Annotated in this window: 47 protein-coding genes and 1 riboswitch (2 of these 48 cut by a window edge); of the genes, 18 read left to right on the top strand and 29 right to left on the bottom strand. The window is 74.7% G+C overall.

Features of this window, described 5'->3' with window-relative positions:
- Positions 1-336, bottom strand: partial view of an MBL fold metallo-hydrolase gene (locus AC1C2V_RS07860; RefSeq protein ID WP_495389142.1) — the beginning only. The gene continues 402 nt to the left of window position 1, outside the view; only the first 336 of its 738 coding nucleotides appear in the window; the start codon lies at positions 334-336; its stop codon lies beyond the left edge, outside the window.
- A 53-nt stretch (positions 337-389) separates the two neighbouring features.
- Positions 390-848, bottom strand: coding sequence for a PPOX class F420-dependent oxidoreductase (locus AC1C2V_RS07855; protein ID WP_495389017.1), 459 nt, complete (start codon positions 846-848; stop codon positions 390-392).
- A gap of 48 nt (positions 849-896) precedes the next feature.
- Between AC1C2V_RS07855 and AC1C2V_RS07850 the strand changes: the two genes are divergently transcribed.
- Positions 897-1,703, top strand: coding sequence for a nucleotidyltransferase domain-containing protein (locus AC1C2V_RS07850; protein ID WP_495389016.1), 807 nt, complete (start codon positions 897-899; stop codon positions 1,701-1,703).
- A 13-nt stretch (positions 1,704-1,716) separates the two neighbouring features.
- Here AC1C2V_RS07850 and AC1C2V_RS07845 read toward each other — a convergent pair whose 3' ends face one another.
- The 5 genes from AC1C2V_RS07845 to recC are packed head-to-tail and all read right to left on the bottom strand — an operon-like array spanning position 1,717 to position 12,611.
- Positions 1,717-2,787, bottom strand: coding sequence for an LLM class flavin-dependent oxidoreductase (locus tag AC1C2V_RS07845; RefSeq protein ID WP_495389141.1), 1,071 nt, complete (start codon positions 2,785-2,787; stop codon positions 1,717-1,719).
- Positions 2,788-2,816: 29 nt separating this feature from the next.
- Positions 2,817-3,425, bottom strand: coding sequence for an HAD family hydrolase (locus AC1C2V_RS07840; protein WP_495389015.1), 609 nt, complete (start codon positions 3,423-3,425; stop codon positions 2,817-2,819).
- Positions 3,422-5,596: an exodeoxyribonuclease V subunit alpha gene (gene recD / locus AC1C2V_RS07835; protein WP_495389014.1), complete on the bottom strand. Its 2,175-nt coding sequence runs from the start codon at positions 5,594-5,596 to the stop codon at positions 3,422-3,424. Before recD ends, AC1C2V_RS07840 begins: the two co-directional genes overlap by 4 nt.
- Positions 5,593-9,180 (bottom strand): UvrD-helicase domain-containing protein, encoded by a 3,588-nt coding sequence (locus AC1C2V_RS07830; protein WP_495389013.1) that lies wholly within the window; start codon positions 9,178-9,180, stop codon positions 5,593-5,595. Before AC1C2V_RS07830 ends, recD begins: the two co-directional genes overlap by 4 nt.
- Positions 9,177-12,611: an exodeoxyribonuclease V subunit gamma gene (recC, locus tag AC1C2V_RS07825; RefSeq protein ID WP_495389012.1), complete on the bottom strand. Its 3,435-nt coding sequence runs from the start codon at positions 12,609-12,611 to the stop codon at positions 9,177-9,179. Before recC ends, AC1C2V_RS07830 begins: the two co-directional genes overlap by 4 nt.
- Before the next feature lie 192 nt (positions 12,612-12,803).
- On the opposite strand from recC, the gene AC1C2V_RS07820 reads away from it, so the two are divergent.
- The 4 genes from AC1C2V_RS07820 to AC1C2V_RS07805 all read left to right on the top strand — a co-directional run bounded on the left by AC1C2V_RS07820 (position 12,804) and on the right by AC1C2V_RS07805 (position 16,702).
- Positions 12,804-13,517, top strand: coding sequence for an ABC transporter ATP-binding protein (locus AC1C2V_RS07820; RefSeq protein ID WP_495389011.1), 714 nt, complete (start codon positions 12,804-12,806; stop codon positions 13,515-13,517).
- On the top strand, positions 13,517-14,446 hold the full coding sequence (locus AC1C2V_RS07815; protein WP_495389010.1) for a hypothetical protein: 930 nt from the start codon (positions 13,517-13,519) through the stop codon (positions 14,444-14,446). The genes AC1C2V_RS07820 and AC1C2V_RS07815 overlap by 1 nt, the downstream gene beginning before the upstream one ends.
- 148 nt (positions 14,447-14,594) lie before the next feature.
- Entirely contained in the window at positions 14,595-16,046 is a 1,452-nt protein-coding gene (locus AC1C2V_RS07810; RefSeq protein ID WP_495389009.1) for a histidine kinase, read from the top strand.
- Positions 16,043-16,702 carry a response regulator gene (locus AC1C2V_RS07805; protein WP_495389008.1) on the top strand — a complete coding sequence of 220 codons (660 nt, stop codon included), beginning with the start codon at positions 16,043-16,045 and terminating at the stop codon, positions 16,700-16,702. Before AC1C2V_RS07810 ends, AC1C2V_RS07805 begins: the two co-directional genes overlap by 4 nt.
- A 54-nt stretch (positions 16,703-16,756) precedes the next feature.
- Here the strand turns inward: AC1C2V_RS07805 and AC1C2V_RS07800 are convergent, their stop codons facing one another.
- A complete protein-coding gene (locus tag AC1C2V_RS07800) occupies positions 16,757-17,335 on the bottom strand; it encodes a TetR/AcrR family transcriptional regulator (RefSeq protein WP_495389007.1) in 579 nt (192 codons plus the stop codon).
- A gap of 102 nt (positions 17,336-17,437) precedes the next feature.
- On the opposite strand from AC1C2V_RS07800, the gene AC1C2V_RS07795 reads away from it, so the two are divergent.
- Positions 17,438-17,824: a DUF1304 domain-containing protein gene (locus AC1C2V_RS07795; protein ID WP_495389006.1), complete on the top strand. Its 387-nt coding sequence runs from the start codon at positions 17,438-17,440 to the stop codon at positions 17,822-17,824.
- A 50-nt stretch (positions 17,825-17,874) separates the two neighbouring features.
- The gene (locus tag AC1C2V_RS07790; RefSeq protein WP_495389005.1) at positions 17,875-18,891 is read left to right on the top strand and encodes an NADP-dependent oxidoreductase; all 1,017 of its coding nucleotides are present in this window, start codon (positions 17,875-17,877) and stop codon (positions 18,889-18,891) included.
- A 47-nt stretch (positions 18,892-18,938) separates the two neighbouring features.
- Here AC1C2V_RS07790 and AC1C2V_RS07785 read toward each other — a convergent pair whose 3' ends face one another.
- Genes AC1C2V_RS07785 through AC1C2V_RS07775 form a run of 3 tightly spaced genes read right to left on the bottom strand, consistent with a single transcriptional unit; the run spans position 18,939 to position 22,488 of the window.
- Entirely contained in the window at positions 18,939-19,664 is a 726-nt protein-coding gene (locus AC1C2V_RS07785) for a class I SAM-dependent methyltransferase (RefSeq protein ID WP_495389004.1), read from the bottom strand.
- A 59-nt stretch (positions 19,665-19,723) separates the two neighbouring features.
- Entirely contained in the window at positions 19,724-21,259 is a 1,536-nt protein-coding gene (locus tag AC1C2V_RS07780; RefSeq protein ID WP_495389003.1) for a sulfatase family protein, read from the bottom strand.
- A complete protein-coding gene (locus tag AC1C2V_RS07775) occupies positions 21,256-22,488 on the bottom strand; it encodes an ROK family transcriptional regulator (protein WP_495389002.1) in 1,233 nt (410 codons plus the stop codon). The genes AC1C2V_RS07780 and AC1C2V_RS07775 overlap by 4 nt, the downstream gene beginning before the upstream one ends.
- Positions 22,489-22,705: 217 nt before the next feature.
- Here AC1C2V_RS07775 and AC1C2V_RS07770 point away from each other — a divergent pair, with 217 nt between their 5' ends.
- Together AC1C2V_RS07770 and AC1C2V_RS07765 are read left to right on the top strand one after the other, a co-directional pair.
- Positions 22,706-24,073, top strand: coding sequence for an MFS transporter (locus tag AC1C2V_RS07770; RefSeq protein ID WP_495389001.1), 1,368 nt, complete (start codon positions 22,706-22,708; stop codon positions 24,071-24,073).
- Positions 24,070-25,371, top strand: a complete 1,302-nt coding sequence (locus AC1C2V_RS07765; RefSeq protein WP_495389000.1) for an FAD-binding protein — start codon at positions 24,070-24,072, stop codon at positions 25,369-25,371. Before AC1C2V_RS07770 ends, AC1C2V_RS07765 begins: the two co-directional genes overlap by 4 nt.
- A 217-nt stretch (positions 25,372-25,588) precedes the next feature.
- On the opposite strand, the gene AC1C2V_RS07760 is transcribed toward AC1C2V_RS07765, so the two are convergent.
- From AC1C2V_RS07760 to AC1C2V_RS07735, 6 genes are all read right to left on the bottom strand, one after another.
- Positions 25,589-26,866 (bottom strand): O-succinylhomoserine sulfhydrylase, encoded by a 1,278-nt coding sequence (locus AC1C2V_RS07760; protein ID WP_495388999.1) that lies wholly within the window; start codon positions 26,864-26,866, stop codon positions 25,589-25,591.
- A complete protein-coding gene (locus AC1C2V_RS07755) occupies positions 26,863-27,360 on the bottom strand; it encodes a rhodanese-like domain-containing protein (RefSeq protein ID WP_495388998.1) in 498 nt (165 codons plus the stop codon). The genes AC1C2V_RS07760 and AC1C2V_RS07755 overlap by 4 nt, the downstream gene beginning before the upstream one ends.
- Before the next feature lie 282 nt (positions 27,361-27,642).
- The gene (locus tag AC1C2V_RS07750; protein WP_495388997.1) at positions 27,643-28,260 is read right to left on the bottom strand and encodes an OmpA family protein; all 618 of its coding nucleotides are present in this window, start codon (positions 28,258-28,260) and stop codon (positions 27,643-27,645) included.
- Position 28,261: 1 nt separating this feature from the next.
- Complete coding sequence (locus AC1C2V_RS07745) at positions 28,262-28,879, bottom strand: CIA30 family protein (protein ID WP_495388996.1); 618 nt, start codon at positions 28,877-28,879, stop codon at positions 28,262-28,264.
- A gap of 168 nt (positions 28,880-29,047) precedes the next feature.
- The gene (locus AC1C2V_RS07740) at positions 29,048-30,274 is read right to left on the bottom strand and encodes a serine/threonine-protein kinase (RefSeq protein ID WP_495388995.1); all 1,227 of its coding nucleotides are present in this window, start codon (positions 30,272-30,274) and stop codon (positions 29,048-29,050) included.
- Entirely contained in the window at positions 30,274-30,936 is a 663-nt protein-coding gene (locus tag AC1C2V_RS07735; RefSeq protein ID WP_495388994.1) for an RNA polymerase sigma factor, read from the bottom strand. Before AC1C2V_RS07735 ends, AC1C2V_RS07740 begins: the two co-directional genes overlap by 1 nt.
- Before the next feature lie 108 nt (positions 30,937-31,044).
- Positions 31,045-31,161, top strand: a riboswitch (SAM riboswitch).
- Positions 31,162-31,195: 34 nt separating this feature from the next.
- Here AC1C2V_RS07735 and AC1C2V_RS07730 point away from each other — a divergent pair.
- Positions 31,196-32,683, top strand: coding sequence for an aminotransferase class V-fold PLP-dependent enzyme (locus AC1C2V_RS07730; protein ID WP_495388993.1), 1,488 nt, complete (start codon positions 31,196-31,198; stop codon positions 32,681-32,683).
- A gap of 72 nt (positions 32,684-32,755) precedes the next feature.
- On the opposite strand, the gene AC1C2V_RS07725 is transcribed toward AC1C2V_RS07730, so the two are convergent.
- Entirely contained in the window at positions 32,756-32,929 is a 174-nt protein-coding gene (locus tag AC1C2V_RS07725; protein WP_495388992.1) for a CsbD family protein, read from the bottom strand.
- Positions 32,930-33,077: 148 nt separating this feature from the next.
- Entirely contained in the window at positions 33,078-34,547 is a 1,470-nt protein-coding gene (locus tag AC1C2V_RS07720) for an amidase (protein ID WP_495388991.1), read from the bottom strand.
- 113 nt (positions 34,548-34,660) lie between these two features.
- Between AC1C2V_RS07720 and AC1C2V_RS07715 the strand changes: the two genes are divergently transcribed.
- Complete coding sequence (locus tag AC1C2V_RS07715; protein WP_495388990.1) at positions 34,661-34,825, top strand: hypothetical protein; 165 nt, start codon at positions 34,661-34,663, stop codon at positions 34,823-34,825.
- A 53-nt stretch (positions 34,826-34,878) separates the two neighbouring features.
- Here the strand turns inward: AC1C2V_RS07715 and AC1C2V_RS07710 are convergent, their stop codons facing one another.
- Complete coding sequence (locus tag AC1C2V_RS07710; RefSeq protein ID WP_495388989.1) at positions 34,879-35,457, bottom strand: dienelactone hydrolase family protein; 579 nt, start codon at positions 35,455-35,457, stop codon at positions 34,879-34,881.
- A gap of 197 nt (positions 35,458-35,654) precedes the next feature.
- Here AC1C2V_RS07710 and AC1C2V_RS07705 point away from each other — a divergent pair, with 197 nt between their 5' ends.
- Both AC1C2V_RS07705 and AC1C2V_RS07700 read left to right on the top strand, forming a co-directional pair.
- Positions 35,655-37,151, top strand: a complete 1,497-nt coding sequence (locus tag AC1C2V_RS07705) for a peptide MFS transporter (protein ID WP_495388988.1) — start codon at positions 35,655-35,657, stop codon at positions 37,149-37,151.
- Positions 37,152-37,192: 41 nt separating this feature from the next.
- A complete protein-coding gene (locus AC1C2V_RS07700; RefSeq protein ID WP_495388987.1) occupies positions 37,193-39,304 on the top strand; it encodes a CocE/NonD family hydrolase in 2,112 nt (703 codons plus the stop codon).
- 13 nt (positions 39,305-39,317) lie between these two features.
- Here AC1C2V_RS07700 and AC1C2V_RS07695 read toward each other — a convergent pair whose 3' ends face one another.
- From AC1C2V_RS07695 to AC1C2V_RS07680, 4 genes are all read right to left on the bottom strand, one after another.
- Positions 39,318-40,238 (bottom strand): LLM class flavin-dependent oxidoreductase, encoded by a 921-nt coding sequence (locus AC1C2V_RS07695; protein WP_495388986.1) that lies wholly within the window; start codon positions 40,236-40,238, stop codon positions 39,318-39,320.
- Positions 40,239-40,367: 129 nt separating this feature from the next.
- Entirely contained in the window at positions 40,368-41,465 is a 1,098-nt protein-coding gene (locus tag AC1C2V_RS07690; RefSeq protein ID WP_495388985.1) for a MaoC family dehydratase, read from the bottom strand.
- Positions 41,462-42,826, bottom strand: a complete 1,365-nt coding sequence (locus AC1C2V_RS07685; RefSeq protein WP_495388984.1) for a 3-oxoacyl-ACP reductase — start codon at positions 42,824-42,826, stop codon at positions 41,462-41,464. Before AC1C2V_RS07685 ends, AC1C2V_RS07690 begins: the two co-directional genes overlap by 4 nt.
- A 14-nt stretch (positions 42,827-42,840) precedes the next feature.
- Positions 42,841-44,223: an acetyl-CoA C-acetyltransferase gene (locus AC1C2V_RS07680; RefSeq protein ID WP_495388983.1), complete on the bottom strand. Its 1,383-nt coding sequence runs from the start codon at positions 44,221-44,223 to the stop codon at positions 42,841-42,843.
- A gap of 76 nt (positions 44,224-44,299) precedes the next feature.
- On the opposite strand from AC1C2V_RS07680, the gene AC1C2V_RS07675 reads away from it, so the two are divergent.
- Both AC1C2V_RS07675 and AC1C2V_RS07670 read left to right on the top strand, forming a co-directional pair.
- The gene (locus tag AC1C2V_RS07675) at positions 44,300-45,088 is read left to right on the top strand and encodes a TetR/AcrR family transcriptional regulator (RefSeq protein WP_495388982.1); all 789 of its coding nucleotides are present in this window, start codon (positions 44,300-44,302) and stop codon (positions 45,086-45,088) included.
- Complete coding sequence (locus AC1C2V_RS07670; protein WP_495388981.1) at positions 45,085-47,178, top strand: acyl-CoA dehydrogenase family protein; 2,094 nt, start codon at positions 45,085-45,087, stop codon at positions 47,176-47,178. The genes AC1C2V_RS07675 and AC1C2V_RS07670 overlap by 4 nt, the downstream gene beginning before the upstream one ends.
- 74 nt (positions 47,179-47,252) lie before the next feature.
- Here AC1C2V_RS07670 and AC1C2V_RS07665 read toward each other — a convergent pair whose 3' ends face one another.
- Both AC1C2V_RS07665 and AC1C2V_RS07660 read right to left on the bottom strand, forming a co-directional pair.
- Positions 47,253-47,591, bottom strand: a complete 339-nt coding sequence (locus AC1C2V_RS07665; protein WP_495388980.1) for a hypothetical protein — start codon at positions 47,589-47,591, stop codon at positions 47,253-47,255.
- Positions 47,592-47,689: 98 nt separating this feature from the next.
- Positions 47,690-48,208 (bottom strand): hypothetical protein, encoded by a 519-nt coding sequence (locus tag AC1C2V_RS07660; RefSeq protein ID WP_495388979.1) that lies wholly within the window; start codon positions 48,206-48,208, stop codon positions 47,690-47,692.
- A gap of 26 nt (positions 48,209-48,234) precedes the next feature.
- Between AC1C2V_RS07660 and AC1C2V_RS07655 the strand changes: the two genes are divergently transcribed.
- On the top strand, positions 48,235-49,134 hold the full coding sequence (locus tag AC1C2V_RS07655) for a hypothetical protein (protein ID WP_495388978.1): 900 nt from the start codon (positions 48,235-48,237) through the stop codon (positions 49,132-49,134).
- Between the two features lie 23 nt (positions 49,135-49,157).
- On the opposite strand, the gene AC1C2V_RS07650 is transcribed toward AC1C2V_RS07655, so the two are convergent.
- Positions 49,158-49,676 (bottom strand): putative immunity protein, encoded by a 519-nt coding sequence (locus AC1C2V_RS07650; RefSeq protein ID WP_495388977.1) that lies wholly within the window; start codon positions 49,674-49,676, stop codon positions 49,158-49,160.
- A gap of 277 nt (positions 49,677-49,953) precedes the next feature.
- Between AC1C2V_RS07650 and purL the strand changes: the two genes are divergently transcribed.
- Positions 49,954-52,305: a phosphoribosylformylglycinamidine synthase subunit PurL gene (purL, locus tag AC1C2V_RS07645; RefSeq protein WP_495388976.1), complete on the top strand. Its 2,352-nt coding sequence runs from the start codon at positions 49,954-49,956 to the stop codon at positions 52,303-52,305.
- 108 nt (positions 52,306-52,413) lie between these two features.
- On the opposite strand, the gene AC1C2V_RS07640 is transcribed toward purL, so the two are convergent.
- Complete coding sequence (locus AC1C2V_RS07640) at positions 52,414-52,899, bottom strand: Dps family protein (protein ID WP_495388975.1); 486 nt, start codon at positions 52,897-52,899, stop codon at positions 52,414-52,416.
- A 291-nt stretch (positions 52,900-53,190) separates the two neighbouring features.
- On the opposite strand from AC1C2V_RS07640, the gene gdhA reads away from it, so the two are divergent.
- Positions 53,191-54,528, top strand: a complete 1,338-nt coding sequence (gdhA, locus tag AC1C2V_RS07635; protein ID WP_495388974.1) for an NADP-specific glutamate dehydrogenase — start codon at positions 53,191-53,193, stop codon at positions 54,526-54,528.
- Between the two features lie 851 nt (positions 54,529-55,379).
- Here the strand turns inward: gdhA and AC1C2V_RS07630 are convergent.
- Positions 55,380-56,306 carry the 3' portion of an FUSC family protein gene (locus AC1C2V_RS07630; protein WP_495388973.1) on the bottom strand. Its footprint extends 894 nt past the window's final position, so 927 of the gene's 1,821 nt are visible here — the last part of the coding sequence; the start codon falls outside the window, past its right edge; it ends in the stop codon at positions 55,380-55,382.

Raw genomic sequence — 56,306 nt, 5'->3', positions numbered from 1 at the left:
CACGACGAACGACACCGAGTCGGCCGTGTGCCCCGGGGTGGCGAGCACCTCGACCCGCACGCCGCCGGCGTCGATCCGTTCGCCGTCGCGCAGCGGCGCGCCGCCGTGGCAGTGCGCCGGGTCCGCGGCGCGCACGGGGGCGCCGGTGAGCTCGCGCAGCCGCGCCGACCCGGCGGTGTGGTCGGCGTGGCGGTGGGTGATCAGCACCAGCTCGACGGGGCTCTCCGCGGCGAGCGTGGCGAGGTGACGCTCGTCGTCCGGCCCCGGGTCCACGACCACGCAGGACGGCGAGCCCGGCGCGCGCAGCACGTACGAACGGGTGCCGTCGAGCGTCATCGGGCCGGGGTTGTCCGCGCGGACGACGGTGACGTGGGGAGCGGGGCTCGTCGTCACGACCGGGCGTCGTCCTGCCCGCCGTGAACGTGGTGTCGCGCGGGAAACCACGTGTCGCCCACGGGTTCGCCGGCCAGGTTCCAGCTCCACGACTCCGTCGGGTGGACCCGGACGAACCAGCCCGGGCCGGTGATCCCCACGCGCTCGACCGGATCGTCGGCGACGCCGTAGACGCGGATGCCCCGCGCCACGAAGGGGTCGAACGACGGCAGGTCGTCGAAGACGAGTGCCACGCGGCGACGACCGGCCGCGACGTTGCGGACCTTGCGCGTCCGCAGCATGGTCTCGCCGCCGCCGACCCAGAAGTCGGCGCCGTCGAACTCGCAGGCCACCGGGACCACGTCCGGCTGCGCGTCCGGCCCCAGGGTCGCCATCCGTGCCAGCGAAGCCGACCGGAAGTAGGCCGCCTCGTCGTCGTCGAAGCCGGCGTCCACGTCGTCGCCCGTCCGTGACATGCGGGTCATTCTGCCACCGGTGCCTGCGCCGGACCCTAGGCTGGGTCGGTGCGAGCGATCCCACCTGACTTGGACCCCGTGGTCGTCCAGGAGATCGACGCGCGACTCGCGAGCGTCGAAGCGGAGGACGACGTCCGCGTCGCGTGGGCGATCGAGTCCGGCAGCAGAGCCTGGGGCTTCCCTTCGCCGGACAGCGACTACGACTGCCGGTTCGTCTACGTGCGTGCCCCGGGGCAGTACCTGTCGCTCTGGCCCGGGCGGGACGTGATCGAGACGCCGCTCGACGCGGTCTTCGACGTCAACGGGTGGGATCTCGCCAAGGCGGTGCGCCTGCTCGTCAAGGGCAACGTCACCGCCGTCGAGTGGCTGCGCTCGCCGATCGTCTATCGCGGCGAGGTGGGCTTCCGCGACCGGCTGCTGGCGCTGGCCGACGAGGTGGTGGACCGCGGGGCGGTCGGACGCCACTACCTCCACGTCGCGCGACAGCAGCGGGTCGCCGGCCCGTCCCTCAAGAAGTTCCTCTACGCCCTGCGCCCGGCGGTCGCGCTGCGCTGGTTGGCGGACCACCCGGGCGCCGTCACGCCGCCGATGGACCTGCCCACGCTGGTCGCTGACAGCTCGGTGCCAGACGACGTCCGTGCCGCCGTCGGCGACGTCGTCGCCGCGAAGGCCGTGACCCGGGAGCTCGGCGCCGGGACGCCGCCCGCCGTGCTCGAGCGGTTCGTCATCGAGGAGCTCGACCGCGCCGCGGCATTCGACGAGCTGCCGTCCACGCGCAGCGCGGACGAGTCGCGGGCCCGCGCCGATGAGGTCTTCCGGGCCGAGGTCGCGGGGATCGCGGTCGGGTCCGCGTAGGCGGCCCCCGCAGTCAGGAGGCGAGAGCGGCGGCGAGCAGCTCGAGGGTCTGGACGCGGCCGGGCGTGGCGTCGAGCGGCTCGGCGGCGTAGGAGCCGGCGACGGGCACCGTCATGACCTCGTCCACGCCGTGCCGGGTGGCGAGGTCGCGCAGCTGCGCCGCGGCCTGGTGCGGCTCGCCGATGATCCAGCGCGAGCGCATGTCCTCGATGATCTGCTGCGCCATGCCGTCCAGCGGGGCGGCGAGCGCCTCCTCGACCGTCTCAGCCCGGCCCATCGGCTTGCCCGTGCGCAGTCGCGCCATCGAGCGCAGCTGGGGGAGCGCGCGCTCGTGGGCCTCGTCGGCGGTGGGGGCGACGACGACGTTCGCGGTGAGGAAGGTCTGCGGCTCCGGGTGGGCGGCGCTGGGCTGGTAGCCGTCGCGGTACAGGGCGAGCACCTGGTCGACGCCCGCGCCGGAGAAGTGGTTCGCGAAGACGTACGGCAGCCCGAGCTCGGCGGCGAGCCGGGCCGAGTAGTCGCTCGACCCGAGCAGCCAGACGGTCGGGGAGCCGTCCGCCGCGGGGGTCGCGTGCACCTCGTAGAGGTTGCCGTCGCCGAGGCGCAGCGACGCGCCGTCGGGGCTCATGAGCGCCAGGATGTCGCGCACGTGCTGCGGGAACCGCTCGACGTCCGACGTCGGGCCGGACTGGCGCAGCAGCGCGGTGACCACCGGGTCGGAGCCGGGCGCGCGGCCGATGCCGAGGTCGACCCGCCCGGGGGCGAGCGCCTCGAGCGCGGCGAACTGCTCGGCGACGACGAGCGGCGCGTGGTTCGGCAGCATGACGCCGCCGGAGCCCACGCGGATCCGCTGCGTGACGGCGGCGGCCGCCGCGATCATCACCGGCGGGGTCGACGCCGCCACGGCGGCCATGTTGTGGTGCTCGGCGAACCAGTACCGCTCGAAGCCCAGCTCGTCCGCGCGGCGCGCCAGCGCCAGCGACGCGGCGAGCGCCTGGGGGCTGCTCTGCCCGGTGCGGACCGGCACGAGGTCGAGGACGGACAGGCGCGGGGATGTGGGCTGCGGTGCGAGGTCGGAGTTCATCGCTCTGGTCAACCCCGGATCCCTGGGCGCTATTCCGTCGGCGGCGGGCCGGCGAGGACGTCCGCCAGGCGCGACTCCGGGGTCCACAGGAACGCGCGCCAGCCGGCCCGCCGGGCCGTCTCGACGTTGCCCTGTCGGTCGTCGATCAGGCAGTGCTCCTCCGGGCGCCGCCCGGTCCGCGACTCGACGACCCGGTAGAAGTCGAGGTCGCCCTTGCGGTACCCGACGTCGGCCGAGTAGTGGATCGCGGTGAACCGGTCGCGCAGCCGCAGCGACTCCCACAGGTAGCGGGCCCGATGGTGCTCCTGCACGGTCGCGAGGTGCGCGTCGATCCCTCGCGCCCGGGCCTCCGCGAGGTCGGCGAGCAGCACGCCGTCGAGCGTGGCGTCCTGCGCGAACCAGTAGTCGACCAGGGCCCGCGACGAGGCGCCGCCGAGCTGCGGGAGGACGGCGTCGAGCCGGTCGAACAGGTCCGCGCGGCCGGCGGCCACGTCGTCGAAGTGCACCCGGAAGAACTGCCGGTCGAGCTCGTCCGGGTCGATCCCCAGGTCGGCGCGCAGGTCGGCCTGCCAGGGGCGGTCGTCGTCCCGGCGCACGACGACGCCGTCGACGTCCACCATCAGGGTCGGCGCGGTCATCGGTGCGTGGCCTCCCCGCTCGCGGCGGGCAGCGGCTCGCGCAGCCCGCTCGCGCGGCGCACAGGGTGCGCGACGGCGGCCCGGACGGCGGCGGCGCTCGCCACGACGCGCACGTGCTCCTGGGCGCGGGTCACCGCCGTGTACAGGAGCTCGCGGGTGAGCAGGGGCGAGCTCTCCGGGGGCAGGATCAGCGACACCCGCCGGAACTGGCTGCCCTGGGCCCGGTGCACGGTCATGGCATGCACCGTCTCGACCGGGGGCAGCCGGTGGGTGCGTACCCGCAGCGGGGCGCGCGGGTCGCCGAACACTGCCACGACCGCGCCGGCGCCGTCCTCAGCCGCATCGGGGTCCCCCTCGGCGACGAGGACGCCGGTGTCGCCGTTGTACAGGCCCACCTCCGCGTCGTTGCTGGTGACGAGCAGGGGCCGGCCCACGACCCACGGGGTGCCCAGGGTGGTCCCGTCGGCGGTGGCCTCCTCGACCCACGACTCGACCTGCGCCGCCCAGCGGGCCACACCGACCGGGCCGCGCCGGTGCGCCACCATCACCCGGTGGCGGGAGAGCGCCTCCAGCGCGCCGGCAGCGTCGCCCGCGCGGGCCGCGGCGACGAGGCTGCGGCCCGCGTCGATCGCGTCGTCGCGCAGGTCGCGTACCGCGCCCTCGTCGAGCCGTTCGGTGTCGGCCTCCACGAGCTCGACGCCGCCCGTGCCCGCGCGCAGGACGTCGAGCACGGCGTCGGCGTCCCCGTCCCGGATCGCGGCCGCGAGCGGCAGGATCGCGGAGTCCTCGCCCTGGCGGTGCACGGTCACGAGCCGCACCACCCCGTTGCCGAGCCCGGCGGGCTCGTCGCCCGTCAGGCCGGCGGCGTCGGTGGTGCCGCGGCCGCCGACCCGGGCGGGGGCGGGCGCGACCGGCGGGCGGGCGACCAGGTCGCCGAGCACCGCGCCGGCCTCGACTGAGGCGAGCTGGTCGGGGTCGCCCACCAGCACGAGGCGCGCGTCCGGGCGCAGCGCCTCCAGCAGCCGCGCCATGAGGGACAACGGCACCATCGAGGTCTCGTCCACGACGACGACGTCGTGCGGCAGGTGGTGGCCCGCGTGGTGCCGGAACCGCGTGGCGCTGCGGTAGCCGAGGAGCCGGTGCACCGTGGTGGCCTGGGGCCGGCCGGTGCGCGCGCGGTCGTCCGGGTCGAGGCCGTCGACGACGTCGCGTACCGCCTCCTGCAGGCGGGCGGCCGCCTTGCCGGTGGGCGCGGCGAGAGCCACGCGCAGGCCCGGCGCGCCGGTGGCCCGGTCCGCGTCGTGTCCGCCGACGTCCTGCAGGACGGCGAGGAGCCGGGCCACGGTCGTGGTCTTGCCCGTGCCGGGCCCGCCGGTGAGGACGGTCAGCCGCCGGACGGCGGCGTGCTCGGCGGCGAGGCGCTGGCGCGCGTCGTCGGCGGTGGGGAAGAGGCGGAGGAGCGCGGCGTCGAGCCGGGCACCGTCCGGCTCGAACGGCGCGGCGGCGAGCCGCGCGTCGACCAGGTGCCGCACCGTGAGCTCGTCCCGCCAGTAGCGGTCGAGGTAGAGCCGGCCCCCGACCCAGCGGGCGGGGCGGTCGGCCGGCTCTCCGGTGCCGGGGGCCACGAGCGGGCTGGCCTCGATCACCCGCACCCAGGCCGCGTGCTCGGGCCACGGCGGGGGAGCGGCCGGGGCGGCGCCGTCCGCGAGGAGGTCGCCGCGGTCCGCGTCCTCGGGGAGCGAGAGCGCCGCGAGCTCATCGGCGTCGTCGAGGCGCACGCACACCGACCCGCCCCGCAGCGCCCGGACGGCGAGCGCGACCGCGAGCAGCACCGTCGGGTCGTCCTCGCCGGTGAGCCGGCCGAGCCGGGTCGCGACGTGCACGTCCGTCGCGGCGACCAGGCCGGCGGCGTTGAACTCCCGCAGCAGGCCCGGGGCGTCGACGGCCGCGCGGACGTCGCCGTCGACGACGTCGATGGTTGAGCCCGTCGAAACCCGGTTCGTGGTCTCGACAGGCTCGACCGGCGGACGGAGTGGCTCGACCGGCGGACGGAGTGGCTCGACCGGCGGACGGGGTGGCTCGACCGGCGGACGGGGTGGCTCGACCGGCGGACGGGGTGGCTCGACCGGCGGACGGGGTGGCTCGACCGACGGGTTCGGTGCGGCCGTCATACGTCGCCTCCGTCCAGCAGGTTTGACAGGCCAGGCACCAGTCCGCTCGGCGGGGCCCAGGCCACGACGCCGTACGGCGTGCCGTCGGGCCCGGTGGGTGTGGCGGGCCCGCACATGCCGCGCACGAACAGGTAGAGCCCGCCGCCGAGGTGCACGTCGGGGTCGTAGCCGGGCAGGCGCCAGGTGAGGTACCGGTGCAGAGCGACCAGGTAGAGCAGGAGCTGCAGCGGGTAGTGCGCGTGCAGCATTGCGTCGACGGTGGCCTCGGGGCGGTAGTCGTGCGCGGTGAGCGGGGTGTCGGGGACGCCGAGCCGGTTGGTCTTGTAGTCCACGACGAGGAAGCGGGGCTCGCCGTCGCGGGTGTGGTCGCCGGGCACCCTCAGCACCACGTCGATCGACCCGGTCAGGTACCCGCGCAGGCGTCGGTCGGTGGGGTCGGCCGCGGCGAGCTCGGCGAGCGCGGCCGGGTATCCCGCGAGCGGGTCGTCGTCGGCGAGGTACCGGCCGAGCAGCGCGGCGACGTCGGCCAGGGTCGCGCCCTGTGACGTGGCGGCCCGCGACGTCGCGCCGCCCGGCGCTTCGCCGTCGCCGCCGGCGAGCGGCAGCTCGAACTCGAGCTCGGCGAGCCGGTCGGCGGGCGCGACGTCCGCCAGGGTGCGCCCGGCGGCGAGCGGCCCCATCGGCGTGCGTGCGACCACCCCCAGGGCGGCGGCGAGCTCGGCGGGGTCGGTGCCCGGCACCCGCGACGTCGCGGCGGCCGCGCAGCGGGCGAGCAGCTCGGCGTCGAGGTCGGGGGCGGCGGTGTCGACGTACTCGAGGACCTCGTGCACGAGCGTGCCGAAGCCGGTGCCGGCGGGCAGGCCCGACATCGGGGACGGCAGATCGGCGCCGGGCGCGTCGGCGGGTGTGGCGTCGTGCGACCCGGCCGAGCGCACGGCCGTGGGCGCGGCCTCGGCCGGCTCGTCCTGGATGCCGCCGCCCTCCGGCTCCGACTCGACGCCGCCGACGGACTCCGGGCCGGCCGGCGACCCGGGGCCCGAGGGAGCCGCCGCGAAGCCGCCCGCGTGACGCGCGTCGTGCGCCGCCGCCGTCAGGGCGGAGTACGACGCGCGCCGCCACGTCTGGTCCGGCACCCGGTCGAGGTGGGCGACGCCCAGCGCGGGCGGCTCCGCGGCGGGCGGGCGCCACCGAGCCGTCGAGGGCCGTGCGGGCACCTCCTCGAGCGCGATCGTGCCTGCGGAGCGGCCGGCGAGCGCGCCGAGCGCCGCGCGGACGGCGTCGTCGCGCATCGCCTGCTGCGAGGCATGCGGGGCGGGCTCGCCGCCCAGGGTCCGCTCGCCCAGGGCGACGCGGGTCAGGGCCCCCTTGGCGCTGTTCGCCTTGGACGGCGCCCAGTGCGCCACCACCTGGTGACGGGCGCGGGTGAGCGCCACGTACAGCAGGCGCAGGTCCTCGCCGCCGTCCTCCGCCCGGTGCCGCTCCAGCGCCGCGTCGTACCCGAATGACCCGGGGCCGCCCACGTGCAGGATGCGGCGCCCGTCGCCGGTGTGGAACCGCAGCACCTCCGGCTGTCGGGGCTCGAACCGGTCCCAGGCGAACGGCACGTACACGACGCCGAACTCCAGGCCCTTGCTGGCGTGCACGGTGACGACCTGCACGGCCGCGGCGTCGGTCTCCAGCCGGCGGCTGCGCTCCTCGTCGTAGTCCTGGGCGGCCTCGCGGATGCGGCGGCGCAGCCAGGCCGTGAGCGCCGAGGCGCCCAGGCCCTCGGTCACGGCCGCGATGTGCAGCACCTCGCCCACGTGCCGCAGGTCGGTGAGGCGCCGCTCCCCGGTGCTGGTGCGCAGCAGGCGCTCGGCCAGCCCGTCGCGGGTCACGGCCTCCTGCAGGGCCGCCACCCCGCGCGAGCCGAGCAGCCGCGCCCAGCGCCGCACGGTGTCGGCGAGCGTGTCGTGGGCGGCGTCGTCCGCCGTGGCCAGGCGTTCCGCGTCCCAGCCGACGAACGGGGTCAGCGCGAGTGCCGCCGCCCGGCCGTGGGCACCCGGCTGCTCGAGCGCGGCGAGCAGCGTCAGCCAGTCCCGGGCCGACTCCGTGGCGAACACGCTGGACAGGCCGGACACGACGGCGGGCACGCCGCGTGCGACGAGCGCCGAGCGCACCGCCTCCGCCTGCGCGTTCGTGCGGGTCAGCACCGCGACGTCGCATGTCTCGAGGGGGCGCCATGTGCCCCCGGTGGTCTCGACAGGCTCGACCGGCGGGGTTTCGACCGGCGAGGAAAACTCAGCCAGCAGCCGGTCGCGGCCGAGCCGGGCCGCGACGTCCGCCGCGACGTCGGCGGCGACGAGCTGGCGCGGCGACCCCACGGGCGGCGTCTCGCCGGGGGAGAGCCCGAGCGCGCCGCGCGTGACCTGGCGCAGCCGCAGCGGCGCGCCGCCGTCGAACCGCGAGCCCGCGTGCGCCGCGTCGACCGGGCGCACGACGATCCGCTCGTCGCCGAGGGCCGCGCCGCCCAGCACGGTGTCCAGCGCCCGGAGCAGGGGTTCGTCGCTGCGCCAGCTGGTGCCGAGGGTGGCGACGGCGGTGGCGTCCTGCTGGGCGTCGAGGTATGCGACCACGTCGGCGCCGCGGAAGGCGTAGATCGCCTGCTTCGGGTCGCCGATGAGCACCAGCGTGCGGTGGCCGTGGAAGGCGGTGCGCAGGATCTCCCACTGCACCGGGTCGGTGTCCTGGAACTCGTCGATCATCACCACGCGGTACCGGGACCGCACGCGCTCGGCGGCCGTCGGTCCGTGCACCGGGTCGACGAGGGCGTCGCGCAGCATGACGAGCAGGTCGTCGTAGTCCATGAGGTGCTGGGCGCGCTTGCGCCGCAGCGTCTCGTCCCGCGTCTCGGCGGCCACGGCCCGGCGCAGCGCGCCCGGGGTGGACGGCGGCGCGCCGTCCGGCTCGGCCGGCTCGACGTCGGCCTGGTGGTCGCTCACCGCGGCCCGGCCCAGGTCGGCGGCCATGGACGGCGTGAGCGCGGGGCGCGCCTCGTCCGCGAACCGCCGCACGTACAGGTCGTCCGCGACCTCGCGCACGAGATCCGCGACGTCGGCCACGAAGGTGGCGGCGGGGTCGACGTCGGCCGCGATGCCGAGCGACGTGAGCATCTGCTGGCAGAAGCCGTGCGTCGTGGTGATCGTCGCCTCGTCGAGCTGCGAGAGGGCGGCGGCGAGGCGCGCCCGGCGGCGGTCCAGCTCGGCCGCGTCGACGTCGGCGAGCAGGGCCACCACCGGGTCGGAGCTGGACGCCGGGTCGGGCCCGCGCAGGGCCCGTTCGGCGCTCACCAGGCGCTCGCGCACCCGGTCGCGCAGCTCGGACGTCGCCGCGCGGCCGAAGGTGACGAGCATCAGCTCGCGCAGCTCCGCGCGGCCCTCGGCCACGAAGCGCGTCGCGAGCGCGGCGATCGTGAACGTCTTGCCGGTGCCCGCGCTCGCCTCGAGCACCGTGGTGCCCTCGGGCAGCGGGCCGCAGACGTCGAAGACGGGCCGGTCGGTGGCGTCCTGCGCGTAGGCCCCCGTGCCCGTGCCTGCCGCCGTCATGATGTGCCCTTCGTCTCGTGCGCCAGCAACGGGTCCCAGACGCGCCGTGCCAGCGCGCCCAGCCGGGTGGGGTCGTCGGGGAAGCGCCGGCGGTCGTCGTCGTCCGGGGTGCCGGCGATCGCGTCGAGCGTGGCGCCGTCGCCCCACACCAGCAGGTGGTACGGGTCGGCCTTCTCGAAGCCGCCGTTCCACGTGTACCGGGCCTCGCTGATCGCCTGGCCGGGATCGCCCGTGCCGCCGGCGCGCGAGACGGCGTACGCGTGCGCGGCCTCGGTCGGCAGGGGCAGCGGCGCCCGAGCCGCCTCCGCGCGCAGGGCGACCAGGTCGTCGAGCAGGCTCGCGGCCTCGGCGGCGTCGGGGGCCTGCAGCAGGCTCCACGCCGCTTTGGCACCGCGGCCCGGTGCGCGACCGACCGTGCCCGCGTGCCACCGCTGGCCCTCGGGGAGGCCGCCGTCGTCGCCCGACGCCGCGAGCGCGAGCGTCTGCACCCAGGCGCGCAGCCGGTGCTTGGGGCCCAGCTTCGAGTACTCCGCGCGGACCACCCGGCCGCCGTGCACGCCGGGCACCGTGCCGGTGACCAGGGCCCCGGACGGCAGGGCGGCGGCCACGTCGACGGCGCGCGCGGGCTGGTCGGTGCGGACCTGTCGCGCCAGCACCTCCACGGGCTGCACCCGGTCGACGACGTCGCGCAGGGCGGTGCGGCCGAGCTCGCGCGGCGGCGCCTGGCCCCGACGCCACTCGGCCTGGAAGGCGCGCGCGGGGTCGGTGCCGCCGAGCACGGCGGTCAGGAGGCGGTCGCCGGCGCCCCACGCCGCGAGCGGCGGCATGGTCAGGGGCAGCCGGTCGTCGACCTCGTCCTCGTCCTGCGTGAGCAGCACGCCGAGCGTGGTGCGGACGAACCAGCGCGCGGGGTGCTCGAGCAGCCGCACCAGCTCGTCGAGGTCGACCTCGGTGCCGCCGCCGCCCGCGGGCGGGAGGTCCAGCGGGCCGGGGACGAGCAGCCCCGGTTCGGCACGCTCCGCGCGCCCGGCCAGGGCGCCCCGGAAGGCGGCGGCGTCGAAGCTGAACGGCCCGGGGACGCCCAGCGCGCCGGGCTCGAAGTTGCGCTCGCCCACCACCTGCAGCGGGTGCCGCACCACCACCTGCTCGCGCGCCGGGCGGCCGACCGCGGTGGTGCCGAGCCGGTCGAGCGCATCGAGCAGCTCCGCGACGGGCACCGCCGGCGGCCGCGCCGCGCCGGTGCGCTCGTCGGCGCCGGAGTGCAGCACCACGAGGTGCTCGCGCGCCGCCGTGAGCGCGTCGAGGAAGATCTGCCGGTCCTCGCTGCGCCGGTCGCGTTCGCCCAGGCGGGCGTCGCGGGCCAGCAGGTCGTCGCCGTCCGGGGTGGCCGAGCGCGGGAACGCGCCGTCCTCCATCCCCAGCAGGCAGACCACCCGGTGCGGCACCGCGCGCATCGGCTCCAGCGAGCACACCGTGAGCGCGCCGGTGCGGAAGCCCGCGCGGGTCGGCCGGCCGGCCAGCCGGTCGGCGAGCAGGGCGCGGACGTCCTCGAGGCGCAGCGCGGAGCCCGCGTGCCCGGTGCCCGACGTGCCCGCAGCCCGGACGTCGCCCAGCACCCGCCGGGCCTGCACGGTCTGCCACGCGTCGTCAGGAGCGGGATCGGTCAGCAGGGTCACGGCCCGGTCGAGCGTGTCGAGCCAGTGCTCCAGCGGGTGCGTGCCGTCCAGGTCGGCGAGCAGCCCCGTCAGGCGGGACACGAGCTCCGCGAACCGGCCCGCCACCTCGACGTCGGTGGAGCCCACGTCGTCCAGCGGCAGCGCCGGGCCCACGAACCGCGAGTCCTCCTCGGCCATCGCGACGCCCAGCAGCACGCGGTCCAGGGCCGCGTCCCAGGTGCCCTGCCGCACGCGCGGGTCGATGCCGAACCGCGCCCGCCGCGACCCGTCCTCGCCCCAGCGCACGCCGACCTCCACGGCCCAGGTGCGCCACCGGTCCAGGTCGTCGTCCGACAGCCGGAAGCGGCGCCGCACGGGCTCGCTCGCGGCGAGGTCGAGCACCTCGGACGCCGTGACGCGGCCGTCGGCCAGGCGCAGCAGGGTGGCCAGGACGCCGAGCACCGGGTTGACGACGCCGGGCCCGCGGTCGGCGAGGCTGACGCGCAGCCGCTGGCCGGGGTGCACCTGCGTGACCCCGTCGGGCACGGTGCCGAACGTGGCCGTCACGAGCGGGGCGAACGACTCGACGTCCGGGCACATGACGATGACGTCACGGGGCTCCAGCGTCGGGTCGGCGGCGAACAGCCCGGTGAGCACCTCGCGCAGCACCTCGACCTGCCGCGCGCGGCCGTGGCACGCGTGCACCTGGACGCTGCGGTCCTCCGGCGTGAGAGGGCGCGGCGGCGCGTCCGGGTCGTCGTCGCGCAGGGCCGCCTGCAGCGCGCCGAGCAGCGTGGCGGGCGGCGTGGGAGCCGGGTGGGACGTGACGCCAACCGTGGGGGACGCGTCATCTTCGTTCGGTTCGTCGAGCGCGCCCGACAGCCGCAGCTGCAGCTCGACGGCGTCGCGCGCGGTGGACGCGAGCAGCGGATGGCGGGCGACGGGCGGCAGGTCGTCGCGCCGGACGCCGGGGGCGGGCAGGCCCGCGACCGTCTCCCAGAGGGCGGGCGAGGGGTGCGGCAGCCAGAGGTGGACGTCGCGGTGCAGGGCGAGCGCGCGCAGCACCCGCAGCTGGTCCTCGGGCAGCCGCGTCGGGCCGAAGACGGACAGCCGGGCGGGCAGGTCGACGGCGGAGGGGTCGGCGGCGAGCGTCGCGACGGCCGTGGCCAGCACCTCGGCGGGGCCGGGGGCGTCCACCCGGGCCCGCACGAGCCGCCACAGCCGCGGCTGCCATTCCAGGTCGGCGGGGAAGGGCGCGCCGTCGGCCCCTTCGTCGGCACCGTCCTGCCAGCCGGTGAGGAGCCCGGGGCGCTGCTGGGCGTAGCCGGCGAAGAGGCCGGCCACGCGCTGCGCCAGGGCGATCCGCCGCGACCGGCGCACGGGGTCGCCGTCCGCCCCCACGTACCGGGCGAGCAGGGCCGCCCAGGGCTCGTCGAGCGACGCGTCGATCGTCTCGAGCACCGGCCACACGAGGCGGGCGCGACGCCAGGGGTCGTCGTCGGCCTCGACGCCGGTCACCGCCGTCACCGCGGACGCGACCAGCCGGGCGGGGGAGCTGAAGTCCACGTTGGCGCACACGCCCGCGCCCGACCCGTCGTCCGGCCTGCCGCCGGTGCCCAGGCGGTGCGACAGCCGCTGCGCCAGCCACCGCTCGATCCCGCGCGTGGGCACAGCCACGATGTCGGGGGTGAACGGGTCCTCGGGGGGCTCGGCGAGCACGTCGGCCAGGGGCGCGACGAGCGCATCGGCGCGCTCGGATCGGTGGACGTGCAGCACGTCGGCCAGGGTACGGGCCTGCGCCGACACGGACACCCGCGCATCCACAGCCCCGTCGAACAGGTCCTTCCGCCGGAAGGCGCAACGCGGGTTCCGACCTACGCACCAAGACCGGACGGGGCCCCGACGGAAGGCTGGTGGTCACCGGCGCGGACGGCGCCGGCGCACGAGCGGGACGACAGGGGAGGACGGATGACCACCATCCGGATCGACGGGCTGCACAAGTCCTACGGCGGCTTCGAGGCCGTGCACGACGTCGGGTTCACGGCCGCACCGGGCCGCGTCGTCGGGCTGCTGGGGCCCAACGGCGCGGGCAAGAGCACCACGCTGCACGTGCTGCTCGGCCTGTCCCGCGCGGACGCCGGCACCGCGACGTTCGACGACCGCCGGTACGCCGACCTCGAGCGCCCGGCCCGCGTCGTCGGGGCGCTGCTCGACGCGGGCGGCCTGCACCCCGGCCGCACCGGCCGCGACCACCTTCGCGTGCTCGCGTCGGCGTCCCGGTTGCCCGCGCGCCGGGTGGACGAAGTGCTCGCCGCCGTCGGCATGACGCCCGCCGCGGACCGCCGCGTGCGCACCTACTCCCTCGGCATGAAGCAGCGGCTGGGGATCGCCGCCGCCCTGCTGGGCCGGCCGGAGGTGCTGGTCCTCGACGAGCCCGCCAACGGGCTCGACCCCGCGGGGATGCGCTGGCTGCGCGAGCTGCTGCGCTCCTTCGCCCACGACGGCGGCACGGTGCTGCTGGCCAGCCACGTGCTCGCCGAGGTCGCGCAGGTGGCCGACGACCTGGTCGTGATCGGCCAGGGCCAGGTCGTCGCCGCCGGCCCGATGGCCGACCTCGTCACCGACCGGTCCCTCGAGGACGTCTACCTCGACCTCACCGCCGCCACCGAAGGAGTGCGCTGATGTTCCCCGCCGAGCTTCGTGCCGAGCTGCTCAAGCTCCGGACCACCCGGACACCCTGGATCATCGCGGCCGTCGCGGCCGCGGGCATGGTCCTCACGCAGGTCCTCACCCTCGTGCTGCCGCGCACGCTGCGCACCCTGGAGGCGCTCAGCGGCGGGTCCGGCACCGACGCCGGGTTCCACGTCGGCGTGCAGGCGTCCCCGGGCGACACCACCGAGCTTCTGTCCGACCTCGCCGCGGCCACCGACCTCGGGGCCGCGTCGGCCCAGGGCGCCCTGCTCGACCTCATGGGCAACGGGCCCGCCGGCTCCGGCTCCAGCGGCGTCACGGCCCTGTGCATGCTGCTGCTCGGGGCGCTCGCCGCCACGACGGACTTCCGCACGGGCGGCATCGTGCCCACGGCGCTCGCCGTCCCCGACCGCCTGCGGATCCTCGCGGGCAAGGCGGGGGCGACCGCCACGGCGGCCCTCGTCACGGGCGCGGTGCTCGTCGTGGTCACGGCGCTCGGACTGGTCGTCGCCGTCGCGACGACGACCGGGGCGAGCCTCGCCATCAGCCCCGGGGAGGCCCTGGGCGGGTGGGGTCGCGGGCTCGCCGTCATGGTGCTGCTCGCGTGGCTCGGCCTCGCGGTGGGCACGCTCGTGCGCGGGCAGGTCGCGGCGGTCGTCGTGGTCGTGGCCCTCGCGCTCTTCGAGCCGATGGTGCAGGCCGCGACGCTCCTCTTGACGGGCGGTGCCTCGACGGCGACGTCGTGGCTGCCGATCACGCTCGGCTCCCTCGCGTCGGCGGGGCGGGGCACGGCCGAGCTGTTCGGCGGGACGGCGGCGGCAGGCATGGGCGCCGCCGCGGCGCTCGTCGGCCTGGTCGTCTGGGCGGCCCTGCTGCTCGTCACGGCCGGGGCGGTCTTCCGGCGGCGCGACCTCGCCTGACCTGACCGATCTCGCCTGGTCTCGTCCGACGTCGCCCGGCCCCCGGACCCCGTACCGTGGGCCGGGCGACGCACGGCGACCGTGCCGCCCGCAACCCCTGCGACACTTTTCACCCCCTGTTCGGCCTCACCAGTCACCGGAGGAATCCGTGCTCGACGCGTTGCGCCGCCGCCTCGACGCCCTCGGCGTCCGGACCTCCACGGGTCGGGACGCCCTGCTCGGCGCCGTCGTCGCGGCGGTCTCCGTGGTGGTGTTCCTCACGGTGCTGCAGGTCGTGCCGTCAGACATCGGCGCCGCGTTCGGCGCGGACCCGTCGCTCGACGTCATGAGCGTCGGCGCCCGGACCACGGCGTGCGTGGTGCTGGTCGGGCAGGCGATGGCGCTGGCCCTGCGCCGCCGGTCGCCCCTGCTGTGCCTTTCGCTCACGCTGCTGGGCCAGCTCGCGCTGGTGCCGCTGCTGCCGGCGTTCGTGAACTTCCAGGCGCCGGCGGGCCTTGTCGCGGCGTACTCCCTCGGCGCCTACGCCTCGCGGCGGTCGGCGCTGTGGGTCGCGGGCACCACCGCCGTCGTGCAGGTGCTGCTCGGCTACGTCCTCGGCGGCCCGGCCACGGCGGACGAGCTCGGGGTCCCGGTCGCCACCCAGCTCGGGGGCGGGCTGGTGTCCGCCCTGATCACCTACCTCGGGGCCGTGCTCGTCGGTGCGTACGTGGGCACGCGGCGCGAGCTCCTGGCGCAGCTGCACGCCCGTGTGGAGCAGGCCGAGCGGCAGCGCGAGGTGCTGGCGGCGCGGGCCGTGCTCGCCGAGCGCGGGCGCATGGCTCGCGAGCTGCACGACGTCGCGGCGCACCACCTGTCCGGGATCGTCGTCCAGGCATCGGCCGCGGAGCGGCTCGTGGACCGCGACCCGGAGCGCGCGCGGGAGTCGCTGCGGTGGATTCGCGCGCAGGGGCGCGAGACGCTGGACAACCTGCGGCTCGTGGTCGGCATCCTGCGTGATTCGGCCACCCGGGACGACGACGCGCCGGCGGCCCCGCAGCCCACCCTCGCGGACGTGCCCGCGCTGCTCGACCTCGCCCGGAGCACCGGCACGCGCGTGCAGGAGCGGCGGCGCGGCGAGCGGTACGACCTCCCACCGACCGTGCAGCTCACGGTGTACCGGGTGCTCCAGGAGTCGCTCGCGAACGCGCGCCGGCATGCCCCCGGCAGTCCCGTGGAGGTCGCGACGGCGTACGACGACGTCGCGCTGGAGGTCACGGTGCGCAACGGCTCCGGCAGCCCGAACGGCCGCCTGGATGACGCAGAGCAGAGCCCCGAGGAGGGCCTGCCCGGGCACGGCGTGATCGGCATGACGGAGCGCGCCGTGCTGGTGGGCGGCACCCTCGCGGCCGGCCCGGTCGCCGGGGGCGGCTGGCAGGTGCGGCTCACGGTGCCCCGCGCCGTGGGCCCGACGGCGACCGAGCCCGAGACGACGCCCGAGCCCGAGCCTGTGCCCGTGCCCGTGCCCGTGCCCGTGCCCGTGCCCGAGCCCGAGCCCGAGCCCGATCCCGTGCCCGTGCCCGGTGGCGCCGCGCGCCCGGACGGCGAGCGGGCGGACCGATGACGCGCGTCGTGCTGGTCGACGACCAGGCCGTGGTGCGCGCCGGGTTCACCGTGATCCTCGAGAGCGAGGGCCTGGAGGTGGTGGGCGAGGCGTCGAGCGGCGCCGACGCGGTGCGGGTGGCGCGCCGCGTGCGCCCCGACGTCGTGTGCATGGACGTGCGCATGCCCGGCGGCGACGGCATCACCGCGACGCGCGAGCTCGCCGGCCCGGACGTCGACGACCGGGTGCCGGTGCTCGTGGTGAGCACGTTCGACCTCGACGACTACGTGTTCGGCGCCCTCGAGGCGGGGGCCTCGGGCTTCCTGCTCAAGGACGCCGAGCCCGACGTGCTCGTGGACGCCGTGCGCCGCGTCGCCGCGGGGGACGGGCTGGTCGACCAGTCCCTCACCCGCCGGGTGATCGACGAGTTCGCCCGCCGCCGGGGCCCGGCGGCCCTCGACGAGGCGGCCGCGGGGCTGCTCACGCCCCGGGAGCGGGAGATCGTCGAGCTGCTGTGCCGCGGGTCGTCGAACGCGGAGATCGCGGCGAGCCTCTTCCTGGAGCCCAGCACGGTGAAGTCCCACCTGAGCCGGATCATGACCAAGACCGGCGCCCGCGACCGCGTGCAGCTCGTGGTGTGGGCGTACGACTCGGGCCTGGTCGTGCCGCGCGGCTGACCGCCTCCGGCGACGGCACGTTCACCTCGACCAACGAGTCGCTGCTCGGGCGGGTCAGTGCTCGAGCAGCTCGACGGCGGTGTCCAGGCAGTGCAGGGCGCTCGGCGGGTCGACGCGCACCAGGGTGAACGCGCTGATCACGAGGGCCGTGCAGACGTCGGCCAGCCGGCTGACCTCGGCCGGCCCGGCGTCCGGGAGCATCGCCGCGACCCCGCGGCCGAGCGCGTCGTGCAGCTCGGCGCGGTAGTCGGCCACGGTCTGCCGGACGGCGTCGTCGCGCGCGATCGGCGAGCTCGAGGTGTTGACGAGCAGGCAGCCGGAGGTGCCCTGGATCTCGTCCGCGCGGGCGAGCGCGGCGCGCAGGCCGGCGAGGTAGGCGACGAGCGCGCCGGGGTCCACGTCGTCGGCGACCAGCGGGCGCAGGCGGGGGCGCACCACCTCGTCGAGGTAGCTCTGCACGGCCGCGTCGAACAGGCCGCGCTTGGACCCGAACGCGTGGTAGAGGCTCGACCGGTTCAGCCCGGTGGCCCGTTCCAGCGCGGGGACCGACGCCTCCGCGTAGCCGTCGTGCCAGAACACCTCGCGGGCCGCCCGGACCACCTGCACGGTCTCGAACCCCTGCGCCCTGCCCATCGTGCCTCCAAGTTGTGAAACGCTCGTTGTAGTATATACAGTGGACCGACCGTTGCAGAATCGACCCGGCCGCCCCGGCCGGGCAGGCAGCAGGGGGCACCGATGGTCGGCACAGGACTGGTCCTGGCGGGAGTCGCCGCGGCGCTCCACGTGTACATCTTCTGGCTCGAGTCCCTCGCGTGGACCACGCCCCGGGCACGGGCCACGTTCGGCACCAGCGAGCCGGAGGCCGTCGCGACGCGCGAGCTGGCCTTCAACCAGGGCTTCTACAACCTGTTCCTCGCCGTCGTCACTGCGGTGGGCATCGTGCTCGTCGCGGCCGGGACCACGGGGGCCGGCGCGGCACTCGTCCTCGCCGGCACCGGCAGCATGCTGGCCGCCGCGCTCGTCCTGTTCCTGTCCTCGCCCGGCAAGCGCGGCGCGGCCCTCAAGCAGGGCGCCGTGCCGCTGCTCGCCGTCGTCGCGCTCGTCGTGGGCCTCGCGCTCTGACCTTCGCGCCACACCGCACGCCGCCACACCCGGAAGAAGGCTCCACCCGCATGTCCACGATCGTCAGCACCCAGGTCCAGCTCGCCGCCCGCCCCACCGGGTGGCCCGCGCCGGACGACTTCCGCACCGTGCAGGTCACCTACGGCGACCTCGAGCCCGGGCAGGTCCGCGTGGCCAACGAGTTCGTCTCCGTCGACCCGTACATGCGGGGGCGGATGAACGACGTCAAGAGCTACACCCCGCCGTTCCGGCTCGGGGAGACCATGACGGGCGGCGCGATCGGCCGCGTGGTGGAGTCCGCGTCGGACGACGTGCCCGCCGGCGCGGTGGTGCTGCACCAGCATGGCTGGCGCGACGTCGTCCAGGAGGACGCGCGCGGCTTCCGCATCGTCCCGGAGCTCCCGGGCGTGCCGCTGTCCCTGCACCTGGGCATCCTCGGCATGACGGGCCTCACCGGCTACGTCGGGCTCACCGCGATCGCGGGCATGCGGCCGGGGGACACCGTCTTCGTCTCGGGCGCGGCGGGGGCCGTCGGCACGGCCGCCGGCCAGATCGCGCGGCTGCTCGGCGCGGGGCGGGTCGTCGGCTCGGCCGGGTCGGCCGCGAAGGTCGAGCTGCTCACCTCGAAGTACGGCTACGACGCCGCCCTCAACTACAAGGACGCGCCCGTGCGCGAGCAGCTCCCCGGGCTGGTGCCCGGGGGTGTGGACGTCTTCTTCGACAACGTCGGCGGCGACCACCTCACCGCGGCGCTGGACGTCATGAACGACGGCGGGCGGATCGCGCTGTGCGGCGCCATCGCCGGCTACAACACCACGGACCGCGTGCCCGGGCCGGACAACATGGCGAACCTCATCACCCGCGGCCTGCGGATGCAGGGCTTCACGATCGGCGGGTACCTCCACCACGGGGCCGAGTTCCGCGAGCTCATGACCGGCTGGTTCTCCGAGGGCAAGATCGCCTACGACGAGACCGTCGTCGACGGCATCGAGAACGCCCCGCAGGCGTTCGTCGACATGATGCGCGGCGCCAACACCGGGAAGATGGTCGTCCGCATCGCCGGCTGATCCCGCACGCGTCGGTCGAGCTCGTCGAGACCAGGGTTTCGACGAGCTCAACCAGCGGCCCGGGCGACGAACACCCACTCCAGCCCGGGCCGGTCGGGGGCGTCGCGCACCTGCTCGACGACGTAGCAGGTGTCGGCCAGCGACGCCTCGATCTCGTCGTGCTCGCGGAAACGCAGCGTGGAGTCGGAGTGCAGCACGCGCCCGTCCGCCAGCGCGATGGTGCCGCGGAAGGTGACGAAGGGCTCGGAGACGTCGGTCAGGTCGGTCCATGTCTCGACGACGCCGAACCCGGGCACGTCGGTGCGTGCGAAGGTGTGCTCCCGCGTCCAGCGTTCCCAGTAGCGGCGTGCCGGGTCACGGGTCTCGAAGACGAGGTACCCGCCCGGGGCGAGCGCCGCGCGGACGCCGCGCAGCGTCGCCGCCCAGTCGTCGTCCGTGAGGAAGACCTGCGCGACGTTGCCCGTCATCGTCGCGAGGTCCACCTGCAGGGCCGGCAGCGTGGTCGCGTCCCCGTGCAGCCAGCGCACGCGCTCGGCGCCGGGCTTGCCGCGCGCGACGTCGAGCGAGGCGGCCGCCGGGTCCACTCCCACGACGTCGAAACCCCTGTCCGCGAGCAGCACCCCGAACGTGCCCGTGCCGCAGCCGACGTCGAGCACGCTGCGCGCGCCGAGCTCGCGGGCGAGCGCCAGGTACGCGTCGAGGTCGCTGCGGTCCGGGTCGAGCGGGTCGTACAGCCGGGCCAGCGTGGGGTCGTCGAAGATCGCGTCGGGCATGGTCCGACGCTAGGGAAGGGTGGGCGCTCCGTTCCAGCGAATTGGTGTGCGCCGCGCCGTCAGCCCTGCGCGGACGCCCCCACGTAGGTGGTCTCGTCGAGACCGGACTGGGTGGGGTCGTGGTCGACCTCGCCGACGTCGTACATCGTGGTCATCCAGTGGTAGAAGTTGTCGCCGCGCTCGCGCAGCACCTGGTACAGCCGCCGCATCATGGCCCGCCGGACCTCGCCCATCTCGGGGTGGTGGTAGACGTTGGACAGCTCGTCGGGGTCGTTGTGCAGGTCGTACAGCTCGTTCGTGGAGTCGGGGTTGACCACGAGCTTGTACCGGTCGGTGCGCAGCATGCGCTGTGGGTACGGGAAGTGGTGCCCGTGGAACTCGCAGACGATGTCCTCGGCCCACTCGGGGCTCTCGCCGGCTGCCAGCGGGACGAGTGACCGGGAGTCCACCGCCGGCGCGGGATCGATCCCCGCAAGCTCGAGGATCGTGGCCGTGCAGTCCAGCAGGCTGACGAACTCGGTGCGGACCTGTCCTGCCGGCCCGCCGGGGATCCGGAGGATGCCGGGGGTGCGGTAGATGTCCTCGTACATCGCCGGGCCCTTGTCGTGCAGGCGGTGGGCGCCGGTGAACTCGCCGTGGTCGCAGGAGAAGAAGACCGCGGTCTCGTCGGTGAGGCCGAGCCGGTCGAGCGCGTCCAGCACCCGCCCGATCTCAAGGTCGATCATCGCTACGTAGCCCCAGTAGACGGCGATCAGCTTGCGTGTCGTCTCGATCGGCATCGTGTCGAACGTCCAGTGCGCGCTGTAGTTCGCCTGCACCGGCGGCTTGCCCGCGAACGTCTCCGCGATCGAGCGCGGCAGCTCGACGTCGGCCGGGTCGATCAGGTCGAAGTACTCGTCCGGCACGACGTAGGGCAGGTGCGGGCCGAAGAAGTTCAGCTCGAGGAAGAACGGCTTGGCGCCGCTGCGGAAGTCGTCGGCGTACCGCTCGAGCATCTCGATCGTGCGGGTGGCGAGGTAGTGCTCGAACGTCGCCTCGAGCGGCTGGTGCAGCCGTGCCGCAAGGAGGTTGCCCGGCCCGCCGTTGGGCAGCGTCCCGCGGACGCGGTCGCTGATCTCGTAGGGCGGCAGGTCGCGCTCGGCGAGGTAGTCCAGGTAGTCCGCGTGGTCGACGGCGTTGTGCCACCCGGGCAGATGGATCCCGTCGAGCCCGAGGTCGACGGGCTCCTTGTGGGTGCCCGCGTGCCACTTGCCCACCAGCCCGGCGTTGTAGCCGTGGGCGCGCAGGGCCTGCGGGAAAGCGAAGACGCCGTCGGCGAGGTCCTCCAGGTACCCGACGTTGCGCTCGTGGTTGGCCAGCAGCTTGTGGCGGAACGGCGCCTGACCGGTGAGCAGGCTCGCGCGGGCGGGCGTGCAGATCGCGGTCGGGGTGTACCAGCGGTCGAACCGGGTACCGCTCGCGGCGAGCGCGTCGAGGACCGGGGTGTGCGCCATCGGGTTGCCGTAGGCGCCGAGGGTGTCCACCCGGTGCTGGTCGGTCATGAGGAACAGGACGTTCGTGCGCCTCGTGTCGCTCGGTCCGGTCGCAGCGGTCATGAGGTACTCCTTCGGGGTGGTGACGAGATGGAGGAGGCGCCGGGGCCTCCGGGATAGTCCGCGAGCAGGGACGTGCGGTGCTGCAGGGCGACGACAGCCCCGACAGCCCCGCCCGAGTCCCCGAGGTCGGAGGTGCGCACCCGGGGGCGGGCGCCGTCGATCGGGTGGACCTGGAACGTGACGGTCGAGGCGATCTGCTGCACGAACGGCGGGGCGACGGCGGCGAGGGCCCCGCCCACGACGACGTCGGTGGGGTTCAGCGCGAGCACGGTCGAGGCGAGCACCTGGCCGGTGGCGGTCCCCGCCTCGCGCAGCACGGCCTCGAGCGTCGGGTCGGCGCGGTCGACGGCCCGCTCGAGCTCGCGCAGCGAGCCGAGGTCGAGCCCGCGCTCGGCGCACGTGGCGAGGATCGCGGGGACGGAGGCCACGGTCTCCAGGCAGCCCTGCTTGCCGCACCGGCAGAGACGGCCGTCCTGGCGGACCGTGACGTGCCCGAGCTCGCCGGACAGGCCCCGCCCGCCGTGCACGAGCCGCCCGCCGACGACGATGCCGCCCCCGATACCGGTGGCCACGCGCAGGTACACGAGGTCCTGGTCGGTGCCCGGCGTCCGCACCGCCTCGGCGAGCGCGGCGAGCCGGGTGTTGGTGTCCAGCAGGGGCGAGAGCCCGAACCGGTCGTGCACGGCGTCCTCGACCTGCCTGCGGGCGGCAGCCGACGACTCCGTCGCCCCGGTGTGGTCCGCCGACCAGGCGGGGGAGTAGGGGCCGGGCAGCCCGACGCCGACGCCCTGGAGGGCGTCGAGGCGGGTCCCGGCGGCGGCGATCTCGTCGACCACCTCGAGCGCCGCGCGGACGCGCTCGTCCCACGCGGCGTCGGGGCTCACCTCGCGGTGCTCCGACGCGATCGCGTCGTGGCTCGCGTCGACGACCGCGACGTGCACCGCGGCGTGCGCGAGGTCGATGCCGAGGTACTGGCCGGACGCCGGGTCGAGCGCGAGCATCTCCGCGGGCCGTCCGGAGCCGCGGCGGCCGGCCGCGTCGGTGGCGACCACGCGGACGGCGCCCCGCTCGACGAGGTCGCCGACGATCTCCGACAGCGTGGTGCGCGACAGCCCCGTGGCGGCCGCGAGCTCGGCGCGGCGCAGGGCACCGTGCTCGCGGAGCGCGGCCAGCACATGCGCCTCGTGCCGCCATCGGACGAGGGCGGGGGCCCCGGTGGTCGTCGTCACCGGGCCAGGGTAGGAACGATCCCGTTTTTCCGACAAGAAGCCGACAGAAAGATGTCTGCCGACCGGCGAGGAGGCGGGCAACAGGGCGGAGAAGTTTCTGTCAGGTTGTTGACGGAAAAAAGGCCGCTCCTTAGCGTCCTGGAAGTCGCGGCCGACGAGCGTCGCCGCGACGCGTCGCCTCGAACGTGGCGACGTCCGAGACGAAGGAAGGCCGACGATGACGTCTCCCCGCTCACACCCGGAGTTGGCGCACCCCGCCCCGGTCACCTCACGGCGCGCCACGATCGCCGCGTTCTCCGGTGCCTTCCTCGAGTGGTATGACTTCTGGATCTTCGGCACGGCAGCCGCTCTGGTGTTTCCCCATGTCTTCTTCCCCGAGGCGTCGCCGACGGTCGCGCTGCTCCAGTCCTTCGGGACGTTCGCGGTCGCCTTCGTCACCCGGCCCCTCGGCGCCATCATCTTCGGCCACTTCGGCGACAAGGTGGGGCGCAAGCCCGTCCTGCTCCTCACCGTGTTCCTCATCGGGGGCGGCACGTTCCTCATGGGGCTGCTGCCGTCCTACGCCGTCGCGGGCTCGCTCGGGGCCGTGCTCCTCGTCCTGCTGCGGCTCGTGCAGGGGATCGGGATCGGCGGGGAGTACGGCGGCGGGTCGTTGCTCGCCCTGGAGAACGCACCGAAGGGCAAGCGGGGCCTCGCCGGGAGCTTTCACCAGCTCGGCACCCCGGCGGCGCTGCTCGCGTCCACGGGCATCTTCGCCCTGGTGGAGCAGCTTCCCGAGGACCAGCTCCTGGGCTGGGGCTGGCGGATCCCGTTCCTGTTGAGCGGTCCGTTCCTGGCTCTCGGCTTCTACATCCGGAAGAACCTGCCCGAGACGTCCGCCTTCCAGGCGGACGCCCAGTCCGAGCGGAAGTCGCCCTTCCTGGCCCTGCTGCGCGAGCAGCCCAGGACGGTGCTGCTCGGCATCGGCGCCCGGATGGCCGACGCCGTCACGTTCAACATCATCAACGTCTTCGCGGTCTCCTGGGTCACGACCTACCTCGGCATGAGCAGCGGCCTCATCCTCACCGGGTTCGTCATCTCCTCCGTCGTCCAGCTCGGTGTGCTGCCGCTGGCAGGGCGGATCTCCGACCGGATCGGGCGCCGGCCCGTCTACCTGACCGGGATCGCGATCTGCGCGGTCGGCGGGGGACTGCTCTACTTCCCGATCATCGCGCAGGGCAACGCGTTCTCCACCTGGGCGATCATCGTCGTCGTGCATGCGATCGGGACCGGCCTCATGTTCAGCATCCAGAGCGCCCTGTTCGCCGAGCTCTTCGGCACGCGCGTGCGCTACACCGGGCTCGGGGTCGTCTACCAGGGCTCCGCGCTCATCGGCGGCGGGCCCACGCCCGCGATCGCCGTCGGGCTCACCGCCCTCGCCGGGTCGTGGTGGCCGGCGGGTGCCTACCTCGTGCTCGCCTGCGTGATCAGCGCACTGTGCATCTGGCGCGCGGGCGAGACCTTCCGCAACGAGCTGGCGGACGTCGGCGCGGACGGCGAGAACGCAGGAGCCGACTCGGGCGAGAGCCGGACGGTCGCCGCGTGACCGCGCTCCTCCGCGCGGCCGACGGGCCGGCGGACGCCGGCGCGACGTGGTCCGGCTGCCACCGGTTCGCGGCCCGCGGCGTGTGGACACCGCGCTCGGTCACCGAGCTCCAGGAGCTCGTGGCCACGTCCCCGCGGGTCCGCGCCCTGGGGTCGCGGCACTCATTCAACGACGTGGCCGACACCGAGGGCGTCCTGGTCAGCGCGCAGGGCCTCCCGGCCCGGCTCGAGCTCGACGACGCCGCCGGGCGGGTGACGGTCTCGGGCGGCAGCACGTACGGGCAGGTCGCCGCGGGCCTCGCCGACACCGGGTGGGCGCTGCACAACATGGGATCCCTGCCGCACATCTCCGTGGCCGGGGCGTGCGCCACCGGCACCCACGGCTCCGGCGACGGGAACCGCAACCTCTCGAGCGCCGTCTCGGCGGTCGAGCTGGTGACCGCCGACGGTGAGCTGCGGCGGTGGACCCGAGACGAGGCCCCGGACTTCGGCGGCCGGGTCCTCGCGCTGGGAGCCCTCGGCGTCGTCACGACCGTCACGCTCGACCTGGTGCCCGCCTTCGACGTGAGGCAGGACGTCTGGTTCGACCTGCCCTGGTCCGTCCTGCTCGACCGGCTCGACGACGTCATGAGCGCGGCGTTCAGCGTCTCCGTCATGCCGCGATGGGGCGACCCGGAGGTCGCAGGGAAGGTCTGGCTCAAGTCACGGACCGCGGACTGGGACCCCGCCCTCGACCCCGCGGAGTTCGGCGCGCGCTGGGCCCGGGCAGAGGCCGGGGAGCTCGCCGAGGGGCAGAACCCCAACCAGACCGTCCAGGGCGGCGTGCCCGGGCCGTGGTGGCAGCGGCTGCCGCACTTCCGCCCGGACGCCAGCCCCAGCCGGGGCGACGAGATCCAGACGGAGTACTTCGTCGACCGCACGGTGGCCGCCGGCGCCCTGCGGGCGCTGCGGGCGGTCAGCGAGACGTTCGCGCACCTCGTGCTCGTCTCGGAGCTGCGCTCGGTCGCGGCCGACGAGCTCTGGCTGAGCCCGGCGAGCGGACGGGACTCGCTCGGCATCCACCTGACGTGGCGCAACAGCCCTGCCGAGGTGCTCGAGGTGCTCCCGGTCGTCGAGGCGGCGCTCGCGCCCTTCGCGCCCCGCCCGCACTGGGGGAAGTGGTTCACGCTCGACGGGGCCGTCGTGCGGTCGTCGTACCCGCGGGCGGATGAGTTCCGGGCGCTCGTCGAGGAGTCCGACCCGGGTCGCAAGTTCCGCAACCGCTACCTGGAGCGGGTGCTCGGCCTGCCGGTGGACTGACCGCTCAGGCTCGGGCCGTTCGGCGGCCGCGGGTGCTCACGAACTGGTAGGACCACACCCGGAAGGCCGGGTCCACCAGCAGCTGTCGATAGCGGCGCAGGCGGCCCGCACGTGCTCGGCGTCGTCGACGACCACCCGGCGATCTCTCCGGCGGTCGGCGACGGGTCACGACGACCAGCCTGTCGCGTGCCGGACCCGGTGGCCAGCGGTGCGCGGCTCAGGCGCGCAGGGCCTGCTCCACGTCCTCGAGGATGTCGAGCGTGTCCTCGAGGCCGACCGACAGCCGCACCGTCGTCTCCGCGATGCCCACCTTGGCGCGGCCCTCGGGGCCGAGCTTGCGGTGCGTCGTCGTGGCGGGGTGCGTGATGATCGACTTCGCGTCGCCGAGGTTGTTGGAGATGTCGACGATCTGCAGGGCGTCGAGGAAGGCGAACGTGCGCTTCTTCGCCGCCTCCGGCTCGGTGCCCTCCGGCACGGCCAGGTCGAACGTCACGACCGTGCCTCCGCCGGACTGCTGGGACTTCGCCAGGTCGTGCTGCGGGTGCGAGGGCAGGAACGGGTAGCGCACCGCGGCGATCTCGTCGAAGCCCTCCAGCGCCTCGGCGACCCGCAGCGCGGCGGCGTTCTGCGCGCGGACGCGGACGTCGAGCGTCTCCAGACCCTTGAGCAGCACCCAGGCGTTGAACGCCGAGAGCGACGGGCCCGTGTTGCGGATGAACGTCTGCACCGGCCCCTCGAGGAACTCGCGCGGGCCCAGGATGGCGCCGCCCAGCACCCGGCCCTGGCCGTCGATGTGCTTGGTCGCGGAGTAGACGACGACGTCGGCACCGAGCTCGAGCGGCTTCTGCAGGATCGGCGTCGCGAAGACGTTGTCGACCACGACCACGGCGCCGGCGGCGTGACCGAGGTCCGCCACGGCCCGCACGTCGACCAGGTCCTGCATCGGGTTGGACGGCGACTCGAAGAAGACGACGTCGGCCGGCGTCGCGAGCGCCTCCTCCCACTGGGAGAGCACGTGGCCGTCCACGTAGTCGACGCGCACGCCCCACTTGGCGAGGATCTCGTCGTAGATGACGTTCGTGGAGCCGAACAGGGCACGCGCGCTGACGATGCGCGAGCCGCTAGAGACCAGGGCCGCGAGCGTCGTGAAGACCGCCGACATGCCCGACGCCGTCGCGTAGCAGGCCTCGGCGCCCTCGAGCAGGCGCAGCCGCTCCTCGAACGTGTGCACCGTCGGGTTGCCATACCGGGAGTACACGAACCGCGACAGCTCGCCGGAGAACGAGGCCTCGGCGTCGGCGGCCGTGTCGTAGGTGTAGCCCTGGGTGAGGAACAACGCCTCGGACGTCTCCTGGTAGTCCGAGCGGCGGTGGCCGCCGCGCACGGCGAGCGTCGCCGGGCGCGCGGTCGCGGGCAGCGGCCCGCGGCCCGACCCGCCGTGCGTGACGTCGTCGGCGGCCGGTCCGGTGGGGACGCCCTGCCGCGAGGCGCTCACGCGCGGGACTCCGACGTGGTGCCCCCTGTGGTGCCCTGCGAAGTGTCCCCGTCGGCGTAGGCGCCCCAGGGCAGGCCGCGCACCTTCCAGCCCTCGCGGTCGCGGACGCCGTCGAATCCGGGGCCGCCCTCGAAGCCCTCGAGCACGTTGTACGACGGGCCCAGGCCGGCCGACGTCGCGAGGCGCGCGGCGCCGATCGAGCGCTGCCCGGACCGGCACAGGAAGACGATCGGGCGGTCGGCGGTCACGCCCTCCGCGGCGAGGTCGGCGAGGAAGCCCGCGTTGGGACGCCCGCCGGCCTTGACCCACTCGACGAAGACGGGGCGCTTGCCCGTGCTCGCGGTGTCGGGCACGCCGACGGCGCGCCACTCGCCCTCGGTGCGCACGTCGACGAGGACGGCGTCCGGGTCGCCGGCGAGGAGGTCCCACGCCTGCTGCGGGGTGAGGTCGCCGGCGTAGCCGTCGGCGGGGCGGGGATCGATCTGGGTGGTCATCGGAATCCTCCCATCGGTCGTGGCGGTAGCACCCTCGTCCGGTCCGTACCGCCGCCGGGAGGGCGGCGACCGGCCCGCGGGTTGCTGCGGCGTCGACGTGCCACGTCACTCGGCCGCTCGGGATGGTCGTGGCGATCGTACGCCCGGCGTCCGCGTGGTGGTCATCCCATCTCGCGACGTGCACGGTGGGCGCGCACGGAGCGGCCGGCCGGCGGCCGCGCACGACGGCCCCTACCCGCCCGGCGCGGACAACGTGTGGGGACGCGCGGCGGCTCTTGACGATCAGCCTCCGTAGCGGATCTCGACACGACGGTTCGCGGCACGGTCCTCGGCCTCGTCGTCGCCCGACTCGGCGATCTTGAGCTGCGTCTCGCCGTAGCCGTGCACGTCGCGCTTCAGGTCGCCGCGGGCGTCGCCGACCGCGCCCGCCACGGCCTTCGCCCGCTGCTCCGAGAGCTTCTGGTTGAACGCGTCGGTGTCGACCGTGTCCGTGTGGCCGTCGATCTTGACCGCGGCCCCCTTCGGCACGTCCTCGACGAGGGAGGCGATCTTCTCCTTGGCGACCTTGGACAGGGAGGCGTCGCTGGAGTCGAAGAGGATGTCGGACGAGAGGGTGACGACGGTCTCGCCGCCGTCCTTCGTCGTGTCGTCGACCGAGTCGACCGAGCCCTCGACCACATATCGAGTGACCGAGCCGCCGGCGACGTACGCCGTGACGGAGGCGACGCGCTGCTCCTGGGCGGGCTCGCCGAGGTCGAGGGCGTCGATGGCGGGCCAGTCGTAGGAGTCCGCGGCCGCGGCCGCGGGGGACGCCGCGGAGCCGAGGGTGGCCGTGGTGAGCGCGACGGTCAGGACCGTCGCGAGCGGCGCCGTCCGGCGCGGGAGAGGTGTGCGTCGCACGTCAGTCCTCGAAGGTCAGGGGGACGTCCTCGAACACCGGCCACGAGTCGGCCAGCTTGACGTCGACCGTCGTGATCTCGTCCTCCGGCGCGGCGAAGAACGCCTGGTATCCCACGGACTGGCCGGGCAGCGCCTCCGTGTAGACCTCGTCGCTCTTGTACCACCGGCCGCCGCCGTCGGCCTCGAGGACGCGGTACTCCTTGAGGTTCTCCCGGTCGATGAGGATGAGGGAGGAGCTCTCGCCGGTGGCGTCGTAGAAGGACGGGGCGCCGCCGCCGTCGTCGAACTCCGGCGTCATCACGAGTCGCAGCTCCATCGTGCCGCCCGAGACCACGATCGACTCGATCCCGAAGCGGACCTCGTCCTTCTCCGTACCAGGCACGGTGAACGTCGCGTCCGCGATGACGTCCTCCGGGTCTGGGAAGTCGACGCCCGCGGTGCCTTCGGGGGCGTCGGCGGCGGCCCCGTCCGTGGGGGTCTCCTCTGCGGACTTCGGCGCCGCGTCGGCGGTCGAGCCGGCGTCGTCGAACTCGGCGTCGTCGCCGCCTGGGGAGCAGGCGCCGAGGGCGAGCAGGCCGACGACGGCGATCGGTGCCAGTCGGCGGGGCAGGTGTCGCATGATCTCTCCTGATCGGAAGGGTTCGACCTGATGGGTTCTGACTACGTCTGACAGGGGTGAGTCGCGCGGGACGGCGGAATGGTTGCACGCCGGCCAGACTTATTCGCACGAGTTTCGGCCGGCTTCTTCGCCCGGCTCCTTGGCCCCCTCACCGCGGTCGCCGTGGTGTCAGCCCGGGTCGGCCACGTCGAGGTGGTGCACGGCCATGACGGCCGTGCCGTCGGCGGCCCGCGCCTCGAGCACGACCTCGGCGCGCCCGGCGCTGGTCGCCTTGAGCTCGACGGTGCCGTCGTCGGCCGTGTAGGCCCCGGTGGGCAGGGTCCACACCCAGTGGTCGGCCCCGGTGACCCGGGCCGTGAGCGTGACGGGCTCCCCGACGACGGCGGACTCCGGCCCGGAGATCGCGACGCTGGCGGCGCCGGCGCTCGCGCGGGGCTGGCCGTCGAGCCACGCGGCGGCGCCCAGCCCCGCGCCGAGGCCGACCCCGGCGCCCAGCACGACGGCGACGACGGCCGTCGTCGTCGTGCGGCGCCGTCGGCTGAGAGCCCCCGGGGCCGCCGACCCGGCGGGCGTGCCGTGCGCCTCGTCCGCGGGCGCGAGCGTGGCCTCCACGTCCGCGAGCCACGCGGCGACGTCGGGATGCCGCCTCGACGGGGAGTCCGCGAGGCTGCGGCGCAGCGCCCGCGGCAGGCCGCGCGGCAGGTCGGCGCCCTCGGCGAGCCAGCCGAGCAGCGCCGACATCGCCCACAGGTCCGCGCGGGTGTCGACCGTGCCGGGGCCGTCCTGCTCGGGCGGCCGGAACCCGCTGGTGCCGCCCGCGACGGTGAGCCCGGAGCTGCGGGCCAGGTCCTTGCACATGCCGAGGTCGGCCACGACGAGCCGCTCGTCGGGGCGCACGACGGCGAACGGGGCCTCGCCGGGCGCCGGGCCGTCGGCGGGGGCGTCGGGCCCGGTGCGCAGCAGCACGTTGCCCGGGCTGAGGTCGCGGTGCACCAGGCGGGCGGCGTGCACCGCCTCGACCGCGGCGGCCAGCCCGCGGGCGACGGCGAGCACGTCCGCGGGGCTCGCCGTCCAGCCGTCCGCGCGGAGCCTGGCGACCCGCTCGGCGAGCGTGCCGCGGTCGGCGTGCTCGAGCACGAGGTACGGCTGCTGGCGGTCGCTCTCGCCGATGTCGTAGACGGTGACGACGTGCGGGCTCGCGACCCGGCGCAGCGCCCGGCCCTCGGCGATGAAGCGCTCGCGGATCTCCGGGTTGAGGCTGTGATTCTCCGCGAGGACCTTCACGACCACGGTGTCGTCGAGCCGCTCGTCGACGGCGCGGTGCACGGTGGCGAACGACCCGACGCCGATGACGTCCCCGACCCGGTACCGCCCCATCAGCTCCTGACCGGCCATCAGAGTGCGCCCCCGAGGGCGGCGGCGACCAGGGCGCGGCCGCGCGACACCTGGGACTTCACGGTGCCGAGGCTGCGGCCCAGCCGGTCGGCGACCTCGGCGTACGGCAGGCCCTCGATGTCGCGCAGCGTCACGGGCTCACGGTAGAGGTCCGGCAGGGCGGCGAGCGCGTCGCGCACCGTGGCGCGTGTGGCGATGAACGAGCTCATCCGCGTGCCGGGGGCGGCGTCGTCGTCGGGCAGGGGGGACGTGGCCCGCTGGCGCCGCAGGTGGTCCACCACGCGGTGGCGCACGATGCCGTGCACCCACGTGGTGACCTTCGAGGCGCCGGCGAACGACCTCACCGACCCCGCGACGGAGATCAGCACGTCCTGGCACACGTCGTCCACCGCCGACTCGTCGAGGAGCGCGCCGCGCACGAACCGCCCCACCACACCCGACTCGTCGAGCAGCTCGACCAGCAGCTCGGTGCAGAGCGCGGAGCCGGTGGCGGCGTGCCGGCCCAGCACGTCGAGCACGTCGTCCGGCCCGGCGGCGGCCACGGCCTCGGCCACGGCGCGCCGGGCGGCGTGCGCGTCACCGGTACGGAGCGCGACGTCGAGCTCCGCGCCGGGGAGGAGCGCGTCGACGTCGAGGGTCGTGGCGCGGCGGACGGAGACCATGCACGGACTCTCCCGGGCGCCGGGCGCCGGGGCCAGCCCGTGCCCGCATCGTGAGAAGCCCGTCCCAGCGCTTGACGACGTGGGCCGGTCACCGCACGATGGGCGGCAGGTCAAGAGCGCCAGCGACAAGCCCCGGCTCGCTGGCCGGCAACCCTCCTCTCGCGGCGGGGTGCCCCGGGTGACGACCAGGCTCTGCGCCGTCCGGCGCCAGGGCAAGCGCGGGGAGGTACCTCCCCGGCATCACCGAGGAGGACCAGCCATGACTACGCTCACCACGCAGCTCGACCGGCCGCAGCTCCACCGGCCGCAGAACGCCCCCACTGACGGCGTGGCCGCGACCGACGCCGCCCCGCCGGTGCACGACGTCGCCCCCGTGCTGCCCGTCGTCGGCGCCGACACCCTCGTGCCTCTCGTCGACGGCCGCTACGTGCCGTACGCCAACCTCGACGTCGCCGCGTCCGCGCCCGCCCTGCAGGCGGTGTCCGACCGCGTCACCCAGGTGCTGCCCCTGTACGCGAGCGTGCACCGCGGGGCCGGGTACCTGTCGCAGGTCTCGACCGCGCTCTACGAGACGGCGCGCCGCACGATCGGCGCCTTCGTCGGCGCACGCGACGACGACCTGACCATCGTCACCCGCAACACCACCGACTCCCTCAACCTGCTGGCCGGCTGCGTGCCCGTCGACCCGGTGACGGGCGAGCCGGGACGGGTGCTGGTGCTCGACATCGAGCACCACGCCAACCTGCTGCCCTGGCAGCGGTCCACGGACGCCACCGTCGTGACCGGCGGCCCGTCGGTCGCCGCGACGCTCGCGGAGATCACCGAGGAGCTGGCCGCGGGGGTCGCCACCGGCCGGCCGTACGCGCTGCTCGCGCTCACCGGCGCGTCGAACGTCACGGGCGAGGCGCTGCCGGTGGCCGACGTCGTCGCCGCGGCGCACGGAGCGGGCGCGCGCGTCGTCCTCGACGGCGCGCAGCTCGTGCCGCACCGCCGCTTCTCCCTCGAGGAGACCGGGGTCGACTACGTCGCGTTCTCCGGGCACAAGACGTACGCGCCGTTCGGCGCCGGTGCCCTGGTCGGGCGGCGCGACTGGTTGGACGGCGGCACCCCGTACCTCGCCGGCGGCGGCGCGGTGCGCCGGGTGCGCACGGCGGGCACGGACTGGCACGAGGGGCCGGCGCGGCACGAGGCCGGGTCGCCCAACGTGATCGGCGCGGTGGCGCTCGCCGCCGCGTGCGACGAGCTCGCCGCCCTCGACCCGCGCGTCGTGGGCGCGCACGAGGACGTGCTGCGGCGCCGGCTGGTCGCGGGCCTCGAGGAGGTCGACCGGGTCGAGGTCGTGCACGTGTGGGACGACGCCGTCGACCCGGTGGGCGTCGTGACGTTCACCGTCTCCGGCTACGACCCGGGCCTGGTCGCCGCCTACCTGTCGGCCGAGCACGGCATCGGCGTGCGCGACGGCCGGTTCTGCGCGCACCCGCTGCTCGGGCGCCTCGGGTTCGACGCCGGGGCGGTGCGGGCGTCGGTCGGCCTCGGCACGGCGGGCGAGGAGGTCGAGCGGCTCGTCGCCGCCGTCCGGTCGCTCGTCACGGATGGGCCGCAGGCGCGCTACGACGTGGTGGACTCCCTGTGGGTCGTGGTCGAGGACCCGCGCCCCGTGCCCCCGGGCTCCGGCCTGGAGGGTCTGCTGGCCACCGCCGCCCTCGGCGCCGACGAGGCGTTCGGCTGCCTGCCCGACGACGTCTGACCGCTCGAGAGAACTTCCGGACATGACGACGGGGGTGCCACCGCTGGTGGCGCCCCCGTCGTCGTGGGCAGGTCAGCGCTTGAACGCGTCCTTGACGTTGTCGCCCGCCTGCTTGAGGTCCGCTCCGGCCTGCTGGGACTTTCCCTCGGCCTCTTTCTTCTCGTCGTCGGTGAGCTTGCCCGCTGTCTCCTTGGCCTTGCCCTCACCCTTGTCAGCCAGGTGCTTGGCCTTGTCTGCGAGTCCCATCGGGGCTCCTTCCGTCGCACGAACGACCTCGAACGTCGACCGTAGGCGAGCCCGCGGCCGTTCGCACCCGGGCGTACTAATCCGTTCCCTGTGTGGCGCCCACGCCGGCCAGCCGCGCTCACGGCGATGACCGGGTGGGCGTCGCCGCTCACCAGGCCGGCGGGTGCCGGTCCGCCCACCGCAGGCGGTCCTCGAGCTGGGCCGCGAGAGCGAGCAGCGTCGTCTCGCCGCCCGGGCGGCCGATCAGCTGCACGCCCATGGGCAGGCCGTCCTTGGTCATGTGCGTCGGGACGCTGATCGCGGGCAGCCCCGCCACGTTGAGCATCGACGTCCACGGCGTGTACTGGCACTGCTGCTCGAAGTTGCGCTCCGGGTCCTCGGGGTCGAACCAGCCGAGCGGGCGGGGGGTCATGGCCAGCGCGGGCGTCATGACGGCGTCGTACCGCGAGACCTGCGCCACCAGACGACGCTCGAACGCGGTGAGCGCCCGCAGCGCCTCGGCGACCTCGCGGGCCGGCACCTGCCGGCCGCGGCCGATCAGCCAGCGGGTGAGCGGCTCCAGCAGGTCGAGCTGCGCGGGGTCGTCGAGGGGGACGGCCGAGGCGCCCGCCATCCACAGGGTGCGGAACGCGGGGCCGTACGCGGGGTCGGGCTCCAGCCGCACCGGCTCGACGTCGTGACCCTGGCCGCTGAGCGTCGTGACGCCGACGTCGAGCGCCGCGCGGGCCTCCGGGGACGTCGTGATCTCGTAGAAGTGGTCCCACGCCGAGTCGGTCGTGACCGCCACGTGGAACCGGCCCTGCACGTCCTCGCCGCCGCTGCCGCCGACCTCGCCGCGCCGCGCGGCCGCCAGGTACTCCCCGGCGCGGGCCGACGGTGCGCGGAGGGTCAGCGGGTGGGCCACCCGGCCGTCGGCCGTCCAGGTCAGCATCCCCTCGAGCAGCAGGGCAGCATCCAGCGTGGTGCGGGCGAGGGGGCCGTTCACCACCAGGCCGCCCATCGACTCCTGGCCCGACCCCGCAGGCATCAGCCCGCGGCTGGGCTTGAGCCCGACCACCCCGCAGGCCGCCGCCGGGATCCGCACCGACCCGCCGCCGTCCGACCCGGGGGCGAACGGGAGCAGCCCGGCCGCGACCGCCACGGCCGCGCCGCCGCTGGACCCGCCCGCGCCGAGGGTGGGGTCCCACGGGTTGCGCGCCACCGGCCCGGCGAGCGGCTCGGTGTACGCGGGGAAGCCGAGCTCGGGCGCCGTCGTGCGACCCAGGCTCACGATGCCCGCGGCGTCGAGCACCTGCACGATCTCGTCGCTCACGGGCGGCACGATCGCAGCGTCGCCCGCGAAGGCGCGCGACCCGAAGCCGGCGGGCACCCCCGCGCGGGCCCAGAGGTCCTTGTCCCCGGTGGGCAGGCCCCACAGCGTCGCGGGCCCGCCGTCCCGCTCGAGCCGCGCCGCCCGCTCGCGCGCGGCCTCCGGCGTGACGGAGACGAACGCCCCCAGGCCGGGATTGGCGCGCTCGATCCGCGCCAGGAAGTGGTCGGCCACCTCGGTGGGCGTGAGCTCGCCGGACCGCAGCAGGTCGCGCAGCTCGACTGCGGTCTTCTCGTGCAGGGCATCCATGCCCCGCACGCTACCCACCCACCCCGGGGCTGCCGAACAGGCGGTTGACACCGTGATCGCGCGGATCGTGGACGCATTCCGGTGCCAACCGCCTGTTCGGCGATCATGTGCGGGTGATCCACGACCTCGTCCTCGCCGTCCTGGGCGACGACGGCGAGGTGCGCGGGCACCGCGTCGCCGGCGACGGCACCGTGGGCGACACCGCGTACTTCTCGATCGTCGACGATGAATGGCCCGAGGTCCGCAAGGGGCTGGAAGAGCGCCTCCGGGCGCAGTAGCGCGACCACCTCGCCGACTGCGCGCCGGCCGCCGGCGCCTCGTCGTGGAGCGCTCACCGGTCCGCGCGCTCCACGAGCTCGAGGATGCGGGCGGTCATCAGCGCGGTGGCGTCAGCGTCGTAGCCGGGCAGCGAGCTGTCGGCGAAGTAGTGCCGGTCTCCCGGGTACAGGAAGAGCTCGGCCGTCCCGGACTCCTCGACCAGCGCCCGCGCGGCCTCGAGGTCGCCCTCGCCGACGAAGATCGGGTCGTGGTCCATGCCGTGGATCTGCGCCGGCAGCCCGGCCGGCCAGCCGCCGAACTCGGACGTCGGGACGCACGAGTAGCAGAAGACGGCGCCCCGGGCACCGGGCCGGGTCTGGGCGAGCTTCTGTGCCGGCAGGACTCCCAGCGAGAACCCGGCGTAGATCAGCTCGGCGGACAATGCCTCGGCCGCCCGCGTGCCCCGCTCGAGCATCTCGCCGAACCCCAGCTCCTCGACGTACGCCATCCCGCTGTCGATCGAGTCGAAGGAGCGGCCGTCGAACAGGTCCGGCGTGTGCACGGTGTGGCCGGCGCTCCGGAGGCGCTCGGCGAAGTCGCCGATCCCGGGTGTCAGCCCCTGGGCATGGTGGAACAGCAGGATCTCGGCCATGCGTCCTCCCCGTCACGACCAGCTCGTCACGACCGTCGGCCAGTCTTCCAGCCCCACCCGTGGCACGCACGGTCGTGGGGCGTTCTCGGACGACGAGCCACCCGACGAGTCACCCGACGGGCCACCCGGTGGGCCGTACGGAAGGTGAGGAGTGGTCGCCGGTGGCAGCCTGGGTACATGAGGCACATGAGGCACACGTGACCACCGAGGACGCGCCCGCCGTCGACCCGGCCCCCGACGCCCACGACGACCGGGCGTTCTTCGGGCACCCCCGCGGCCTCGCGACGCTCTTCAGCCTCGAGGTCTGGGAGCGGTTCTCCTTCCTCGGGATGCAGGCGATCCTCGTCCTGTACTTCACGGCGTCGGTCGCGGACAACGGGCTCGCCATGGAGCCCGGCAACGCGGCGTCCATCGCGGCCGGCTACGGCACCATGGTCTATCTCGTGTCCGTGGGCGGCGGTTGGATCGCCGACCGGGTGCTCGGCTCCTACCGCGGCGTGCTGTGGGGCGGCATCCTCATCGCCGCCGGCCATTACACGATGGCGATCCCGGTGGAGATCTCGACGTGGATCGGCCTGGTGCTGATCAGCCTCGGCACCGGGCTGCTCAAGCCCAACGTCTCCACCCTGGTGGGCAAGCTCTATTCCACCGACGACGACCGGCGCGACGCCGGGTTCGCCCTCTACTACATGGGCATCAATGTGGGCGCGTTCGTCGGCCCGCTCATCACGGGCTGGCTCGGCGCCGAGGTCGGCTGGCACTGGGGCTTCTCCGCCGCCGCGATCGGCATGACGGCCGGGCTGATCCAGTACGTCGTGGGCCGGCGCCGCATCCCGGGCTACGGGCGGCCCGCCGAGGCACCGCTGCCGCCGGACGCCGCGCGACGCACGCGCTGGATGCTCGCCGGCGTCGGGGCGGTCGTGGTCGTCGCCCTCGGCGTGCTCGCCCTCCTGGACCGCCTCAGCATCGCCGGCGTCGTGGACGCGCTCACCGTGATCGCGATGGTCGCGCCGATCGTCTACTTCACGGTAATGTTCCGCAGCCCGCGCGTGACGACCGAGGAGCGCGGCCGGCTGCGCCCGTTCCTCGTGCTGTGGCTCGCGTCGGTCGCGTTCAACTTCGTGCTGTTCCAGGCGTACACGGTGCTGATCCTCCTGGCAGAGGACCACGTGCAGCGCACGATCTTCGGTTGGGACGTCCCGTCCGCCTGGTTCAGCTCCTACCTCGGCGCCGCGGAGGTGCTCGTCGCGCCCTTCGTCGCCGCCCTGTGGACGTGGCTGGGGCCGCGCCAGCCGCACGCCTCGAAGAAGGTCGCGTTCGGTGCGCTCCTCGGTGGTCTGTCGTACCTCGTCCTCGTGCCGGCGGTGAGCGGGCAGTCCGGCGACTGGCGGATCGCTGTGTGGTGGATGCTGGTCTCGCTGCTGCTGCTCGGCCTGGGCGACGTCCTGCTGCAGACCACCGGCCTGTCGGCCACCACCAAGCTCGCCCCCCTCGCGTTCTCCAGCCAGGCGATGGCGGTGTGGTTCCTGTCCATCGCGCTGGCCAACGGCATCCAGGCGCAGACGGTCCGCTTCTACGGCGAGGTGTCGGACGGCGTGTACTTCGCGGTGAACGGCGCGGTCCCGGTCGTCGTCGCCCTGGTGGTGCTGGCCCTGTCGCCGTGGATGAAGCGCACCATGCACCCCGTCCACTGATCGCACCCGTCCACTGATCTCCCGAGCGTCGGAGGGACCCCATGCGCTACGTCACCGACCTACCGTACGAGACCGTTGTCGAGGACCACTGGATCCCGCTGGCCGACGGCACCCGGCTCGCGGCCCGCGTCTGGCGGCCGGTCGACCCGGCGCCGGTCCCGGCGATCCTCGAGTACCTGCCCTACCGGCTGTCGGACTGGACGGCCCCGCGCGACGCGCAGCGCCACCCGTACTACGCCGGGCACGGCTACGCGTCGGTGCGGGTGGACATCCGCGGCAGCGGCAACTCCGACGGGCACCAGGACGACGAGTACTCGCCCACCGAGCTCGCGGACGGCGTCGCCGTCGTCGAGTGGTTGGCCGCGCAGGACTGGTGCGACGGGTCGGTCGGGATGTTCGGCATCTCGTGGGGCGGCTTCAACTCCCTGCAGATCGCGGCGCTCGCCCCGGAACCGCTCAAGGCGATCGTCACGGTGTGCTCCACCGACGACCGGTACGACAACGACGTGCACTTCACCGGCGGCGCCGTGCTCGCCGTCGACATGCACGCGTGGGCGGCCACGATGCTCGCCTTCTGCTCGCGCCCGCCGGACCCGGCGTACGTGGGCGAGGGCTGGCGCGAGCAGTGGCTCGACCGGCTGGAGCACACCGAGCCGTTCGTCCACACCTGGCTGCGCCACCAGACGCGCGACGACTACTGGCGCCACGGCAGCGTCATCGAGGACTACTCGACGATCTCCGCGGCCGTGCTCGCCGTCGGCGGCTGGAACGACCCCTACCGCGACACCGTGCTGCGGCTCGCGGCGGCCGGCGACGAGGGCTCGCTGCGTGCCCCCGTGCGCGGCATCCTCGGGCCCTGGTCGCACCAGTACCCCGACCGCGGGCTGCCGCCCGGCCCGGCCATCGGCTTCCTGCAGGAGACGCTGCGCTGGTGGGACCACTGGCTCAAGGGCGCCGACCGCGGCGTCCTCGACGACCCGCCGTTGCGCGCGTGGATCAGCGAGTCGGTTCCGCCGGCCACGGTCTACGACGAGCTGCCCGGCCGCTGGGTGGGCGAGCCGTCCTGGCCGTCGCCGCACGTGTTCACCCGCGACCTGCCGCTCGTCGAGGCGGGGCCGGAGGACCGGCCCGAGGGCGCGTTGGCGACGACGGCACCGACGGTCGAGGTCCTCGCCGGTGGCCACCCCATGCCCACGTCGTGGGTCGTGGCGTCGCCGTCGCACACCGGGGTGGACGCCGGCCGGTTCTTCCCGTTCGGCAACGACGCCGACCTGCCGCCCGACCAGCGGGAGGAGGACGGGCGGTCCGTCTGCTTCGACTCGGCGCCGCTGACCGCGCCCCTGGAGATCCTCGGGCGGGCCCGCGTGCGCCTGCGGTTGACCTGCTCTGCGGCGAAGGGGCAGGTCGTAGCGCGGCTGTGCGACGTAGGGTCCGACGGGTCGTCGACCCTCGTCACGCGCGGCGCGCTCAACCTCTCCGCGCGGGACGGCCGTGAGCGCGCGGTGGGATGGAAGCCGGGCGCCACCGAGGAGGTGTCGTTCGAGCTCACGGGCACGGGGTACGCGCTGGCGCCCGGGCACCGGCTGCGGCTCGCGGTGTCCTCGGCGTACTGGCCGTGGGTCTGGCCGCAGCCCGGCGACGCGGTGCTCGCGGTGGCGGTGGGCGACGGCGCGCTCGAGCTGCCCGTGCACGACCGGGCGGCCGAGCACCCGCCGGTCGGCTTCGAGGAGCCGGAGCAGGCGCCGCCGCTCGGCGTCGTCTTCGGCGCGGGCGACGAGGCGCGGCCGGAGCGCCGGGTGGTGCGGGACGTCGCCGAGGGCCGTTGGTTGCTCGAGGTCGACCCGCGGTACGGCGGCACGCGCACCTACCCGGACGGGCTGGAGTTCACCGAGGACGTGCTCGAGCGGTACTGGATCGGGACGGACGCCACGAGCGCTCGCACCCGCTCGGACTGGACGGTCCGGCTGCGGCGCGGCGCGGGCGACCCCCTGCCGGCCGGCATGACCGGCTGGGACGCCAGCATCCGCACGCGGTCGGAGATCACCTGCGACGCCGAGAGCTTCTTCACCGACAACGAGGTGGTGGCGCGCGACGGCGACGAGGTGGTCTTCGAGCGGCGGTGGACGCGGACCATCCCGCGCACCGCGGGCTGACTCCGCCGCCGGCTCAGCGCAGCAGCGGCGCGACCTCCCCGCCGAGGAACGCGGCGAAGCCGTCGAGGTCGGGCTCGTCGACGGTCGGCTGTGCCACGACCGTCGAGACGCCGAGCGCGGCGAACCGGCGGAGCCCGTCGGCGACCTCCTCCGCGGAGCCCCAGCTGGCGTGGTCGGCGAGGGCCTCGTCGGAGGAGGCGTCGACGTCCCAGTGCGCGAGGGAGGAGCGCAGCCGGTCGGCTGCGCCGGCGCCGGTGGCGGTCTGCGCGAAGGCGACCGCCCGGAACGGGTGCTCGCTTTCCGGCCCGGACTCGGCGACCGGCGGCAGCCCGGCCGCGGCGCGACCCTCGTCGACCAGCGCGATCGCCCGCCGCGCCCCGGAGACCCCGGAGTCGCCGTCGATGACCACGCCGTCCGCGACCTCGCCGACCAGGCGCAGGGTCTTGGGTCCCTTCGCCGCAGCGACCACGGGCGGGGCGACGGCGGGCGGCCAGTCGAGGGCGACGTCGTCGAGCGTGACGTACCGGCCGGACGTCGTGACGCGCTCGCCGGCGAGGAGCGCCCGCAGCGCTGTGACCTGCTCGCGCAGCAGCGTCAGGGGCGAGGCGACGCGGGCGCCCACCTGGCCCATCCAGTTCTGCACGCCGTGCCCGACGCCGGGCAGGAAGCGGCCGGGGAACATGCCGTCGAGCGTCGCGGTCTCCATCGCGGTGAGCGCCACGTTGCGCAGCGGCAGCGGCATGACGCCGATCCCGACGCGCAGCCGCTCGGTCGCGCTGAGCATCGCCGACGCGGCGGCGGGCCCGGACTCGAGGAAGCAGTCCTCCCAGAGCCACACCTCGTCGAGGCCGGCGGCCTCCGCGGTACGGGCGAAGGGCGCGAACCGCGAGGGCGGGTTGCCGTAGGGCGCGAGGATGCAGCCGAGAGTCGTCATGCGCCGATCCTGCCCCAGGTTCCCGGTGCCACGGTGCCGAACGGGCGGTTGACACCGTGATCGGGCCTCCAAGGAGGCGATAGCGGGGTCAACCGCCTGTTCGGCAGCCGGGGTCCTGCGATGGCCGGGTCAGAGCGGGGTGACGGTGCCGCGGAAGTGCTGGCGCCGGCGCCCGCCGTTCCAGCCGACGTACGCGAAGCCGGAGCTGTCGGGCCCCGGGTCCGGCGTGACCGCGACGTCCACCGTGCTGGGCAGCAGCACGGGTGCGGCGAACTCGACGGTCCACCGGTACGCGTCGCCGCGCGACTGCCCGACGTCGGCCAGGGCGCGGGAGGCCGTGTACATGCCGTGCGCGATGGCGCGCGGGAAGCCGAACGCCTTGGCCGACAGGGCCGACAGGTGGATCGGGTTCCGGTCGCCCGAGACCGCGCCGTACGCGCGGCCCGTGCCGGGCCCGAGCGCCCAGCGCCCCGTGGGCAGGGGCGGCGTCCACGTGCCCGCGGGCGCGCGGTCCTCGCCCTCGTCGGTGGCGGTCGGCTCCTCGGCGGCCGTGGCCTCCGAGACGCCCTTCGCGCCTGTGGCGTCAGACGGATCCGACCCGTTCGACCCGTCCGACCAGGGCAGGTGGAAGCCCTTGGCGAGGTACGTCGAGACGCCGCGCCACACGGGAGCGCCGGTCGGCTCGGCCTGCCGGCGCACCTCGGCGACGAGGTCGACCTGGACCCCGCGCTTGTGGGGGCGCAGGTTCTCCGCCCACGCCTGCACCTCGAGCACGTCGCCCAGGCGCACGGGGCCGCGCACCTCGACGTCGTTCGCCAGGTGCACCATGCCCAGCAGCGGCAGCGGGAAGTCGCCCCGCACCATGACCGCCGTGGCGAGCGGGAACGCCAGCACGTGGAGGTACCCGGCGGGCAGCACGTCGGTGACGGGCTCGTGCAGCAGCCGCTGGTACTCGTGCAGGTGCCGGGCGAGGCCCGCCGTCGGCACCCCGGCGACGCGGAAGGCGACCTCGGGGAGCACGAGCGCCGGCTCCTCGAGGGAGCCGTCGTTGCCGCGTGGCTGGCCGATGCCGGGCAGGCCGGGCATGGCCCGGCCCGCGGCGATGCGCCCGGACGTGGCGGCGCCCCGCGCGTACAGACCCCCGAGCCCGGGCAGGGTCGGGAGGGTCTCGACGCGTAGCGGGTCGCCGGCGCTGGTGGCCGGCCCGGCCCCCGGGGCGGCGGTCACCGCCCCACCAGGTTCTGCCCGCACACCCGCAGCACCTGGCCGTTGACGCCGGCGGCCGCGGGCGAGCACAGGAAGGCGATCGCCTCGGCCACGTCGACCGGCTGCCCGCCCTGCTGCAGCGACGACACGCGACGCGCGACCTCGCGGGTGGCGAACGGGATCGACGCCGTCATCTCGGTCTCGATGAAGCCGGGCGCGACGGCGTTCGCGGTGCCGCCGCGGGCCGCGAGCAGCGGGGCGGTGGCCCGGGTGTGCCCGATGACGCCCGCTTTGGAGAAGCCGTAGTTGGACTGCCCCTTGTTGCCCGCGATGCCGGAGGTCGACGCGAGCGAGACGATCCGCAGGCCGTCCACACCCGCCTCCAACAGCTGGGCGTTGACGCTCAGCTGCGCCTCGAGGTTGACGGCGATGACGGCGTCCCACTGCGCGGGCGACATGTTGGCCAGCAGCTTGTCGCGCAGGATGCCCGCGTTGTGCACGAGGACGTCGAGCCGCCCGTGGCGCGAGCGCGCGTGCTCGAGGATGCGGTGCCCGGCGTCGTCCGCCGTCACGTCGAGCTGCAGGGCGGTGCCGCCCACGGCGTTGGCAGTGCGCGCCAGGCCCTCGCCGGCGGCGGGGACGTCCACGCACACCACGGTGGCGCCGTCGCGGGCCAGGGTCTTGGCGATCGCCGCGCCGATGCCCCGTGCGGCGCCGGTGACGACCGCGACCTTCCCGGCGAGCGGGTGGTCCCAGTCCGCGGGCAGCGCGGCGTCGGCGACCGGGCCGCCCACCGGCAGCAGCTGCCCGTCCACGTACGCCGAGCGGGCCGAGAGGAAGAAGCGCAGCGTGGCCAGCGCGGAGACGCCGTCGACAGCGGCATCGTCGGTGAGCACGATCCCGTTGCCGGTGGCCCCGGCGCGCAGCTCTTTGGCGACGGAGCGCAGGAAGCCGTCCACGCCGGTGCGGACCGCGGCGAGCGCCGGCGCGTCCCCGTCCGCGGCGGCGCGCGAGACGGTGACGACCCGGCCGTTGGAGGCCAGCCGGCGCAGCACCGACCCGACCGCGAGCACGGCGCCGGAGACGTCGGTGGGTCGGGCGGCCTCCGTGAGTACGAGCAGGACTGCGCCCCAGCGGGCGTCGTCGGTGGGCTGACGGCGCACGTCGAGCCCCCAGCCGAGCAGCTCCTTGGCGAGCGTGTCGGCGTCGCCGGTGGACGCGTCGTCGGAGACGACGAGCACCGGCCCGACGGTGAGCGGGTCGCCCGCGCGGAACCGGCGGAGCACGGCCGGGCGGGGGAGGCCCAGCTTCTTCGCGAGCGTCTTGGTGAGGCCCGAGTTCACTGCCTTGGTGTAGGAGTCGCTGCCGTACGAGTCGGTCATGGGTGCTTCCTCCTTCAGACGGACTCGACGACGGCGGTGGCACCGAGGCCGCCGGCGGCGCAGATCGAGATCAGCGCGCGGGCGGGCCTGCCGGTCTCGGCGGCCTTGGTCGCGACCAGCTTGGCCGCGGTGGCGAGGATCCGGCCGCCGGTGGCGGCGAACGGGTGACCTGCGGCGAGCGACGAGCCGTTCACGTTGAGCCGTGCCCGGTCGATGCTGCCGAGCGGCGCGTCGAGGCCGAGCTCCGCCTTGCAGTAGTCGGCGTCCTCCCAGGCGGCGAGCGTCGTGAGGACGGTCGACGCGAAGGCCTCGTGGATCTCGTAGAAGTCGAAGTCGCCGATCCCCAGGCCGTTGCGGGCGAGCAGCCGCGGCACGGCGTGCACCGGGGCCATGAGGAGGCCGTCGTGCCCGTGCACGAAGTCCACCGCGGCGGTCTCGGCGTCCGCGAGCCGGGCCAGCACCGGCAGATCACGTTCGGCGGCCCACGCTGCCGACGACAGCAGCACGGTCGAGGCACCGTCCGTCAGCGGGGTCGAGTTCCCGGCGGTCATGGTGGCCTCGGTGGGCTCGGCGAGGCCGCGGCCGAACACCGGCTTGAGGCTCGCGAGCTTCTCGATCGACGTGTCCGCGCGCAGGTTGTCGTCGCGGGTCAGGCCACGGAACGGCGTCACGAGGTCGTCGAAGAAGCCGGCGTCCCACGCGGCGGCGAGGTGCTGGTGGCTGGCGAGCGCGACCTCGTCCTGGGCCGCGCGGGCGATGCCCCAGCGGGCCGTGGTGATCGCCTGGTGCTCACCCATCGACAGGCCGGTGCGGGGCTCGTCCGTGGAGGGGGTGAGCGGCTTGAGGTCGGCCGGGCGCACCTTGGCGAACGCCTTGAGCCGGGCCTGCAGCGTCTTGGCGTGCGAGGCGTCGAGCAGGGCACGGCGCAGCCCTTCGCTCACGGCGACGGGGGCGTCCGAGATGGTGTCCGTGCCGCCCGCGATGCCGGAGTCGAGCTGGCCGAGGCGGATCTTGTTCGCCACGGTGATCGCGGCCTCGAGGCCGGTGGCGCACGCCTGCTGGAGGTCGAACGCGGCCGTCTGGGGCGACAGGGACGAGCCGAGCACGGACTCGCGCACCAGGTTGAAGTCGCGTGAGTGCTTCAGGACCGCGCCGCCCACGACCTCCCCGATCCGCTCGCCCTGCAGGCCGAAGCGCGCGACGAGGCCCTCGAGGGCGGCGGTGAACATCTCCTGGTTGGAGGCGTCGGCGTACTTCTTGCCGGCGCGCGAGAACGGGATGCGGTTGCCGCCCACGATCACGGCGTCCCGCACGCTCGCGGGGGCCGGCTCGGACGCGGCGCGGGTGGCGGTCGGGATGCTCCGGGAGGAGCCGTCGGACGGCTTGCGTGTAGCCACAGCGTTAGATCCTTCACTCCGTCGGTCAGGTAGGACTCACAGTACCTGATACTCTCAGTCCCGTGAGACGAGTCACATGGTGCGGCCGATGACGGCCGCGGGGCAGCAGCTCAATGGTCGCGCGACGGAGGTCGCTCGCGCGAGCGACGGGCGTTCGACGAGATGGGACGACCACCGCGCCGCGCGCCGGGCGCAGCTCGTGAACGCCGCCCGCAAGTCCGTGCACCGGGGCGGTCCCGGGGTCTCGATGGACGAGATCGCGGCCGAGGCGGGCACCTCCAAGTCGATCGTGTACCGGTACTTCGAGGACAAGGCAGGGCTGCGCGTCGCCGTCGCGTCGCACGTCGTCGCGACGATGCACGACGCGCTCCGCGAGGCGGCCGAGGCCGCGCCGAGCCCGCACGCCGCGCTCCGCGCGATGGTGCGGGTCTACCTCGAGATGATCGAGCACTCGCCCAACGTCTACTGGTTCGTGACGCGCACGGCGATCGGCGGGAACGAGCCCGCCCCGGGCGCCGGCGGCACGGGCCAGGCCGAGGCGCTCGGCGCCTACCTCGACTCCGTCATCGAGCTGGTGGCCGAGCCGTTCGCCCGCGCCGTCCAGGCGCCGCCGGCGCTCGCGGCCGCGTGGGCCGCGGGTGCGGTCGGATTCGTCCGGGGCGCCGGCGAGTGGTGGCTGGGCCATGACGCCGAACCGGACGGCGCCGGCCGCCTCACCCGCGAGGAGCTCACGGAGCAGGTCACCCTCTGGCTGTGGACCGGCCCCGTGGGCGTCCTGCACCACGACGGCGACCCGCACCTCGACGTCTCCCACCATGCCCCCACGACCAACCCCATCCCCGCATCCCCGCAGGAGAACCGATGACCACGACGTCCGACCGTCCCGCGACGACGCACGCAGCCGGCGCCCCGGCCCCCAAGGCGACCGCGCGCGTCGACGTCGCCGGCCTGTCCGAGCAGCTGCTCGGCCGCTGGCCGGAGTGGCGCCGCAACGCGCGGGACCGCGCCACCGACCCGACCTTCTGGAAGGACGAGTCGCTGTCCATGGCCGAGCACCGCGAGCGCGTGCTCGAGCAGATGAAGCTGCTCGCGAGCGACCCGAAGCACCAGGTGTGGCTCGGGTACCCGACGCGCCTCGGCGGGGCGGACTCCCCGGGCGCGAACCTCGCCGGCTTCGAGGAGCTCGTCGTCGCCGACCCGTCGCTGCAGATCAAGGCGGGCGTGCAGTGGGGCCTGTTCGGCTCGGCCATCCTGCACCTGGGCACCCCGGAGCAGCAGGACCGCCTGCTGCCGGGCGCGATGGACCTGTCGGTGCCCGGCGCGTTCGCGATGACGGAGATCGGGCACGGCTCCGACGTCGCCTCGGTGGCCACGACCGCCATCTACGACCCGGACACCGAGGAGTTCGTGATCCACACGCCGTTCCGCGCGGCGTGGAAGGAGTTCCTCGGCAACGCGGCCGTGCACGCCACGGCGGCGACGGTGTTCGCGCAGCTGGTCACGAACGGCGTCAACCACGGCGTGCACTGCTTCTACGTGCCGGTGCGCGACCCGGAGACGATGGAGTTCCTGCCGGGGATCAGCGGCTACGACGACGGCCTGAAGGGCGGCCTGCGCGGCGTCGACAACGGGCGCCTGGCCTTCGACCAGGTGCGCATCCCGCGCACGGACCTGTTCGCGCGCTACGGCGCGGTGGCGAGCGACGGCACCTACTCGTCGCCGATCGACAGTCCCGGGCGCCGTTTCTTCACGATGCTCGGCTCACTGGTCCAGGGGCGCGTCTCGCTCGACGGCGCCGCGTCGACCGCGTCCAAGCTGGGCCTCGCCATCGCCGTGAAGTACGGCGCAGAGCGCCGGCAGTTCACGTCTGCCTCGCCCGTCGAGGAGACGGTGCTGCTCGACTACGCCACGCATCGCCGCCGGCTCTTCCCGCGTATCGCCGAGACGTACGCGACGCACTTCGCGCACGACCGCCTGCTCGACCTGTTCGACGACGTGTTCTCCGGCCAGAAGGACACCCCCGAGAACCGCGAGGACCTCGAGACGATGGCGGCGGCGCTCAAGTCGACGTCCACCACGTTCGCGCTCGAGACGCTGCAGGAGTGCCGGATCGCGTGCGGCGGCGCCGGGTTCATCACCGAGAACCGCATCACGAGCCTGCACCACGACATGGACGTGTACGCCACGTTCGAGGGCGACAACACGGTGCTGCTGCAGCTCGTGGCCAAGCGCCTCGTGGGCGACTACGCCAAGCACCTGCAGGGCGCCACGAAGACCCCGGCCGGGCTGGCGCGCTTCGTCGTCGACCAGGCGACCGACGCCGCCCTGCACCGCACGGGGCTGCGCCGCTTCGGGCAGGCCATTGCCGATGCCGGCGACCCGCGCCGCGCGGCCGGGCACCTGCGCGACGCCGAGACCCAGCGCGAGCTGCTGGCCGACCGCGTCGCCACGATCGTCGAGGAGGTCGCGCTGGCGCTGCGCCCGGCGCAGAAGGCCGACCCGGTCACCGCGGCGCGCATCTTCGACGAGAACCAGGTGCAGCTGGTCGAGGCCGCCAACGCGCACGCGGACCTGCTGCGCTGGTCGGCCTTCACCGAGGCGCTGGAGCAGGTCGAGGACCCGGGCACGCGCCGGGTCATGACCTGGCTGCGCGACGTCTTCGGGCTCACGCTCATCGAGCGCAACCTCGCCTGGTACCTCATCCACGGGCGGCTGTCGGCGCAGCGCGCCCGCACGGTCACGTCGTACGTCGACCGGCTGCTGGACCGCCTGCGCCCGCACGCCGTCGACCTGGTGGACGCGTGGGGCTACGGCCAGGACCACCTGCGTGCCGTGATCGCGTCCGGCATCGAGGCTGAGCGGCAGGACGAGGCGCGTGCGTACTACGCGCAGCAGCGCGCCGACGGGTCCGCGCCGGTCAGCGAGAAGTCGCTGAAGAAGAAGCAGCGCTCCTGACGCCGAGATACAGAAGGCGAACCCCCGAGCTTCTCTATCTCGCGGGTTCGCCTTCTCTGTCTCGGCGTGTTGTGTCAGGCCGCGGCGGGCCTGGGCTCGCCCGTGCGGGCGGGCAGCGCCAGGGGGTAGGCCTCGACGGGCTGTGCCGCGACGCCGTCCGGCGCAGGATCGGTCGCGGGGGCAAGGGCTGCGTCGGGGACCGCCTGCTCGTCGCGCAGCGGTAGCCCGAGGGTCACGGTGGCCGGCCGGGCGACCCGGGGCGGCGGGGCGGCCCTCGCCACCAACGCTGCGCCCACCAGGCCTGCGACGAGGGCGAGCCACGCCACCCACGCCCAGCCCAGCGCCGCTGCCGCGCCCAGCAGTGACCCGTCCACGATCCCGACGACGAGCCCAATGACGAGCACTCGTCTCATGCCAACCTCCCACGGTCCGCCTCATCCGTGCCCTTCCAGGAGACGACACGTCGGGCGGTCGTGCATCCGCTGGGCGGAGCACGGAGGTCACAGGTGCGTCACGGTCGCCCGGCGTCGCCCCGGTCCCACGGGAGCGCGGGCTCCGGTCGCGGTGCGTCGGCGTGCCCGATCAGCAGCGGCGACGGGGACGCGTCGCGGGTGGCCCGCAGCTGGTGGTGCATCTCCCCGGCGAGCCGCAGGGCGAGCTCGAAGCGGACCGGCTCCACGAAGTCGGCATGGAGGCGGCCGCCGACCGCCGGGTGGGGGGAGAGCGCGAACACCTCGTCGGGGCGCAGCAGGGTGCCGGCGTCGAGCGCCTCCCGGTGGAGGTCCTCGAGGAGGAGGTCGTCCCGGCCGTCCGAGGAGTCCAGCTCGGTGTACATCTCGACGGCCGTGTGCCAGCGCAGCTCGAGCGATCCCTCGATCGTGTCGAGAAACCACCAGCCCTCGAGCGACTCGAGGAAGACGTCGCCGAACGCGGTGGTGAAGCGCGGGGTCTTGCCGTGGACCCCCAGCCACGACCACGAGGCCAGCCCGTACGCGAAGGCACCGGGGGGGAAAGTTCGTAGCAGTTCCACGTGCGCATCAAACCACCTTGTGGTAAATGACAAAACCCCCAGGCAACAAGGGGTGCGGCGTGGCCTCGCTCACGGAGAAGCGTCACGACGTCGAGGTGACGGTCAAGTTCGAGGGCCGTGAGGTCAAGAATCGGTTATCGGCGCAGGCCGTGGTGACGCGCGCCCACGGGGCGGAACACCGGCTCGTGGCCGTCCGTTGTCTCCGGGACGGGCGCTCGACCGTGCCCGTCGTCCCGCACACGACCCGCACACGACCCGGCCACGACCGGGAAGACCTGGAGGCGACCATGGAGATCCAGGACGCGCTGCGGCGCGTCGACCCCCGCAGCGTCGCGATCACCGGCCTCACGACGCTCGCCTGGTACGCGGTGCCGGACGTCGTCCGGCCGCGGTGGGCTCGCGCCCTCGTGAAGTCAGGCGTGCTCGCCGGCGGCCTCGCCCTCGGGCTCGCCGTCACGAGCGAGGGGCGCCAGGCGGTCGACGGCGTGCGGGAGGTGCGCGACGGGCTCCGCGACCCGGGACGCGCGCCCGGTGCCGCGCTCCCGGGTGACGGACCGGACGGTGACTCCGGCGCGGGGGCCGACCTCGATGCCGACCTCGATGCCGACCTCGATGCCGACCTCGATGCCGACCTCCGTGACGACAACGTCCTGGCGGGCGACCTCGGGTCGGCGCCCGGCGCGCCGCTGTCCGGGGCGCTCGTGGGCTCCGCCGTGCTCGGCGCCGTCGGGCTGGTCGCGGCCGTGGCGGTCGCAGGGGAGAAGTGGGCCTACCGGCGCGGGGAGAGGTGGCGCGAGCGAGGGCTGCGGCTGCCGCACGCCCGCGTCGGGCTGATCCTCGGGGCGCTGGCCGCGGTCGCGACCGCCGTCGACCCCTCGGCCGGCCGGAGAGCGCTGGGCGACGGCTCCGCACCGGGCGCGGCCTGACGGCCCGCGGCAGGGGCGCCTCATCAGTCGTCGAAGACGTGCCAGCAGATCGCGCTGCGGTTCCGCTGGTCCTCCAGGACCAGGTTGAGCAGCTCGGCGGGCACCTGCTCGCGCTGCCGGTCGCGCTCCCGGAGCCGCGCGGCCCCGGCCTCGCCGTCGGGCGCCGCGGCGCTCGCGGCCCGGATGGCGTAGGCGGCGGCGCCGAGGTCGTGGGCCGCGACGTGGGCCACCGCCACCGCCTGCCCGGCCGCGAGGGCGGCGAACCGCGCCGGGTCGGGCAGGCCCTTGCCGGCGGCGTTCGCGACGAAGGCGGTGCGGTGCGCCTCGCGCATCGGCACCTCGCCGCGCATCCAGCCGCGGGCGACGTCGAGGGCCTCGCGGGGCCGCGCGTCGTCGGGCCGTTCCCGCTCGAAGAGGGGCAGCACGTGGTCGGCGCAGGCCACGGCCCACTCCGCCAGCATCCGGTGGTGGTCGTCGGTCAGGGTTCCGCCGCGGCGCACGGTGATCAGCCGGGGGTCACGCTCGGTCGGGAGGATCGTCATACACCCATCCTGGCCGCAGGAGGCGCGAGTGCGAGGGGCGGGTGCCGGGCCCCCGCCAGGGCAGCCCCGCTCCCGTGCGGCGGCTCATGCCGCACGGGAGCGGTCATGCGCGCACACTATCGGCGCCGTCCGGGGCGTCGTCCGACGCCGGTAGACTGACCGCGCGCCGAATGGCGCCCCCGCCCAGACCGACGCCGGATGCCGGCACCCTCGCGGTGCGGTGATCACCCGGTCCGAGGCTTGAGCATTGAGTACTCGCGCGACCCGAGGGAAGTTGATGACCACCGCTGCCGAGAGCGCCGAAGCCGTGTCCGCCGACCGCCCGCAGCTCGACACCGTCGAGCGCGCCGCGTCCACGCCCGCCGAGGCGCAGCCGTTCGCGGAGCTCGGCCTCAAGCCGGACGAGTACCAGCGCATCCGCGACCTCCTGGGGCGTCGCCCCACGGCCGCCGAGCTGGCCATGTACTCGGTGATGTGGTCCGAGCACTGCTCGTACAAGTCGTCCAAGGTGCACCTGAAGAAGTTCGGTGACCGGGTCACCGAGGAGATGAAGGAGCACCTGCTCGTCGGCATCGGCGAGAACGCTGGAGTCGTCGACGTCGGCGACGGCTGGGCAGTGACCTTCAAGGTCGAGTCGCACAACCACCCGTCGTTCGTCGAGCCCTACCAGGGCGCCGCGACCGGCGTCGGCGGCATCGTGCGCGACATCATCTCGATGGGCGCGCGGCCCGTCGCCGTCATGGACCAGCTCCGCTTCGGCGCCGTGGACCACCCCGACACGGCGCGCGTCGTGCACGGCGTGGTGAGCGGCGTCGGCGGCTACGGCAACAGCCTGGGCCTGCCGAACATCGGCGGCGAGCTCGTCTTCGACGCCTCGTACCAGGGCAACCCGCTGGTCAACGCCCTGTGCCTCGGCGTGCTGCGGCACGAGGACATCCACCTGGCCAACGCGACCGGCGCGGGCAACAAGGTCATCCTCTTCGGCGCGCGCACGGGCGGCGACGGCATCGGCGGCGCGTCGATCCTCGCGTCGGAGACCTTCGAGGACGGCGTCCCGGCCAAGCGGCCGAGCGTGCAGGTGGGTGACCCCTTCATGGAGAAGGTGCTCATCGAGTGCTGCCTGGAGCTCTACGCGGCCCAGGTGGTCGAGGGCATCCAGGACCTCGGCGCGGCGGGCATCTCCTGCGCCACCAGCGAGCTGGCCTCGAACGGCGACGGCGGCATGCACGTGTGGCTCGACGACGTGCTGCTGCGCGACCCCACGCTCAACGCCGGCGAGATCCTCATGTCGGAGTCGCAGGAGCGCATGATGGCGGTCGTCACGCCGGAGAAGCTCGACGAGTTCCTCGCGATCACCGGCAAGTGGGACGTCGAGACGGCCGTGGTCGGCGAGGTCAACGGCTCCGGCCGGCTCACGATCGACCACCACGGCCAGCGCATCGTCGACGTCGACCCCCGCACCGTGGCGCACGAGGGCCCGGTCTACGAGCGCCCGTACGAGCGCCCGGCCTGGCAGGACGGCCTGCAGGCGGACACGACCGTGGCCGCCGGGCTGGCCCGCCCGACGTCCGCCGTCGAGCTGCGCGCCACCGCACTGAAGCTGCTCGCCTCGCCGAACCTCGCCTCGAAGGCGTGGGTCACCGACCAGTACGACCGCTTCGTGCAGGGCAACACCGCGCTCGCCCAGCCCGACGACGGCGGCGTGGTGCGCGTCGACGAGGCCACCGGCCGCGGAGTCGCGCTCGCGACGGACGCGAACGGCCGCTACGGCAAGCTCGACCCGCGCGCGGGCGCCCAGCTCGCGCTCGCGGAGGCGTACCGCAACGTCGCCACGGCGGGCGCCACGCCGCTCGCGGTGACCGACTGCCTCAACTTCGGCTCGCCCGAGCACCCGGACTCGATGTGGCAGCTGGTCGAGGCGATCGAGGGCCTGGCCGACGCGTGCCAGGAGCTCGGCGTGCCGGTCACGGGCGGCAACGTGTCGCTGTACAACGGGACCGGCGAGCCGGGCCAGATCGACTCCTCGATCCACCCGACCCCCGTGGTCGGTGTGCTCGGCGTGCTCGACGACGTCCGCACCGCCGTGCCCTCCGGCTGGCGGGCGGGGGACCTGACGATCCTGCTGCTCGGCACCACCGCCGACGAGCTCGACGGCTCCGCGTGGGCCGACGTCGAGCACGGGCACCTGGGCGGGCTGCCGCCGCGCGTGGACCTCGCTGCCGAGCGGGCGCTGGCGTCCGTGCTGATCGTGGCCCGCGAGCAGGGCCTGGGCGCCGCGTCGCACGACCTGTCCGAGGGCGGCCTCGTGCAGGCCCTGCTCGAGGCGTCGCTGCGTTTCGGCGTCGGAGCGTCGGTCGCCGTGGACGGCGTCACAGGGCGCGACCGCGTCTCGCCGTTCGCCGCGCTGTTCAGCGAGACGACCGCCCGGGCCCTCGTGGCCGTGGACGCCGAGAACGAGACCGAGCTGGTCGCGGTGGCCGAGGCCGCCGGCGTGCCGGTGCTGAGGCTCGGGCACACGGGCGGCACGGAGCTGGTCGTGGCGGGCGGGTTCGACGGCGAGACCTTCGCGATCCCGCTCACCGAGGCTCGCGACGCGCACGAGGCCACGCTGCCCCGCATCTTCGGCTGAGGACGGCGGCTGCGGCCGCCGAGACGCCGACGGCGCGGTCCCCGTCCGGGGGCCGCGCCGTCGTGTTCCAGGCCTGGGGCCTGGCGTTCCTGTCAGACCTCGTTGCTGTCAGACCTCGTCGTTCTCGGACGAGATCATCCACGCCTGCTTCTCGAGGTCGGTGATGATCTCGTGCAGCAGGTCGGCCGAGGTCGGGTCCTCGGCGTCGACGTCGTCGTGGACCTCGCGGGCCACCTCGACGGTCTGCGCGACGCGCTCGACGATCGCGTCGACCGTATCCGAGACGGACACCAGCCCGGCCGGGTACGGCGAGAGGTCGGTCGTCGTGGCGACGGTCTCGGTGCGGCCGTCGGGCACGGCCTGGAGGGCGCGGAGCCGCTCGGCGACGGCGTCGCTGTGCTCGCGCGCGACGTCGACCAGCTCGTCGAGCTGCAGGTGCAGGTCGCGGAAGCCTCGGCCCGTGACGTTCCAGTGCGCCTGCTTTCCCTGGACGTGCAGGTCGACCAGGGCGACGAGTACGCGCTGCAGGTGGGCGCGCAGCTTCTGGGAGGCCTCGACACGGGGCGTCTCGCGGCGGATCGTCGGTGCGGACATGATGCTCCTCACTCTCTCGGGTGGATGCCGCGACGTGTCGCGGCAGGAACCCGGGGCCGATTTTCTTGAACCATTCCAGACTAGGTGTCGCCCTGCACGTCCGCCAGCAAGGCGAGGCGATCCTTGGTGGGGCCTCGCCCGCGGTGTCGCGGTGCCCACCGGTGCCCACCGGTGACCACGAGGTGAGATGGGTTCTCGCTCCCCGGTTAGGCTGCGACGGCTACCCCGTGCCCTGCCGCGCCCGCGACGGGCGCCGGGCGGCCCGGACGAGGCCGATCCTGAGGAGGAACGATGGAAGACCGTCTGCAGCCCGTGTTCGCCGAGGTGCTGCGCCGCAACCCGGGTGAGGTGGAGTTCCACCAGGCGGTCCGGGAGGTCTTCGAGTCGCTGGGCCCGGTGCTGCGCAAGAACCCGCAGTACGTGGAGGCCGCCGTCCTCGAGCGCATCTGCGAGCCCGAACGGCAGATCATCTTCCGCGTCGCGTGGGTGGACGACACGGGCCGCGTGCGGATCAACCGCGGCTTCCGCGTCGAGTACAACTCCGCGCTCGGCCCGTACAAGGGCGGCCTGCGCTTCCACCCGTCGGTGTACCTGGGGATCGTGAAGTTCCTCGGCTTCGAGCAGATCTTCAAGAACGCGCTCACCGGTCTGCCGATCGGCGGCGGCAAGGGCGGGTCGGACTTCGACCCGCGGGGCCGCTCCGACGGCGAGATCATGCGGTTCTGCCAGTCGTTCATGACCGAGCTCTACCGGCACATCGGCGAGTACACGGACGTCCCCGCCGGCGACATCGGCGTGGGTTCCCGCGAGATCGGCTACCTCTTCGGCCAGTACAAGCGCATCACCAACCGGTACGAGTCCGGCGTGCTCACCGGCAAGGGCCTCACCTGGGGCGGATCGCTCGTGCGGCGTGAGGCCACGGGCTACGGCGCGGTCCTCTTCGCGCAGAGCATGCTCGGCACCGCGGGGGAGAGCCTCGACGGCCGCCGCGTGTCCGTGTCCGGTTCGGGCAACGTCGCGATCTACGCGGCCGAGAAGGCGCGGCAGCTCGGCGGCCGCGTCATCACCTTCTCCGACTCGTCCGGGTACGTCGTCGACGAGGCGGGCGTCGACCTCGACCTGCTCAAGGAGATCAAGGAGGTCGAGCGCGGCCGTGTGTCGGACTACGTGGGCCGCCGCCCCGGTGCCCGCCTGGTCACCGGGGGCAGCCTCTGGGACATCCCGACCGACGTTGCGCTGCCGTGCGCCACGCAGAACGAGCTCACCGAGGCCGACGCCAAGCGGCTCGTCGCGAACGGCGTGCGCGCCGTCGCCGAGGGCGCCAACATGCCGACCACCCCCGAGGCCGTCGCCCTGCTGCGGGAGGCCGGCGTCCTGTTCGGCCCGGGCAAGGCCGCGAACGCGGGCGGCGTGGCGACGTCGGCGCTGGAGATGCAGCAGAACGCCTCCCGCGACTCCTGGAGCTTCGAGCACACCGAGTCCCGGCTCGCCGAGATCATGACCGGCATCCACGACCGCTGCCTCGCCACCGCCGACGAGTACGACGCCCCCGGCGACTACGTGGCCGGGGCCAACATCGCCGGCTTCACGCATGTGGCCGACGCGATGATCGCCTTCGGCGTCGTCTGAGCCGACGGCGAAGCGGTCGCCGCGCCGGGCGTCATCCTGCTCGGCGGACCCGGTGGAGCGCCGCGAGGGCCGGGAGTGCGGCGACGGTCGCCGGCGCTCCGAACCGGCCGTCGGTGGCCAGCATCCACCGCACGGTCTTCATCGCGAGGGTGAGGACCTCCGCGCCGCGCGTGCGGAGGCCGGCCTCGTAGTCGCTGATCGCGACGCGCAGGGCGGTGTCCCCGCTGCGGACGGTCCGGAGCCTGTCCAGGAGGTCGCCAGCCCTCCCGCGTGAACCGGTCGAGCAGGGCGTCGAGGACCGCGTTGCCCGCGGGGTCGAGGAAGCCGACGTAGAGGCCCGCCCCGTGGGGGCCCATCGCCATACTCGACCGGGGCCCGAGCCGGGCACGCTCCCCGGCGCTGAGGTCGGCGCTCGAGGTGCGGCCCGAGAAGCCGATGATCCCGGCGGGGTGGTTGGTCGGCCCCCCGGCCAGGTGCTGCGCCACGACCGAGTGGGCGCCGTCGGCCCCGACGACGAGGTCACCCGTCTCCTTGGTGCCGTCGGAGAGCAGCACGGTCGGGCGTCCCCCGACGTCGTCGCCCAGCCCGGTGACGGTGACTCCGGTGCGGAGCCCGTCGCCGGCCGCCTCGGCGAGCAGCAGCCGACGAGCAACACGTTCGAGATGGAGTGGCCGCCGCGTTCGGGGCGGACGGCGACCTTCCTGGAGCTCGACCGGGGTCGCGTGGGTGCCGCTCGCGCGGGCGCGCGAGCTGGTGGTCGCGGGGCAGGTCGAGCTGCTGGACCGCCTCGAGGGGGTGTGACCGTCGAGGAGGCGGTCGCTCGCCCGTGAGGCGAGACCGCGAGAGCCGGCTCAGGCGTGGACCGGCAGCGTTCGCAGCAGGTACCGCTCGGCCGAGCCGGCCCGCTGGGCCAGGTCCCACAGGGTCGAGGACGCTGCGCCCGAGGTCTCGGGGGCCGTGCCGTCGGGCTCGTTCCCGCCCGTCGGGTCATCGGGGCTCAACGCCTGGAGGACCTGGTCGAGCTCGCCGCGGGTCAGCTCCGTGGCGTCGGCCAGGACGGTCAGGTCGCGCAACCCGTTGCGCAGCGTGTCGAGCTCGGAGAGCTGTTTGTCGTCGAGCTGGTCGCGGTCAGGCACCAGCTCGTCCTGCAGGCGTACGGCGTCCCGGAGCAAGGTGATCTCCTCGGGCTGCTGTGGACCGGTCCTTCCCGACGAGGCACGGAGCGCGGTCGCGGTGGCCTCGGTCGCGGTCTCGATACGTCGTCGCAGGGGCGGGGGCCGGAAGCCCGGGATCACGGCGAAACCGAGGACCAGTCCGACCAGCACCGCGCTCAGGGTGAGCCCCACGTACTGCAGGAGGAGGTCGACCGCGTTCAGGTCACGGGTCACGGAGTTGAAGCCGACGCTGACGACGACCATGAATGCGCTGCCCAGCGCCGGGCGGGTGACGATGTACCACAGCCCCAGGCACAGGGCGATGACCGCGACCAGGGTGAGGTACTGCGACGGGACGACCAGCAGGACCACCGCGACCGTGAGCGAGCCGGAGACCAGGCCGATGATCTTGTTCCTCGCCTTGGTCACGGTGCCGCCCCAGCTGGCCTGGAGGATGCTGAAGGTGGTCAGCAGCACGGTGGAAACCAGGGGGTCGCCCCGTTCCAGGCCGGACGTGATCAGCAGCATCAGCAGCACTGCGAGCGCAGTGCGGAACGCGTGCCGGACCTGGATGGACTGCAGCCTGGCCGTGGGGTGCAGCACCGCGTCCTGGAGCTGGTGGCG

Source organism: Isoptericola sp. Y541 (assembly GCF_059445465.1).
This window is presented reverse-complemented; position numbering and strand designations above follow the sequence as displayed.

What these genes read in the sequence shown, in the direction of transcription:
- AC1C2V_RS07855 (WP_495389017.1), bottom strand. Translation starts at nt 848, where the DNA reads ATGTCACGGACGGGCGACGACGTGGACGCCGGCTTCGACGACGACGAG.
- AC1C2V_RS07845 (WP_495389141.1), bottom strand. Translation starts at nt 2,787, where the DNA reads ATGAACTCCGACCTCGCACCGCAGCCCACATCCCCGCGCCTGTCCGTC.
- AC1C2V_RS07840 (WP_495389015.1), bottom strand. Translation starts at nt 3,425, where the DNA reads ATGACCGCGCCGACCCTGATGGTGGACGTCGACGGCGTCGTCGTGCGC.
- recD (WP_495389014.1), bottom strand. Translation starts at nt 5,596, where the DNA reads ATGACGGCCGCACCGAACCCGTCGGTCGAGCCACCCCGTCCGCCGGTC.
- AC1C2V_RS07830 (WP_495389013.1), bottom strand. Translation starts at nt 9,180, where the DNA reads ATGACGGCGGCAGGCACGGGCACGGGGGCCTACGCGCAGGACGCCACC.
- AC1C2V_RS07820 (WP_495389011.1), top strand. Translation starts at nt 12,804, where the DNA reads ATGACCACCATCCGGATCGACGGGCTGCACAAGTCCTACGGCGGCTTC.
- AC1C2V_RS07815 (WP_495389010.1), top strand. Translation starts at nt 13,517, where the DNA reads ATGTTCCCCGCCGAGCTTCGTGCCGAGCTGCTCAAGCTCCGGACCACC.
- AC1C2V_RS07805 (WP_495389008.1), top strand. Translation starts at nt 16,043, where the DNA reads ATGACGCGCGTCGTGCTGGTCGACGACCAGGCCGTGGTGCGCGCCGGG.
- AC1C2V_RS07800 (WP_495389007.1), bottom strand. Translation starts at nt 17,335, where the DNA reads ATGGGCAGGGCGCAGGGGTTCGAGACCGTGCAGGTGGTCCGGGCGGCC.
- AC1C2V_RS07795 (WP_495389006.1), top strand. Translation starts at nt 17,438, where the DNA reads ATGGTCGGCACAGGACTGGTCCTGGCGGGAGTCGCCGCGGCGCTCCAC.
- AC1C2V_RS07790 (WP_495389005.1), top strand. Translation starts at nt 17,875, where the DNA reads ATGTCCACGATCGTCAGCACCCAGGTCCAGCTCGCCGCCCGCCCCACC.
- AC1C2V_RS07785 (WP_495389004.1), bottom strand. Translation starts at nt 19,664, where the DNA reads ATGCCCGACGCGATCTTCGACGACCCCACGCTGGCCCGGCTGTACGAC.
- AC1C2V_RS07780 (WP_495389003.1), bottom strand. Translation starts at nt 21,259, where the DNA reads ATGACCGCTGCGACCGGACCGAGCGACACGAGGCGCACGAACGTCCTG.
- AC1C2V_RS07770 (WP_495389001.1), top strand. Translation starts at nt 22,706, where the DNA reads ATGACGTCTCCCCGCTCACACCCGGAGTTGGCGCACCCCGCCCCGGTC.
- AC1C2V_RS07755 (WP_495388998.1), bottom strand. Translation starts at nt 27,360, where the DNA reads ATGACCACCCAGATCGATCCCCGCCCCGCCGACGGCTACGCCGGCGAC.
- AC1C2V_RS07745 (WP_495388996.1), bottom strand. Translation starts at nt 28,879, where the DNA reads ATGCGACACCTGCCCCGCCGACTGGCACCGATCGCCGTCGTCGGCCTG.
- AC1C2V_RS07740 (WP_495388995.1), bottom strand. Translation starts at nt 30,274, where the DNA reads ATGGCCGGTCAGGAGCTGATGGGGCGGTACCGGGTCGGGGACGTCATC.
- AC1C2V_RS07735 (WP_495388994.1), bottom strand. Translation starts at nt 30,936, where the DNA reads ATGGTCTCCGTCCGCCGCGCCACGACCCTCGACGTCGACGCGCTCCTC.
- AC1C2V_RS07730 (WP_495388993.1), top strand. Translation starts at nt 31,196, where the DNA reads ATGACTACGCTCACCACGCAGCTCGACCGGCCGCAGCTCCACCGGCCG.
- AC1C2V_RS07725 (WP_495388992.1), bottom strand. Translation starts at nt 32,929, where the DNA reads ATGGGACTCGCAGACAAGGCCAAGCACCTGGCTGACAAGGGTGAGGGC.
- AC1C2V_RS07720 (WP_495388991.1), bottom strand. Translation starts at nt 34,547, where the DNA reads ATGGATGCCCTGCACGAGAAGACCGCAGTCGAGCTGCGCGACCTGCTG.
- AC1C2V_RS07710 (WP_495388989.1), bottom strand. Translation starts at nt 35,457, where the DNA reads ATGGCCGAGATCCTGCTGTTCCACCATGCCCAGGGGCTGACACCCGGG.
- AC1C2V_RS07700 (WP_495388987.1), top strand. Translation starts at nt 37,193, where the DNA reads ATGCGCTACGTCACCGACCTACCGTACGAGACCGTTGTCGAGGACCAC.
- AC1C2V_RS07695 (WP_495388986.1), bottom strand. Translation starts at nt 40,238, where the DNA reads ATGACGACTCTCGGCTGCATCCTCGCGCCCTACGGCAACCCGCCCTCG.
- AC1C2V_RS07685 (WP_495388984.1), bottom strand. Translation starts at nt 42,826, where the DNA reads ATGACCGACTCGTACGGCAGCGACTCCTACACCAAGGCAGTGAACTCG.
- AC1C2V_RS07675 (WP_495388982.1), top strand. Translation starts at nt 44,300, where the DNA reads ATGGTGCGGCCGATGACGGCCGCGGGGCAGCAGCTCAATGGTCGCGCG.
- AC1C2V_RS07670 (WP_495388981.1), top strand. Translation starts at nt 45,085, where the DNA reads ATGACCACGACGTCCGACCGTCCCGCGACGACGCACGCAGCCGGCGCC.
- AC1C2V_RS07665 (WP_495388980.1), bottom strand. Translation starts at nt 47,591, where the DNA reads ATGAGACGAGTGCTCGTCATTGGGCTCGTCGTCGGGATCGTGGACGGG.
- AC1C2V_RS07655 (WP_495388978.1), top strand. Translation starts at nt 48,235, where the DNA reads ATGACAAAACCCCCAGGCAACAAGGGGTGCGGCGTGGCCTCGCTCACG.
- AC1C2V_RS07650 (WP_495388977.1), bottom strand. Translation starts at nt 49,676, where the DNA reads ATGACGATCCTCCCGACCGAGCGTGACCCCCGGCTGATCACCGTGCGC.
- purL (WP_495388976.1), top strand. Translation starts at nt 49,954, where the DNA reads ATGACCACCGCTGCCGAGAGCGCCGAAGCCGTGTCCGCCGACCGCCCG.
- AC1C2V_RS07640 (WP_495388975.1), bottom strand. Translation starts at nt 52,899, where the DNA reads ATGTCCGCACCGACGATCCGCCGCGAGACGCCCCGTGTCGAGGCCTCC.
- gdhA (WP_495388974.1), top strand. Translation starts at nt 53,191, where the DNA reads ATGGAAGACCGTCTGCAGCCCGTGTTCGCCGAGGTGCTGCGCCGCAAC.